This window comes from Micromonospora sp. PTRAS2 (assembly GCF_054052245.1).
Window position 1 is genome coordinate 56,740 of the sequence record NZ_JBSWBU010000008.1, and the last position, 57,671, is coordinate 114,410.

49 protein-coding genes and 1 riboswitch (1 of these 50 running past the window's edge) are annotated in these 57,671 nt (G+C 73.4%); of the genes, 26 read left to right on the forward strand and 23 right to left on the reverse strand.

Annotated elements, in window-relative coordinates:
* A protein-coding gene (locus tag ACVMYR_RS23220) for a pectinesterase family protein (RefSeq protein ID WP_457122725.1) crosses the window boundary here: on the reverse strand, positions 1–13 show its start. It extends 1,466 nt beyond the left edge of the window; only the first 13 of its 1,479 coding nucleotides appear in the window; the start codon lies at positions 11–13; its stop codon lies beyond the left edge, outside the window.
* A gap of 97 nt (positions 14–110) precedes the next feature.
* Entirely contained in the window at positions 111–1,601 is a 1,491-nt protein-coding gene (locus ACVMYR_RS23225) for an RICIN domain-containing protein (protein ID WP_457122726.1), read from the reverse strand.
* Positions 1,602–1,787: 186 nt separating this feature from the next.
* Between ACVMYR_RS23225 and ACVMYR_RS23230 the strand changes: the two genes are divergently transcribed.
* Positions 1,788–2,123 (forward strand): hypothetical protein, encoded by a 336-nt coding sequence (locus ACVMYR_RS23230; protein ID WP_396793040.1) that lies wholly within the window; start codon positions 1,788–1,790, stop codon positions 2,121–2,123.
* An 81-nt stretch (positions 2,124–2,204) separates the two neighbouring features.
* On the opposite strand, the gene ACVMYR_RS23235 is transcribed toward ACVMYR_RS23230, so the two are convergent.
* Entirely contained in the window at positions 2,205–4,358 is a 2,154-nt protein-coding gene (locus tag ACVMYR_RS23235; RefSeq protein WP_457122727.1) for a sigma-70 family RNA polymerase sigma factor, read from the reverse strand.
* A 543-nt stretch (positions 4,359–4,901) separates the two neighbouring features.
* On the opposite strand from ACVMYR_RS23235, the gene ACVMYR_RS23240 reads away from it, so the two are divergent.
* Genes ACVMYR_RS23240 through ACVMYR_RS23250 form a run of 3 tightly spaced genes read left to right on the forward strand, consistent with a single transcriptional unit; the run spans position 4,902 to position 10,031 of the window.
* Positions 4,902–7,433, forward strand: coding sequence for a hypothetical protein (locus ACVMYR_RS23240; protein WP_457122728.1), 2,532 nt, complete (start codon positions 4,902–4,904; stop codon positions 7,431–7,433).
* Positions 7,430–8,800, forward strand: coding sequence for a condensation domain-containing protein (locus ACVMYR_RS23245; protein WP_457122729.1), 1,371 nt, complete (start codon positions 7,430–7,432; stop codon positions 8,798–8,800). The genes ACVMYR_RS23240 and ACVMYR_RS23245 overlap by 4 nt, the downstream gene beginning before the upstream one ends.
* 1 nt (position 8,801) lies before the next feature.
* Complete coding sequence (locus ACVMYR_RS23250) at positions 8,802–10,031, forward strand: MFS transporter (RefSeq protein ID WP_457122730.1); 1,230 nt, start codon at positions 8,802–8,804, stop codon at positions 10,029–10,031.
* 60 nt (positions 10,032–10,091) lie between these two features.
* Here ACVMYR_RS23250 and ACVMYR_RS23255 read toward each other — a convergent pair whose 3' ends face one another.
* The 7 genes from ACVMYR_RS23255 to ACVMYR_RS23285 form a co-directional block, all read right to left on the reverse strand.
* Positions 10,092–10,670, reverse strand: coding sequence for a hypothetical protein (locus tag ACVMYR_RS23255; RefSeq protein ID WP_457122731.1), 579 nt, complete (start codon positions 10,668–10,670; stop codon positions 10,092–10,094).
* 279 nt (positions 10,671–10,949) lie between these two features.
* Positions 10,950–12,320 carry an outer membrane protein assembly factor BamB family protein gene (locus ACVMYR_RS23260; RefSeq protein ID WP_457122732.1) on the reverse strand — a complete coding sequence of 457 codons (1,371 nt, stop codon included), beginning with the start codon at positions 12,318–12,320 and terminating at the stop codon, positions 10,950–10,952.
* 113 nt (positions 12,321–12,433) lie between these two features.
* Positions 12,434–13,897, reverse strand: a complete 1,464-nt coding sequence (locus tag ACVMYR_RS23265; protein WP_457122733.1) for a family 43 glycosylhydrolase — start codon at positions 13,895–13,897, stop codon at positions 12,434–12,436.
* Between the two features lie 106 nt (positions 13,898–14,003).
* Positions 14,004–14,393 carry a hypothetical protein gene (locus ACVMYR_RS23270; protein ID WP_457122734.1) on the reverse strand — a complete coding sequence of 130 codons (390 nt, stop codon included), beginning with the start codon at positions 14,391–14,393 and terminating at the stop codon, positions 14,004–14,006.
* 191 nt (positions 14,394–14,584) lie between these two features.
* On the reverse strand, positions 14,585–14,845 hold the full coding sequence (locus ACVMYR_RS23275; protein WP_077939638.1) for a hypothetical protein: 261 nt from the start codon (positions 14,843–14,845) through the stop codon (positions 14,585–14,587).
* Between the two features lie 107 nt (positions 14,846–14,952).
* A complete protein-coding gene (locus tag ACVMYR_RS23280) occupies positions 14,953–15,240 on the reverse strand; it encodes a RyR domain-containing protein (protein ID WP_457122735.1) in 288 nt (95 codons plus the stop codon).
* Positions 15,218–17,347: a TIR domain-containing protein gene (locus ACVMYR_RS23285; protein WP_457122736.1), complete on the reverse strand. Its 2,130-nt coding sequence runs from the start codon at positions 17,345–17,347 to the stop codon at positions 15,218–15,220. The genes ACVMYR_RS23280 and ACVMYR_RS23285 overlap by 23 nt, the downstream gene beginning before the upstream one ends.
* A gap of 135 nt (positions 17,348–17,482) precedes the next feature.
* On the opposite strand from ACVMYR_RS23285, the gene ACVMYR_RS23290 reads away from it, so the two are divergent.
* From ACVMYR_RS23290 to ACVMYR_RS23300, 3 genes are read left to right on the forward strand one after another with little or no spacing between them, the layout of a single operon-like run.
* Positions 17,483–18,094 carry an NUDIX domain-containing protein gene (locus ACVMYR_RS23290; RefSeq protein ID WP_457122737.1) on the forward strand — a complete coding sequence of 204 codons (612 nt, stop codon included), beginning with the start codon at positions 17,483–17,485 and terminating at the stop codon, positions 18,092–18,094.
* Positions 18,091–19,137, forward strand: a complete 1,047-nt coding sequence (locus ACVMYR_RS23295; protein WP_457122738.1) for a macro domain-containing protein — start codon at positions 18,091–18,093, stop codon at positions 19,135–19,137. The genes ACVMYR_RS23290 and ACVMYR_RS23295 overlap by 4 nt, the downstream gene beginning before the upstream one ends.
* Entirely contained in the window at positions 19,134–20,921 is a 1,788-nt protein-coding gene (locus tag ACVMYR_RS23300) for a hypothetical protein (protein ID WP_077939643.1), read from the forward strand. Before ACVMYR_RS23295 ends, ACVMYR_RS23300 begins: the two co-directional genes overlap by 4 nt.
* A 33-nt stretch (positions 20,922–20,954) precedes the next feature.
* Here ACVMYR_RS23300 and ACVMYR_RS23305 read toward each other — a convergent pair whose 3' ends face one another.
* From ACVMYR_RS23305 to ACVMYR_RS23335, 7 genes are read right to left on the reverse strand one after another with little or no spacing between them, the layout of a single operon-like run.
* Positions 20,955–21,962, reverse strand: coding sequence for a sensor histidine kinase (locus tag ACVMYR_RS23305; RefSeq protein ID WP_096761713.1), 1,008 nt, complete (start codon positions 21,960–21,962; stop codon positions 20,955–20,957).
* 5 nt (positions 21,963–21,967) lie between these two features.
* Positions 21,968–22,678 (reverse strand): response regulator transcription factor, encoded by a 711-nt coding sequence (locus tag ACVMYR_RS23310; protein WP_077939679.1) that lies wholly within the window; start codon positions 22,676–22,678, stop codon positions 21,968–21,970.
* 10 nt (positions 22,679–22,688) lie between these two features.
* Positions 22,689–23,180 carry a hypothetical protein gene (locus tag ACVMYR_RS23315; RefSeq protein ID WP_457122739.1) on the reverse strand — a complete coding sequence of 164 codons (492 nt, stop codon included), beginning with the start codon at positions 23,178–23,180 and terminating at the stop codon, positions 22,689–22,691.
* Entirely contained in the window at positions 23,177–24,391 is a 1,215-nt protein-coding gene (locus tag ACVMYR_RS23320; RefSeq protein WP_457122740.1) for a molybdopterin-dependent oxidoreductase, read from the reverse strand. The genes ACVMYR_RS23315 and ACVMYR_RS23320 overlap by 4 nt, the downstream gene beginning before the upstream one ends.
* Entirely contained in the window at positions 24,388–25,029 is a 642-nt protein-coding gene (locus ACVMYR_RS23325) for a methyltransferase domain-containing protein (protein ID WP_457122741.1), read from the reverse strand. The genes ACVMYR_RS23320 and ACVMYR_RS23325 overlap by 4 nt, the downstream gene beginning before the upstream one ends.
* Positions 25,026–25,703 (reverse strand): TIGR04282 family arsenosugar biosynthesis glycosyltransferase, encoded by a 678-nt coding sequence (locus ACVMYR_RS23330; protein ID WP_457122742.1) that lies wholly within the window; start codon positions 25,701–25,703, stop codon positions 25,026–25,028. Before ACVMYR_RS23330 ends, ACVMYR_RS23325 begins: the two co-directional genes overlap by 4 nt.
* A complete protein-coding gene (locus ACVMYR_RS23335) occupies positions 25,700–26,359 on the reverse strand; it encodes a glycosyltransferase family 2 protein (protein WP_043968320.1) in 660 nt (219 codons plus the stop codon). The genes ACVMYR_RS23330 and ACVMYR_RS23335 overlap by 4 nt, the downstream gene beginning before the upstream one ends.
* A gap of 154 nt (positions 26,360–26,513) precedes the next feature.
* Here ACVMYR_RS23335 and ACVMYR_RS23340 point away from each other — a divergent pair, with 154 nt between their 5' ends.
* Together ACVMYR_RS23340 and ACVMYR_RS23345 are read left to right on the forward strand one after the other, a co-directional pair.
* Entirely contained in the window at positions 26,514–27,563 is a 1,050-nt protein-coding gene (locus tag ACVMYR_RS23340; protein WP_457122743.1) for an NAD-dependent epimerase/dehydratase family protein, read from the forward strand.
* Positions 27,560–28,939 carry a hypothetical protein gene (locus tag ACVMYR_RS23345; protein WP_457122744.1) on the forward strand — a complete coding sequence of 460 codons (1,380 nt, stop codon included), beginning with the start codon at positions 27,560–27,562 and terminating at the stop codon, positions 28,937–28,939. The genes ACVMYR_RS23340 and ACVMYR_RS23345 overlap by 4 nt, the downstream gene beginning before the upstream one ends.
* 67 nt (positions 28,940–29,006) lie before the next feature.
* Here the strand turns inward: ACVMYR_RS23345 and ACVMYR_RS23350 are convergent, their stop codons facing one another.
* Complete coding sequence (locus ACVMYR_RS23350; protein WP_077939650.1) at positions 29,007–29,378, reverse strand: ArsR/SmtB family transcription factor; 372 nt, start codon at positions 29,376–29,378, stop codon at positions 29,007–29,009.
* A gap of 300 nt (positions 29,379–29,678) precedes the next feature.
* On the opposite strand from ACVMYR_RS23350, the gene ACVMYR_RS23355 reads away from it, so the two are divergent.
* From ACVMYR_RS23355 to ACVMYR_RS23400, 10 genes are all read left to right on the forward strand, one after another.
* Positions 29,679–32,390, forward strand: coding sequence for a family 78 glycoside hydrolase catalytic domain (locus ACVMYR_RS23355; RefSeq protein ID WP_457122745.1), 2,712 nt, complete (start codon positions 29,679–29,681; stop codon positions 32,388–32,390).
* On the forward strand, positions 32,387–33,367 hold the full coding sequence (locus tag ACVMYR_RS23360; RefSeq protein ID WP_141723664.1) for an ABC transporter permease: 981 nt from the start codon (positions 32,387–32,389) through the stop codon (positions 33,365–33,367). Before ACVMYR_RS23355 ends, ACVMYR_RS23360 begins: the two co-directional genes overlap by 4 nt.
* Positions 33,364–34,254 (forward strand): ABC transporter permease, encoded by an 891-nt coding sequence (locus tag ACVMYR_RS23365; protein WP_353901560.1) that lies wholly within the window; start codon positions 33,364–33,366, stop codon positions 34,252–34,254. The genes ACVMYR_RS23360 and ACVMYR_RS23365 overlap by 4 nt, the downstream gene beginning before the upstream one ends.
* Complete coding sequence (locus tag ACVMYR_RS23370) at positions 34,251–35,282, forward strand: ABC transporter ATP-binding protein (RefSeq protein WP_457122746.1); 1,032 nt, start codon at positions 34,251–34,253, stop codon at positions 35,280–35,282. Before ACVMYR_RS23365 ends, ACVMYR_RS23370 begins: the two co-directional genes overlap by 4 nt.
* Positions 35,279–36,271 (forward strand): ABC transporter ATP-binding protein, encoded by a 993-nt coding sequence (locus ACVMYR_RS23375; RefSeq protein WP_077939655.1) that lies wholly within the window; start codon positions 35,279–35,281, stop codon positions 36,269–36,271. The genes ACVMYR_RS23370 and ACVMYR_RS23375 overlap by 4 nt, the downstream gene beginning before the upstream one ends.
* 79 nt (positions 36,272–36,350) lie before the next feature.
* Positions 36,351–37,943, forward strand: coding sequence for an ABC transporter substrate-binding protein (locus ACVMYR_RS23380; RefSeq protein WP_431897339.1), 1,593 nt, complete (start codon positions 36,351–36,353; stop codon positions 37,941–37,943).
* A gap of 47 nt (positions 37,944–37,990) precedes the next feature.
* Positions 37,991–38,788 (forward strand): SDR family oxidoreductase, encoded by a 798-nt coding sequence (locus ACVMYR_RS23385; RefSeq protein WP_457122747.1) that lies wholly within the window; start codon positions 37,991–37,993, stop codon positions 38,786–38,788.
* 48 nt (positions 38,789–38,836) lie between these two features.
* The gene (locus tag ACVMYR_RS23390) at positions 38,837–39,766 is read left to right on the forward strand and encodes an NAD(P)-dependent oxidoreductase (protein ID WP_043968336.1); all 930 of its coding nucleotides are present in this window, start codon (positions 38,837–38,839) and stop codon (positions 39,764–39,766) included.
* 3 nt (positions 39,767–39,769) lie between these two features.
* Entirely contained in the window at positions 39,770–40,702 is a 933-nt protein-coding gene (locus ACVMYR_RS23395; protein WP_043968337.1) for a zinc-dependent alcohol dehydrogenase, read from the forward strand.
* Positions 40,703–40,752: 50 nt separating this feature from the next.
* The gene (locus tag ACVMYR_RS23400; protein WP_457122748.1) at positions 40,753–41,535 is read left to right on the forward strand and encodes a hypothetical protein; all 783 of its coding nucleotides are present in this window, start codon (positions 40,753–40,755) and stop codon (positions 41,533–41,535) included.
* A 58-nt stretch (positions 41,536–41,593) separates the two neighbouring features.
* Here the strand turns inward: ACVMYR_RS23400 and ACVMYR_RS23405 are convergent, their stop codons facing one another.
* Together ACVMYR_RS23405 and ACVMYR_RS23410 are read right to left on the reverse strand one after the other, a co-directional pair.
* Positions 41,594–42,451 (reverse strand): fumarylacetoacetate hydrolase family protein, encoded by an 858-nt coding sequence (locus tag ACVMYR_RS23405; RefSeq protein WP_396793196.1) that lies wholly within the window; start codon positions 42,449–42,451, stop codon positions 41,594–41,596.
* A 1-nt stretch (position 42,452) separates the two neighbouring features.
* Positions 42,453–43,241 carry an IclR family transcriptional regulator gene (locus ACVMYR_RS23410; RefSeq protein ID WP_158229488.1) on the reverse strand — a complete coding sequence of 263 codons (789 nt, stop codon included), beginning with the start codon at positions 43,239–43,241 and terminating at the stop codon, positions 42,453–42,455.
* Positions 43,242–43,410: 169 nt separating this feature from the next.
* Here ACVMYR_RS23410 and ACVMYR_RS23415 point away from each other — a divergent pair, with 169 nt between their 5' ends.
* From ACVMYR_RS23415 to ACVMYR_RS23425, 3 genes are read left to right on the forward strand one after another with little or no spacing between them, the layout of a single operon-like run.
* Positions 43,411–44,184, forward strand: a complete 774-nt coding sequence (locus ACVMYR_RS23415) for a (Fe-S)-binding protein (protein WP_457122749.1) — start codon at positions 43,411–43,413, stop codon at positions 44,182–44,184.
* Positions 44,181–45,629, forward strand: coding sequence for a LutB/LldF family L-lactate oxidation iron-sulfur protein (locus tag ACVMYR_RS23420; protein ID WP_457122750.1), 1,449 nt, complete (start codon positions 44,181–44,183; stop codon positions 45,627–45,629). The genes ACVMYR_RS23415 and ACVMYR_RS23420 overlap by 4 nt, the downstream gene beginning before the upstream one ends.
* Positions 45,626–46,297, forward strand: a complete 672-nt coding sequence (locus ACVMYR_RS23425; RefSeq protein WP_457122751.1) for a LutC/YkgG family protein — start codon at positions 45,626–45,628, stop codon at positions 46,295–46,297. The genes ACVMYR_RS23420 and ACVMYR_RS23425 overlap by 4 nt, the downstream gene beginning before the upstream one ends.
* Positions 46,298–46,330: 33 nt before the next feature.
* Here ACVMYR_RS23425 and ACVMYR_RS23430 read toward each other — a convergent pair whose 3' ends face one another.
* Complete coding sequence (locus ACVMYR_RS23430; protein ID WP_457122752.1) at positions 46,331–47,911, reverse strand: long-chain-fatty-acid--CoA ligase; 1,581 nt, start codon at positions 47,909–47,911, stop codon at positions 46,331–46,333.
* A gap of 74 nt (positions 47,912–47,985) precedes the next feature.
* Entirely contained in the window at positions 47,986–48,642 is a 657-nt protein-coding gene (locus ACVMYR_RS23435; RefSeq protein ID WP_457122753.1) for a TetR/AcrR family transcriptional regulator, read from the reverse strand.
* Between the two features lie 92 nt (positions 48,643–48,734).
* Here ACVMYR_RS23435 and ACVMYR_RS23440 point away from each other — a divergent pair, with 92 nt between their 5' ends.
* Positions 48,735–49,952, forward strand: a complete 1,218-nt coding sequence (locus ACVMYR_RS23440) for an acyl-CoA dehydrogenase family protein (RefSeq protein WP_457122857.1) — start codon at positions 48,735–48,737, stop codon at positions 49,950–49,952.
* Entirely contained in the window at positions 49,949–50,968 is a 1,020-nt protein-coding gene (locus tag ACVMYR_RS23445; RefSeq protein ID WP_457122754.1) for a phosphotransferase family protein, read from the forward strand. The genes ACVMYR_RS23440 and ACVMYR_RS23445 overlap by 4 nt, the downstream gene beginning before the upstream one ends.
* 12 nt (positions 50,969–50,980) lie before the next feature.
* On the opposite strand, the gene ACVMYR_RS23450 is transcribed toward ACVMYR_RS23445, so the two are convergent.
* Positions 50,981–51,325 (reverse strand): hypothetical protein, encoded by a 345-nt coding sequence (locus ACVMYR_RS23450; RefSeq protein ID WP_457122755.1) that lies wholly within the window; start codon positions 51,323–51,325, stop codon positions 50,981–50,983.
* Between the two features lie 279 nt (positions 51,326–51,604).
* Here ACVMYR_RS23450 and ACVMYR_RS23455 point away from each other — a divergent pair, with 279 nt between their 5' ends.
* Together ACVMYR_RS23455 and ACVMYR_RS23460 are read left to right on the forward strand one after the other, a co-directional pair.
* A complete protein-coding gene (locus ACVMYR_RS23455; protein ID WP_457122756.1) occupies positions 51,605–54,736 on the forward strand; it encodes a glycoside hydrolase family 2 TIM barrel-domain containing protein in 3,132 nt (1,043 codons plus the stop codon).
* Between the two features lie 166 nt (positions 54,737–54,902).
* Positions 54,903–55,113: riboswitch (cobalamin riboswitch) on the forward strand.
* A gap of 136 nt (positions 55,114–55,249) precedes the next feature.
* On the forward strand, positions 55,250–57,625 hold the full coding sequence (locus tag ACVMYR_RS23460) for a ribonucleoside-diphosphate reductase subunit alpha (protein WP_457122757.1): 2,376 nt from the start codon (positions 55,250–55,252) through the stop codon (positions 57,623–57,625).
* Positions 57,626–57,671: the final 46 nt, after the last annotated feature.

The following is a 57,671-nucleotide window of genomic DNA, read 5'->3' on the forward strand; positions in this document are numbered from 1 at the left end:
AACTCTTCAACATTCTTGATCCTCGATATCTTCGCGGTATGGCTGAGGGGGTGGGGCGTGGGGCCGGCCGGTGCCGTGGACCGCTGCCGGCCCCACGCCGGCCGTTGCCGCTACTGGCCGATGGCCGCCTGCGGCCCGGCGTACGTCCGGAGCATGCTGGGCACCTCGGACGCCGGGTGCAGGGTGTACGAGTAGAAGCTCGACGGGGTGAACGCGGAGCCGCCGGTCTCCCGCTGCCCGGTGCAGCTGACGCAGATGCTGCCGGTCTGGCGCAGCTGTGCGTTGTCGTCCCGGTAGTACGGGTCCTTGACGTTCTCGTAGTAGCTGTTCTCGATCACCATCTTGGTGTAGCCGCGCGAGTAGTTGCCGTAGCCGCGGATGTTCTGCATGTAGTTGTTGTAGAAGTGCGCGTACGCCACGTTGTCGGTGCTCGGGTTGCGCACGTTGTTGTCGTGGATCCAGTTGTGGTGGATGGTCATTCGGGCGGTGACGTTGGTGGTCCAGCCGATGCCGAACGCCTTGTTGCCCTCGGCGATGACGTTCCACGACACGGTCAGGTTCGTGGTGTCCTTACGGCTGTCGATGAGGCCGTCGTTCATCCGCACGATCTGGTTGTGGTCGATCCAGATCTTGTTCGCGGTGTCCATCTGGATGCCGTCGTAGTCGAAGTCCTTGTCGTCCGGGTCGTCCGAGGCCACCCGGGTGTCGCGGATGGTCAGGTTCCGGATGATCACGTTGCTGGTGCCCTCGCTGAGGTGGAACCCGCCGTTGACGATCTGGCCGTTCCGGCCCACGCCGATGATCGTCTTGTTCGACCTGATCGGGATCTCCTTGCCGTACGGGCTCACGGCGATCGCCGCGTTGACCCGGATGACGTACGCCGCGCTGGAGCTGGCGTACCTCTCCAGGTCGGCCTGGTTGGTCACGGTGACCGTGGTGCCGCCCGCACCGCCGGTGGTGCCGGCCGCGCCGGCGAACCCGTCCGGCGAGTTCGAGTACGGCACGCTGCTCGGCGGGGTCGTGGTGGGTGGGGTGGTGGGGGTGCTGCCCGTCGGGTTGAATCGCCACTGCATGCGGGCGGTGTCGGAGCAGGGTTCCTGGATGATGGGGTTGTTGCCTGCGGTGGAGCCGTCCTTGTTGGATGCGCAGAGGTTGTTGTGGTTGCTGCGGATCAGGTAGCGGTCGGCGACGGTGGAGGGGCTGAGGGTCCAGGTCTGGTTGGTGCTGGTTCCGCAGGTCCACTGCCAGAGTTGTTCGCCGGGGGTGGTGGAGAAGTTGGGTACGTCGACGCACTTGCCGCTGTTGACGTTGACCAGGCCGTAGGCGCCGTTCTGCGACACCGCCCGGAACTGCTGGTCGGCCGCCGTGCTGTCGCACTGCACCTGGGCCAGTCTGGCCCCGTTGTCGGTGCCGGCGCCGGTCACCACCACGCACTTCCCGCTGGAACCGCTGGCCAGGGTGTACGTCCCGCCGTTGACCGGGGCCACCGCCGCACCCGCCGGCGTCACCAGGGCGACGATCGCCGCGGGTGCCGCCAGCGCCGCGGCGACGGCTGACGAAGCGATGGCGATGCGTCGCCCGGAGAATCTGGTTCTGGACATTCTCTTCCTTCTCATTGGCCGTGAATCGGGATCGCCGAGTTCGACCGTCCGGCCTGGCGGGGTGCCCGGTGTCCATGCCTCCGCCACGAAGATGGCAGCCGGCATGGCCCCGCCGGATACGGCCGAGGAGTCGATTTCTGGGCATGCGGAACACCGGTGTGTGCCGACGAAAGGTGGCATTCAACGGTGCCCGTTGCCCTGGTGTCGTTGTTCGCTGCCCATGCGAACGGCGACCAGGGTGGGTCTTGCCTGCACCCATCCCGGGGACGGGTGACGCTGCCGGCTCCGGCGCGTGCCCGAACAGCTAAACACATGTCGACAAGCGGCACCACGTGTCGGTTCGGTAAATCCTCGGTGTCGATTTCGGCGCTGGTTCAGGATTCGGGAAACTGCCTGCTCGTGAGCTGCCCCGACCTGCGCGAACAGCGCCATTCGAAAATCTTCTCCAGTTTGTGTTATCTGCTTTCCCGTCACGCGTCGCAGCGTTTTTCCATGGCGCGACGCAGCTACCCGGGTAGCTGACAACTGGACCGGAAGACCGCGCTCTGCCCGCGCCGCCGCCCGGGTGTGCCGTGCCGCCTACGCAGTTCGGTTGCCCACCGGTCAGCCGGTCAGGTCGGCGCCGATGCCTTCCCTGGTGCTCAGGAACGAGGTGCGGGGCAGTCCGCCGTCGGGGGCGCGTCGCCCTTCCGCCACCGCCGGATCGACCGAGCGTAGGGACGAGTCGCGCCACTCGCCACGGTCCCAGGAGTTTCCTTCGCCGGAGACGTCCGGGCCGATCCGGGCCGGTTGTTGTCCGTTGGCGGCGGAGAGGTTGTCGACGGCCGTGCCCCGGCCGCCGCTGAGATCGAATCCGTCTCCGCCGTTGCGATAGGCGGTGTTGTCGGCCAGGGAGAGTCGGCCCGTGTTGGCTTCGGCACCGAAGCCGTCGCCGCGATTGTCCCAGGCGGCGTTGTTCCGTACCCGGTGCGCCGCCGACGGCGTGGTCTCACCGCCGCCGAGGGAGAAGCCGAAACCGTTGCTGGACCAGCCCTCGGCGTTCCACCGGTTCTGGCCGTTGCCGTAGGACCAGTTGTCCTCGATCGTGATCGGGCTGCGGAAGGCGCCGAAGTCGAAGCCGTCGTCGGCGTTGTGGAAGGCCCGGTTGCCCCGGACCACGTTGCCACCGCCGTCGCCGAACTTGACGCCCAGCCCGATGCCGGCGCTACCGGCGGCGCGGGGGTCGTAGTTGCGGTAGAAGTCGCTGTCGAGCACCTGGTTGCCGGTCGTCCCCGGGTCCCTGAGGGTCAGGCCCGAGCGGTGGTTGTCGTGCACGGACAGCCGTCGGAACGTGGTGAACCGACAGGAGTTGCAGGTCCACGCGTGGCTGCGGGAGCCGCGTACCTCCAGATCCTGGACGGTCCAGAAGCTGGTGCGCTGGGTCACCGCCTGCTTGCCGGAGGGCACGCCGGCCGCATCCAGGATCGCGTGCTCGCCGGAGTACCCGCTCAGGACGATCTGTTGCGCGCGGGTGCCGTCGGTGTCGATCTCCACCGGCCGGGTGAGCCGGTGGACGCCGCCGCGCAGGGCGATGGTCTGGCCGGGCCGGACCACCTCGACCGCCCGGTTCAGCGTCGCGAACGGCCGCTGCCGGCTGCCGTCGGCGGCGTCGTCGCCGTCGGGCGCGACGAAGATGTCCGCGACGGTCACGCCGGTCACCGGCGCGGGCCCCGGTGCGGCCGAACTCGTCCGTACGGTCGGGGACGGGCTGCCCGAAGCCCGGGACGGCGGGGCGCCTGCCGGTGACGGGGCGGCCACGGCGGGCACCGGGCCGGGGTCGGGCGTCACGTGGACCGCGTACGCGATGGCCCCGAGGACCAGCGCCGCCGCCGCGGTCCCCGCCAGGGCCAGTTTGTGCGACGTGAGCTGCGGCGCCGGCCCGTGGGCCGGCAGCCCCGGCTCCGCCTCGACGGCGGCCCGGACCGCCGCGACGAGCGCCGCCGGCACCGGCACGACGGACAGGCCGTGGAGCAGCCGCTCCGGTGGGATCAGCTCCGCCCGGTGGGCTGCGCAGTGGACGCAGTCACGGACGTGCCTGTCGAACCTCTTGCGCCACACGGGGGAGCGTTCGCCGGTCCATGTCCGGCTCAGGGCCGACAGCTCCGCACAGCCCGAGCGCTGCCGCAGCGCGGCCTCGATCGCCCTGGCGGACTCCAACCGGCCGCGCATGCGCTGCAGCCGCACCGCCAGGTGCGGCTCGCCGATCCCCAGCATGTCGGCCAGGCCCGCCCGGCTCAGGTCGCCGAGGGCCTCCTGCCACCACGACGCGAGCAGGTGCTGGTCGTCGGGTGCCAGCCAGCGGGATGCCTCGACCAGCTCGCGGCGCTGCCCGCTGAGCAGCGCCTCGAACACGGTGCGTTCGGCGACGTCACCGGCGTCGGGAAGCTGGTCCGGCTCGACGAACGGATCCCGCGGCATCGGTCGCCGCCGCAGCTCGTCGCTCACCTGGCGGTAGGCGATGATGGTGAGCCAGGCGCGGAAGCGGTCGGGCTCACGCAGGTCCGGCAGGCCCCGGACCATGCGGATCATGCAGTCCTGCACCACGTCGTCGACCTCGGCGCGGTCGCCCAGGATGCCCCTGACGAGGTGGTAGACGGTCGGCAGCGACCTCGTCGTCAACTCGGCGAGCGCCGCCCGGTCGCCGGCCCGGGCCGCCAGGACCAGCCCGGTCCCGTTCCGCGAATCCACGGGACGCTGGTGGGGACGGTGCTGGGCCATGACAACTCCTGGTGCCGAGGATCGGAACTCTGCGCGGAACCCGGCGAGGCGGCGGGTGGCGTCCCTGCACACCCGCCCGGCGGCCTCGCGCGTCGGTGTCAGCCGAACGTTTCGGGACCGCCAGGCGGCACCCTCGTCCGGGTTCGGCACGTGGCGAAGATCGTCGCCCGGTCCACCGCTGCGGTCAACCGTCGGCTGCCGCCGCGGACCGCTGGCACCGGCGGCACAGCCCCGCCGGGACCGTCAGCTCCGGTCGGCCGGGGGCGGGGGGAACCCGCGCCGACCACCCGCAACCGATTGACTGTCATCGCTGGCCGGGTGAGGATGGCGGGATCAGGGGCCGTCATCGCCCGTCTTCCTCGCCCGATCGGGAGGAGGTGTCGAGCATGGAGCGTTACGAGGACCTCGAAGGATCCGCCGTCGGTCTGATCAACGCCGTCATCAACTGACCCGCCGGTCACCAACCGGGCGGGCGCCGGCTGTGCCATCGTCGCGTGTCCGCCCTCCGGCACCGCACCAACCGTCCGGGGCGGGAGGAATGCAATGGCCGACATCGCCTGGCGGGATCCAGCGGCGTTGCCGCTGCGTCCGCTCATCGACCTGACCGCCGATCCCGCGGTCCCGCCGGCCCTGGTCGCCGAGACGGCACTGTTCTGTGCCGGCCGGTCCGACCCGTGCGGCTGGTTGCCCGCACACTCGCCGCCCGCCGGCCTGCGCCGCACGATGCGTCGCTCCGGTCTGCTCGACGCGATGGACACCCTCGTCGCGCCGCCCGAGGTCCGGGAGCGGCTCGAAGCGGACGACCCCGCCGGTCTCCTGTGGGCGGCCCGACTGATGCGCGCGCTGGGCCGCCGGGAGGACGCCACGCAACTGCTGCGGCGCCTCGGTGGGGACGTGCCGTCCCCGGTGCGCGCCTGGCGGGATCTCCTGCTCGCCGAGGACGGCCGGCAACCGCTTCCCCCGGTGCCGCCCGAGTCGGCGGGCCTGCCGGTCCGCCTCGCCACCGCACTGGCCCGGGCCGGGCAGGCCGCGACGGGCGGGCAGCCGGCCGCCGAGGCGCTCGCCGTGGCGGAGTCCCTGGCCGTCGGCCTGGCCGGCGACCGGCTCGGCGTGGTCGCCCGGGCCCGGATCCTCGCCGTGCGGCTGCGCTGCCCGGGCGAGCCGGTGCCCGAGGCCGACAGGGTCCGCGCCGCCGTCCGCGACCTGTCGACGGACCGGGGCGACTTCCTTGCGCGCGACGCCGCGCTGGCGTTGCTGCGGGCCGCCGCCCGCGCCGCCCTGAACGGGGCCGGCGCGACCGCCGCCGGGCCGGCGCGGGAGTTCGCCGACGCCGCCCTCGACCTCGACCCGACCGGCGCGGCGACCCGGCTCCTCGCGGCGGACGCGGCCCGCGCGGCGGGCGACCGGGAGGCGGCCCGCATCCACTACCGGGTGGCGGCCCGGACCGGGCTGGCGGAGCGGACCGCGGCGCTGGCCGGACTGCTCGACCTGGTGGCCCCCAACCCGGCCGTCGAGGGCGGCGGGCCGACCCCTCCAGCAGACCCCGACGGTCCCACTGCGCCAGCCGACCCCGGCGGGTCGGCGGTGCCAGCCGACCCCGGCGAGCTGGTGGGGGCGCTGGCCGATCTGCTCACCTCGGAGCGCCGCGAGGAGCGGGACCGGTTGGCGGTTCTCGTGGCGCGGCGCCCCTCGTTGGGTGGCACGGTCTGCGCCGACACGGTGCGGTGGGCGGTCGCGGTGCGGGAGCAGGCGGGTGCGGTGCGGGAGCCGGCGGCGGGGGCGCGTCCGCTCCCACTCGAACGCTACCGGCCGTTTCTCGACCTGAGTCCGAGCGAGATCCTCGACCCGGTCGACACCCCGCCGGTCGCCATCCACACGCCACTGATGTCCTACGCCGCCGTGGTCGAGCGTCGCGAGCCGTGGTTCCGGGAGATCCACCCGCAGCGGGCGACGGCCGCCATGTTCCGCGACGAGATGCAGGCGACGGCCGCGGTGTACGGGTATGCCTCCGGCGGCGCCTCGGCCGACTACCGCACCTGGCTGGCGGCGCCCGACGGCTGCCCACCCGAGCTGCGGGAGCGGCTGGCCAACCCGGCGGACCTGCCGCTGCTGGACCGGGCGCTGCTGGGCCGGCTGCTGTCCGCCGTGGGCTTCCACGCCGAGGCCGAGCGGATCCTCCCCGGGCCGGACGTGCCGGTGCGCGACCCCGTGGGCGCGTACGCGCTGGCCAGCTGGATCTTCGCCGAGCAGATGCTCACCACGGGGCACGCGGCCGAGCTGGAGCCGCACTTCCGCACGTTGTACGACCAGCTCGGCGACGACGTCCGGTACGCCCGTACGAGGGTGGTCACCACCATCAACGCCACGGTCAACGCGGCCCGGCGTCGGGAGCCCGAGACCATTGCCCGCTGGCGCAAGCTCGGCGCGGAGGACCTGGCCCGGTACACGGCACTGCCTGAGGTGTCGGAGTTCGACGCCGCGATCATGACCAGCAGATGGTTCCGGGCCATGGGGTTCCTGCCGTTCCTCACCGGCGACCGGGACCTGCTGCGCGCGGACATGGACCGGTGGCTCGGCATCGCCCGGGAGCTGACCGGGCACGACGCGCACACCCGGGTCATCGCCGCCGACAACTACTTCCCGGCCGTGGAGACCGCCGTGCGCACCCACACGTACCTCGGCGAACGCGACACCGCGCTGGCCCTGGTGGACGAGCTGGCGGAGCGGATCGACCCGATCGACCCGAAGACCTGGCTCACCGCGGGGGAGCTGCGATACCAGGCCGGCGACGTCGGCGGCGCGCTCGACGCATACCTGCGGGCCGCGCACCTGCAGTTCCCGTACGGCCGCATCTCCTGGTTCAACGCCGGCCAGGTCCACGAGCAGCTGGGCCGGGCCGACCTGGCCGCCGAGTGCTACCGCCGGTCGCTCGCGCACTGGCCGACCGGGGTGACGCCGCTGCGCCGGCTGCGCGACCTGCACCTGCACGGCCGGCTGCCCGACGACGGGGGAGTGCTGGCGGCCTGGGCCGCGGGCCAACCGGCATGGTCACAGCTGCCCGCGTTCCAGGGGTGAGTCGGTTGGGGGTGCCGCCCTACGGGGCACAGCGCGAACTGCTGCTGCTGAGCGACACCGACGAGGCCGGCCTGCCCCGGCACAACCCGATGCCCCGGGCCTGGACGCTGTGGCACGTCCGGGGCGCGGTGGACGTGCCCCGCCTGGCCGCCGCCCTGCGGGCCGTCGCGGCCGGCAACGACGTGTGGCGGGCCCGGTTCGCCCCGGGCCCCGAGCTGGTGTACGCGGCCGAGCAGCCGTTCCCGGTGACCACGGTCGACTGTGCCGACGTCCCGGCGGAGCGGCGGCTGGAGGCGGCCGGTGCGGTGCTCGGCGGCGCGGTGTACGCGCCCATCGACCTGCGCCGCGATCCGCTGGCCGGCGCCTGCCTGGTGCGGCTGGCGCCGGACGACCACGCGCTCGCCCTCGTGGTGGACCACGGCTTCGCCGATCACGCGACGCACACCCGGTTCGTGCGCCGCGCGGCGGCGGCGTACGAGAATCCGCAGCGCACACTGCCGCCACTGCCCTCGTTCTTCGCGCACGCGGCCGAGGCCGCTGCCGATCCGCGGCGGTCCGCGTCCGGGGAGTTCTGGGCGGAGGCGATGAGCCGGGAGGTCCCCGCCGTCGCCTTCCCCGGCGGGCGCTGGAAGCCGTGGCGGGACACCACCGCGACCGCCGCCTGGCCGATGCGGCTGGGCGGCGACACCGCAGGCGCCATCCGGCGGGGCCGGCAGCTCACCGGCGCGACGGGCTCCGGCCTGCTCCTGGCGGCCCTGTCGTTCCTGCTGGGGCTCTGGGCCGAGACGCACGTCCCGGTGCTGTACGCGCGGGGCGGCCGGTGGACGCGGGAGAGCCTGGAGGTCCCCGGCGCGCTGCACGAGGCGGTGGTGAGCGTGCCGCCGGACGACGTCGCGGCCCCCTCGCTCGCCGGCCGGGTCCGTGGCCTCGCCGCCGCCAACGCCGCCGCGCCGCCCCTGCTCGGCCAGTGGCTGACCGACTTCGGTGGCATCGAGGCCCTGCGCGAACGGCGTCGCCTCGTGCTCAACGTGGTGGCGGCGGAGCGCACCCACCCGCTCGGCTCCGCCACGATCGGCCCCGCGGGCCGGCTGTTGCGCGGCGCCGTGCGCCCGCCCGCCGGCCGGCGCGGGTTCCCCGCCCACAACGCGTTGCACCTGGCGGTCACGTGGTCGGCCGAGCGGCCCGAGCTGACCGTCCACCACGACCCCGAGGTGCTGCCGGCCGCGGAGCCGGTGGGCGCGGCTCTGGTCCGGTTCTTCGAACTGCTCGCGGAGCGGCCCGACATCGACGCCGACCGGGCCGCCGACCTGCTGCGGGCGACGTGGCTGCGGGCGGCCGACGCCCCGGCCACGGCCGCGCCGACCTGACGTGGCGCACCGCCGTGGCGGGCTGCTCCGGCAGCACGACTTCCGGTCCCTGTGGCTCGGGGCGGTCGCGAGCCAGTTCGGCGCCCGGATGGCCCTGGTGGCGCTGCCGTTGGTGGCGGTCGGCCCGATGCACGCCTCCGCGTGGCAGGTGGGTCTGGTCGGCACGCTGGGCACGGTCGCGTTCCTGGTCGTCGGCCTGCCCGCCGGCGCGGTCGTCGACCGGGTGCGGCAGCGGCGGCTGCTCATCGGCACCGACCTGGGGCGGGCCGCGCTCATCGCCTCGCTGGCCGTGCCGGCGGTGCCGGGCGGGGTGGCGCTCGGCCAGTTGTACGTCGTCGTCCTCGGCGTCGGGGTGCTCACGGTGTTCTTCGACGTCGCCCACCAGAGTTACCTCCCGCGGGTGGTGCGGCCCGAGGAACTGGTCGAGGGCAACGCCCGGCTGAGCACCACCCTCGCGGTGGCGCAGGTCGCGGGCCCCGCGCTGGCGGGACTGGCCGTCGAGCTGGCCGGCACCGGACCCGCCGTCCTGCTCATCGCGGCGGGGTTCGCCGGGTCCGCCGCGTACCTGGCCCGGATCCGCGCGGCCGACCTGCGGCCGGCCACCCCCGGCCGGTCCCGGCTCGTCGGGCAGATCCGGGAGGGCGTGGCGTACGTGCTGCGCCACCCGGTGCTGCGCGTGCTGGCGCTGGCCGGCGGCGCGTACAACATGTTCGCCCTGGTGTTGCAGACGATGGTGCCGGTGCGACTGGTCAGCGAGCTGGGCGCATCCCCGGCGGCGGCCAGCGCGTACTTCAGCGCGGGCGGGGCCGGCGGGATCCTCGGCGCGGTGGTGGCCCGCCGCCTGGCCCAGCGGCTCGGGCAGTATCGACCGGCCTGGCTCTGCCTCCTCGTCACCGCGCCGTTCGCGCTGCTCACCCCCCTGATCGACAGCGCCGGCCGGATCTGGTTGGCGGCGGGCGGCTACCTGCTGCTGTGGGCGGGCGCGACGGCCTCGACCGTGGCCCAGGTCAGCCTGCGTCAGCGGCTGTGCCCGCCCGAACTGCTCGGCCGGATGAACGCCACCATGCGGTTCCTGCTCGGCGGGGCGATGCCGCTGGGCGCGTTGCTGGGCACCGTGCTGGGGGCCGCCGCCGACGCCCGGGTGGCCCTGTGGGTGGGCGCGGTCGGCCTGCTGCTGTCCTGCCTGCCGCTGCTGCGCCTCGGGGCCCCGGCCGACCGGCAGCCCGGGTAGGCAGCCGATCGCGGGAGCCGGGGGTGGACGCCCCACCCTGACGATCCGCGTCCGGTGTGGTCACAGCCCAGCTGCGGTGTCGTACCGGCGGCGCAGGTCGGCCATCTCCTTGGCGCCCAGCGCCTCCTCCTGCGCCAACGTCGCGTACTTGGCCGGGAACATCTGCCGCAGCCGGTCGATGAACCTGACGCCCTCTGTCGCCTCGACGACCTGGATGCCCAGGGGGTCGGTGGACATGTCCATGATCAAGGGCCCGGCCAGCTTGACCGCGACGTCCCAGGGACGCTTCTGCTCGGCGATTCCGCAGAGGTGGAAGCCGTAGACCTTCTGGACGTCGGCGAGCGTCGTGGCCTCGGCCGGCTCGTAGCCGTAGACGCGGACCCCGCAGATCACCGGCGGCTTCTCCTCGGTGGCGCCCTGTTGGGCGGTGTGTCCGGCGTGGTTGTGCTGCCCCGGGTCCGCCTGTTCGAGCGTGGTGCGCATCCGCGCCACGATCTGCGCCTGCAGATCCGCCGGCTCCGCCTCCTGGCCGGCGGCCCGGTTGAGGACGACCACGCTGGCCGCCACCGCCAGCAGGATCACCGCCACCCACACCAGGCGGTGGCGATACCACCCCGCGAACCTGTCTCGGGAAACCATGATCGCTTCTCACCTCGTCGCTGGTCCTGCCGGGAACATGTGTGGCGGGCGGGAGCGTCCGCCCGGTATGGGCCCTCCATCGGGGCGATGGCCCGGCGAGGTGGCAGGCGAGCGTCCGTCGAAGCGGCGTCCTGCCGGCACTGCGCTGCTCCCGTGCTGGCCGTGCTCAGCGCGGTTGCCCCCGCGCTGCGGCGATATGAGCTATTCCAACACGTCTGGATCGGCTCTGGCAATATCGACGGGCGTCGGTGCGGGCCGCTGGGCGGTGCCGGTGATCGGTCAGAAGGCGCGCAGGTCCACCGCGAGGCCGTCGGGACCGGTGTGGCTGACCGCGACCCAGTCCGCTCCGGCTCCGGCGAGCCACCCCGGATAACGGCCGAGCTGACGACCGGTGCGAGCCTCGTACACGAGCACGATCGGCCGGTCGCCCTCCGCCGCGCTTACCGCCACCAGTCCCTCGGTCACCGCCGACCGCCAGCTCGCCGACGCGCCCGACAACAGCGGATCCGGCGCCGTCCAGCGGGTCACGCCGGTGGACAGGTCCAGCAACGCCAGCTCACCCGCCTCGGCGTTGCCCCGCACCAGCACCGACTGGTGGTCACCGTCGATCGGCACCCCGACGGCGGCGCCCTTCCAGACCGTCCGACCGGTGCGCAGGTCGACCAGTTGCGGCCGCCCGTCGGCGGTGACCGCGACGAGCCGGGTGCCGGCCCCGATCAGGGTCAGCCCGCTGTGGTGGTGGGCCAACCGCTTGCCGCACTCGCCGTCCTCCTTGCGTCCGCTGAAGACCACGCCGGACCAGCCCTTGTCGCCGGTGGCCGCGTCGACGGTGGCGATGCTGACCGTGCAACGCCGTTCACCCCGCGCAGGGTCGTTGTCGGTGGTCACCAGCAGGTCCCCGGCCACGAAGCCGTACCAGGCCCGGTTCGGCAGCCGACCGGCGCCGACCCGACCGGTGGTGGGCGCGACCGGGGCGTAGGTGGCCGACCGGGGGGACGTGCTCAGCCGCACCGCGACGTACCGGCCGCTGGCCGGCGCGTACGGCGTGCGGGCACCGAGGGTCACGTCGCTCACCCTGGCGAACCGGTCGGCGGGCCGTTCCCAGAGCTGGCGACCGCTCGGCACGTCCCGGCCGACGATCGTGCACGTCGCGGAATCGCCGGTGCCGGCGCACTCCCTGGCGAAGACGGTCTGCTCGTGGACGACGACGTCCTGGCTCCCCGCCGTCCGCCACCGGGTGACGCCGGTGGCCGCGTCGAGCACCTCCATGCCGCCGTCGTCGCTGTCGGCGGCCACGATCGACTCACCGGCGATCACGTACTGGTAGCCCGTGGTGAACGGATGACGCCACCGCTCCTGGCCGGTGGCGCGGTCCACGGCCCGCAGCTCCCTCGAGTCGGGGACCAGGATCACCGGACCGATCTCGCCCAGCTCCTGGTCGAGCCGCCGGAGCGGCACCGACCAGGCGGGCGGCGGGCCCTCGGCGGGCGCCGTGACCCTCTGCCGCAGGCTCTCCTGGGTCTGCTCGACCCGCACGGATGGCCGATCCGTCCGCTCGGCCCGGGGCGCGGTGCAGCCGAGGAGCCCCGCGACCAGGCCCAGGGCGAGGGCGGCGGCACTCCAACGGGCTGGGCGGTGCGACGGCGACAACGGTCTCTCCCTCGATCGGCGGTCCGCGCCCACCGTAGGACCCGCCGGCACCCTCGCGCCCGGCCCGTCAGTGGTGCGACCAACCGATCAGTCAGGGCGGCGCGGCTGCCGTGTCAGTACACGTAGGGCCAGGCCGCCGCGTCGTAGCCGAGGCGGTTGATGCCGAGCAGCGAGGCGCCGTTGTCGGCGTAGTAGTGGTAGAACAGGCAGTCGCCGTCGCTGTCGCCGAGGACCGCCTGGTGGCCGGGGCCATGGATGCTGCCGTGCGAGGCGAGGATCTCGGTGCCCCCACCCGAGAGCATGGCGCGTCCGGCCCGGTCGACGAACGGCCCGGTCGGGCTCGCCGACCTGCCCACCATGACGCGGTAGGTGCTGCTGGCGCCCTGACAGCAGCGGTCGAACGAGACGTACAGGTAATACCAGGCGCCACGCTTGACCATGACGGGCGCCTCGATGCCGGGACCGTAGCTGGCGAGGCTGTGCATCGACGTGCCGAGCCGGCGTCCGGTGGCCGGGTCGATCTGGATCAGCTTGATCCCGGACCAGAACGAACCGAAGCTCAGCCACCAGCGGCCCTGGTCGTCGACGATGAGGTTCGGGTCGATCGCGTTGAAGTCGTCCGACGTGCGCGACTCGATGACGAGACCCTCGTTGGTCCAGCTTCCGGACGCGCCGGTGGTGCTGGTGGCCAGGAAGACGGCCGAGTGGTTGGAGCCGAAGGTCGACGCCGAGTAGTAGAGGTGGTAGCGGCCGTTGCGGTACGACAGGTCCGGCGCCCACAGGTTGCGTGCGCCACCGGTGTAGGTGGTGGTCCAGGGGGCGCCACCGGGGAAGACCGTGCCGGCGTTGCGGAAGGTGATCCGGTCCGTCGAGGTCTTCAGGGCGATGTTGTCCCCGGTGTGGGCGACGAGGTAGGTGCCGTCGGGCCGCTTGACCACGGTCGGGTCGTGGACGCCGACGTCCCCGGCGACCCTGCCGGGCTGCGGGTAGGCCGGTGGCGTGGTCGGCGTGCCGCCGGCCAGGCGCACCAGTTGCCACTGCTGGTTGGCGCCGTCCACGTTGGAGTATCCGGCCAACCGGCCCCCGTCGGCCGTCGACCACTCCCACAGGTCGATCACCTTGCTCGACTGCCGGTTGACGAACCGCACGAACCCGCCGGCGGAGTCCTGCAACCGGAACTGCTGGGTGGCGGAGCCCCGGTCGGTGGTCTGCACCAACTGGGTGCCGTCGGCGGCGTTCGGCAACTCCAGCACCTTCCCGCTGTGCCGCGAGCGCACCTTGAAGAAGCCGTCACCGGCGTCGACGAACTGCCACTGCTGCACCGCGAGGTCGTTGCGCGTCCACTGGTTCACCGGCGCGTTCTCCGCCGTCGACCAGTCGTAGAGGTCCATCGCCTTGCCGCTGTGCCGGTTCACGAACACGTACGACGCCGACGTGTCCACCGTCGCCGCCGAGGCCGACGGCAGGCCGAACACCGCAGTGCCCGCGAGCATCGCCGCCGCCGCGCCGATGGCCAACCCGACCCGCCGTCCCTGCCGCCGCGGGGCCACCCCCGGCAGCGAGTTCCACCTGGTCATCGAGGCATCCTCCGAGTGGTCGACGGGCCCGGGTCGCCTCGGACGCCCGCGCGAGCAAGACGCGGGGGCCGGGCTCGTACGCGGGAGGTCCCGCGCGCCGGCGGGATCAGCAGCTGCGCGGCTGCCAGGTCACCTTCGTGACGTACATGGGGACGTACAGGTCCCCGTCGCCGCCCGGGAGAACGCAGATCGTGCCGGTGAGGGGCGTGCCGAGATACGTGTAGGACCAGGTGATCTCGGCCTTCTTCGAGGTGTAGTTGTAGAAGTTGAACGCCGGGACGTTGCCGGACCACTCGCTGTTGGTCGTCAGGGACGGAGTCGACGTGGGGCCCTCCGGCGGGTGGTTCCAGTTCGGCCAGATGCAGAGCATGCCCTGCGGGCAGTTCCCGGCCCCCCAGCTCTCGGTCGACACCTGGGAGGGGGCGGCCGCGGCGGCGGGGGCGGTGGCCAGCATGCCTGCGACGGACGCGGCGGCGGCGATGGATTTCCACAGCATGGCCCACCTGCTTCGAGAGAAATCAATCGATGGGCATCAAAGTTATCGCCGAAAAGTTGAATGGTCAAGCAGGTGGGATCGCGCCGCCGTAGGTGATCGTGCCGGCTGCGGTCGAGGGCGTCGGTGGCGGCGGCGCGGGGCGTCCGAGCCCGGCCCGCGCCGCCGCCACCTGATCCGGTCGCCCGGTGCGCCTAACCCGGCAGCCAGGCCCGGAAATACCAGCCGTCGTACTGGCTGTCGGGCAGCGTGCGGTATTCGCAACTGTTGCTTACCTCGCCCCAGTAGCTGGCCTGGATGCGGTAGGCCTCGCACTCTTCGTACGTCGTGAAATAGCCGTTCCAGTCGAATGGCACGGCGAGGGCCGGAGTCGGCTGTGCCGTGAAGCTGACGGCTGCCGCGGCGGTGGCGACAACCGCGAGGCGGGTGAGCCGGCGGCGGAGCGGTTGAGGCATGAGGGTTCCTTCCGGAGCGGCGACTGACTGCTCGCCTACCGTAGATCCAGCACCGCCGATCTGATGATCCGCCGATCGGGTGGGCCGGCCACGACTGTCGGGAACCCTCAGTCGCGGTCGCGCTCGATCCGGAAGCCGAGCTTGATCAGCAGACGGATGGTCCCGTCGATGAGCTCCCGGTCGTACGACTTGTCGTCGTCGTCCAGCTCCTCGTAGGCCACCAGGTTCGGGTGGGTCTTCTTCTCGTCGTCGCGGGTCTCGCCGTACCTCCACCCGTCCGCGAGCCGCTTCGCGGCCCAGATGTCGTGCGCCTGGCGGGAGAGCGTCTCCCGTTCGTCGCGCACCGACTGCGGCAACTCGATCCCGCTGGTGTCAATCGGCTGCGGCTGCCACACCGGATGCCCCCTCGTCTGCCGCGTCGGTGCGCGGCGGTCGCGGCCAGTGCGCCGAGACTAACCGGCTGACGACGGCGAACGCCCGCTCCGCCGCCGCCTCCCGGACCGCATCCTCCGCGCCTGGCGGCGCGACCCCGGCGACCGCGCTGAAGTGACTGATCCGCCCGTACGTCCGGAAGTCCTCCAACTGTTCGACCGTGTCGACCGACAGCACGCCCACCGCCACCGCGTCCGGCCACGCCTCCAGCACCGGGGCGAAGGCGGGCGCCTGCGGCCCGTGCACCACCTCGTCGCCGACGGCCAGGGTGCCCCGCACCACCGACGGCAGCCCCTCCGCCGAGGCCGCGACCCCGGGGTCGGTCGGATAGTCCCGGTCCAGGCTGGGCACGAACGAGCTGTCCACGCTGAACCGGTGGAAGCCGCAGATCCGGTCGGCGACCACCACGTCGGCCGGCACCACGGCCGACGCGGTGCCGAGCAGGACGACGTGCTCCGGCCCGAACGCCTCGACGGCCGCCCGCAGCGCCTCCCGGCCACCGTCCGCGCCGGCCCGGCAGAGCACCAACTGGTAGCCGCCGCCCTCCGGGCGGGCCACGGTGCCGCCGAGCCAGCCGAAGCGGTTCGGGTGCTCGGCCGTGCCGACCACCGGGGACGGGTCGCGCAGCGTGCGGGCCGCCGCCGCGTACTCCGTCGGGCCGGTCGCGAGCACGACCACGTCCACGTCGGGCGCCATCCGCCCGCCGGACACGGTGACCTCGATGCGAGGCCGGTGCCGCCGGTCGGTCAGGTCGGTCAGCGCCCGGTCCACGTCGTCGACGACGCGCCGCACCCGCGCCGCGTCGTCCAGGTGCATGATCGAGGTGCCCTGGATCGGGACCGAGGCGCCGGCGCCGTGGTCGAGGAAGTACGGCAGGACCCGCATACGCCGCTGACCGCTCAACTCCAGCGCGATGTCCATCTCCTTCCTGCACCACGTGCTGCTCAGGTAGTGCCGGCTCACCAGCGGCACGAAGATCCGGCACTCGCCGACCTTGGCGAGCAGGCGGTGCTCCCACGCCTTGCCGCGCGGCAGGTCGCTGTTGAACAGGTAGTGGAAGTGCTCGACGTTGCGCAGGTCGAGCTCCTGCGCGATGAGCTGCGCGAGGTCGTTGTCGCCCTGGGCGCTGCTCAGGAAGACGGGGCCCTGGTCGCGGCCGAGGCTCCAGACGTACCGGCGGGCCTCCTCCAGGCCGGCGAACTGGAGGCGGGGCATCTGCAGCCGGCCGATCTCCCGGCTCAGCTCCGGCAGCAGGCCGTCCATGTCGGACCACCAGATGGCGTGCCGGTTGACCGCGCTGGACGCCTGCAGGGCGTGGCTGACCGCGAGCCGGGGCAGTTGCCGGGCCGCGTGGTCGTCGGCGCGGTGGCACACCAGCCGGACCGTCGGCACCCCACGGGCCTGCAGGAACGGCAGCACCCAGGTCGGCGTCCGCGGATCCAGGACGTCGAGGAGAACGAAGTCGTACCGGTCCAGCAGTGTCGCCGCGCCCGCGGCGTCGACCTCGTCCCGCAGCAGCGCCTCGGAGATGTTCTCCACCTGCCAGCCGGCCTGCGAGATGAGCCGGCGCAGCTCCGGCGCGGCCTCCGCGTACTCGCGGGTCGGCGGGAGCATCAGCGCGGCCGCACCCAGCGGCCGGTCCACCTCGTCGGCGTGCTCCCGGGCGCGGGCCACCAACTCGTCGAGCGCCTCCAGGGGCATCCGGTAGGCGGCGAGCCGGTTGCGGTTGAACGGACGGGCCAGGTCCGCGCCGATGAAATGGCGAGCCGGAATGTTGATCTCGGGAATCACGAGCCTCGGCCGATTAGCCAGCACCGCCATCCCGTACTCGTGCACGGCGAACGGCGAGCAGCGGTATTGGGGCTGGTTTTCCCGACGGGTGACGACGGCGACGAAACACGCGGTCCGCCGCATCATCAACTCAAGGTGCATCGTGGACAAAGTCGCCGAACGCGGGTCGACGGCGAGAGCGAACCGCTCGGAGAGCGCCTCCAGGAAGAAGTCGGTGACCCGCCGGTCCAGCACGTCGTAGCTGTGGCTGAAGTAGGCCGCCGGCCGCTCGTCCAGCATCTCTGCGCTCCTCTTCAGGCCACTATCCGACAGCACGCTCAATATCAACGACCACCACTGCCGGAGTTATGCTCAGGTTAACCGCCGCGCTCACACTCAACGAACGCGTTGATTTCCTGATCAAGGAGCGGCACCGTGCCCGACAGTCAGCCGAACGTCGAGATCCTCTCCGAGGATGTGCTTCTCACCACCGCCATCTTCACCATCCGACAGGCCAGACTCCGTTATCGCCGCTTCGGCGCGGACCGTTCGTTGTCGAACAAGTGGAGCAAGAGGATCACCCGCGTCAACGCCGACCGGGGCGACTCCGCCGCGGCGGTCATTGTGGACACCTCGCGCGACGAGATCGTCCTCGTCGAGCAGTTCCGCTACCCGACCCTCGGCCACGGGTCGGGGTGGTTGGTCGAGCTCGTCGCCGGAATGGTCCGCGCCGACGAAGAGCCGGAGTCCGCCATCCGCCGCGAGATCCGGGAGGAGATCGGCTACGACGTCCGTGCCCTCGACCCGATCGCCACGATCTATCCCTCGCCCGGCGGATCGTCGGAGCGCGTCACCATCTTCCACGGGGAGGTCGACGACAGCCTGCGGGTCGGCGAGGGCGGCGGCCGCGCCGACGAGGCGGAGGACATCGCCCGCCGCACGGTGCCGCTCGCCGACCTTCCGGCACTGCTCGACAGCGGCACGATCCGCGACGCGAAGACCCTGGCCGGGCTTCTCTGGCTGCACCTGAAGCGGTCCCGACGATGACGCCCCTGCTGCTCGGCGTCACCGGCGTGCTGGTGTCGATCGGCATCCTGCTGCAGATCCTGTTCTCCGACCCGCGGCGCGCCGGCCGACAGGCCGCGATGCAGCTGCCGTCGGTGCTGCTCTACGCGGTCGCGGTCGCACTGCTGATGTTCTCGATCTTCCCCGACTCGTACGCCGACGGCCGCGCCCTCGGTTTCAGCATCGGCGGCGCGGCGGCGTTCGTGCTCGCCTTCATCACCCTCTCGTTCCAGTGGCTGGCCCGCGCCGGCATCCGCGACGAGCTCGAAGCCGAGGTGCGCCGCGCCAGGGAGGAGGTCGAGCAGCTGAAGCTGCGGCTCACCATCGTGGAGACCGCGCAGAAGCCGAAGCGCCTGCAACGCACCACCCGGACCCTCGCGTTCGTCCGGCAGGACCGCCGGCACCGGCTCGGCATCATCACCGGCAACATCGCCAACGTCACCGGCGTCGACGTCTGGGTGAACGCCGAGAACACCCAGATGGAGATGGCCCGCCCGACGGAGCCGACCATCTCCGGCACGATCCGCTACCGGGGCGGCCGGCGTGATGCGGCCGGCACCCTGGTCGACGACCTCATCTACACCGAGCTGCGTGAGGTGGCACGGCGTACCCCGGTCGCCCCCGCCACGGTCTTCACCACCACGTCCGGGGCGCTCGCCGACGACAACGGCGTCAAGCGGGTCCTGCACGTCGCCTCGGTGGACGGCTCACCGGGCACCGGCTACCGGCAGGTCGCCGACGTCGGCGGCTGCATGCGCAACGTGCTGGCCGAGCTGGACCGGCTCAACGCCGCCGGCGAGCAGCTGCGCACGGTCGTCCTGCCGCTGCTCGGCACCGGCAACGGCGGTGGTGACCCGGAGCGGACCGCCCAGATCATGGTCGAGGCCGCGCTGGACTACTTCCGGGCGCACCCCGCCTCCCGGGTGCGCACCGTCTACCTGCTCGCCTTCACCGACCTGGAGGAGCAGATCGTCCGCCTGGTGCTGGCCGAGCACGGCGACATCAGCAGTCTCGAGCGGGAATGACCGCGCTCGCCGACGCGGTCGAGGCGCTCGCGAGAGCCGGTCCCGCCGGCGTCCTCTTCTGGACCGGGGCCGGTGTCTCCCGGGGCGCGCCGAGCTGCCTGCCCACCGGCTGGCAGCTCACCGAGCGCACCTTCTCGGCGCTGTTCCGGCCGTTCACCCTGGAGACCGTCCTCGCGTACCACGAACTGCTGGGTTGGCGGCGCGGCGCCATCTGCCCGACCGAGCCGGTGCGGACCCGGCCGCCCCGGCTGGAGACCGCACTCGGCGCGGGCTCCCAGCAGAGCCCCGACCTGGTCGGGGAGGTCCTCGCCGACCTGCGGGACGCCCGGCCCAACCCGGTGCACGAGTTCCTCGCCGCCCACCTGGACGCGGGCGGGCGGCAGCTCACCGCCAACTTCGACCTGTGCGTCGAGCGTGCCTTCCACGAACGGCGCGGGCGGCCGCCGTGCCCGGGGCAGATCCACCACTTCCACCACGCCCTCGCCGACGGGACGGATCCGGCCCGCCTGGGTGCCACCCTCGCGCACATCGAACGCGGCTTCGACGACGCCGACCGGGCGGCGTTCGTCGAACGCCTGCGGGGACCGGCCCGCCGGATCGTCGTCGTCGGCTACAGCGGCAGCGACTTCTTCGACGTGGACGTGGCGGTCGCCGGCCTCCCGCCGGGCGCGCTGGACGGGCGGACCGTCCACTGGGTCAACCACTCGTCCTGCGCCTGGCACCGGCCGGTCCCGCAGCCGCCCACCGCCGTGTTCGGGGTCGAGGCCGGCAACCCGGACGGCACCCTGCCCGCCCTGGCCGGGCACCTGCGCAGGGCGGGCGCCACCGTCGAGTTCCTCTGCGGTCCGACCACCGAACTCCTCGACGGGCTCGCCTCCCGATGGGGGTTCGACCCGGTGCCGCCGCCGGTCCTGCGGCCACCCCGCCCTGTCGGCACCGCCGTCGACGACCGACGCCGGCTGGCCGCCACCTTCCTGTTCTTCCGCGCGGTCGGTCTCGTCCCCGAGGTCCGCCGGCTGCTCCCGGCGGAGCCGGCCGTCTCCGCCGAGGAGCTTGCCCTGTCCCGATCCGACCTGATGTGGGAGGAGGGTCGGTACGCCGACCTGCGCCGCTGGTGGCGGCGGCAGTCACCGTCGCCGCGTCGCACCGAACGGATCGGGGCGACGCTGTGGGTGCAGGGTCGGCTGCTGCCCGCGTACGCGTGGTTGACGTGGCACCGGCGGCGCACCTCGGACGCCGGGGACCTGCGGCTGATCGCCGAGACCGAGGCCCGGGTGATCGAGCACATGGGGCTGGTGCCCGACCTGCGGTGGCTGGGCCGCCCTCTGGGCCGCAGGGTCGCCCGCTGGTTGCCGACGCCCAGCCAGCAGGACGGGCTGCACGTCTTCCGGCGACTCGCCGACGTCCACGGCAGCCTGAAGTACGCCACGGCAGCCGCGCCGCGACCGGAGTCCGAGGCGGCCGAGACGCAGGAGTGGTTCCTGGAGGCCGGCAACGTGCACGCCGCCCTCTCCTTCCAGCACCGGCGGCTGCGGGACAACCACCGTGCCGGGACACCCGTCGCCGAGTTGGGCCGGCGCTACCGCGACCAGCAGCGCCGGGCCGAGATCCTCGGCTCGACGGCGGCGTCCTGGCGGGTGCTCCTGCTCCCGCGCGCCGGGCAGGTGTTCACCCTGCGCGAGGCGGTCGTCGGCTGCGCCGCCGTGCAGTTCGGCGCCTGGCACCGGGTGCGCCTGCTGGGTCGCCTCCTGCTCGACCGGGCCCGGTCCCGGGGCCGGGCCTAGGGCGCGCCCGCGAGGCGACGGGAGGCGCGCGGATCAGGCCGCGGGCAGGCGTACCTCGAACTGGCAGCCGCGGCCGGTGTTGCGCACGTCGACCCGGCCGCCGTGCGCCTCCACCAGGCCGCGCACGATCGCCAGGCCGAGCCCTCCGCCGCCACCGGAGCCGGCCGCGCCCGGGGTGCGTGCGCGCTCGCCGCGGAAGGCCACGTCGAAGACGCGGTCCAGGTCCTCCTCCGGGATGCCGCCGCAGGTGTCGGAGACGGCAAGCCACACGGCGTCGCGTTCGTGGCCGGCCGCGATGTGCACGGTGCCGTCCTCCGGGGTGTACCGGACGGAGTTGATCAGCAGGTTGCTGACGACGCGGGCGAGTTCGCGTTCGCCGGCGCGGACGAGGGGCCAGCCGCTGTCCGCGGCGACCAGGTGGATCCGGCGGCGGGCGGCGAGCGGGGCGACGCCGGCGATGGCGTCGGACACGACGTCGCGCAGCGGCACGGTGGTGGGCGCGAGCCGCAGCGCGCCCGCGTTGATCCGGGACAGCTCGAACAGGTCGTCGACGAGCTGGGTCATCCGGTCGGTCTCGACCCGGATGCGCCGGTGGTATTCGTCGACGGTGGCCGGGTCGTCGATGATGCGGTCCTCGAGGGCCTCGGCCATCGCCCGCAGCCCGGCGAGCGGGGTGCGCAGGTCGTGCGACACCCAGGCGACGAGTTCGCGCCGTCCGGCCTCCAGCCGCCGTTCCCGGTCCCGGGCCGCCTGCGCCCAGACCGCGGAGGCGGCCAGCCGGCTGCCGAAGACGGCGCCGACGGCGAGGCTGATCACCGCGGAGGCGCTCACGGTGACGAGGACGACCCACAGGTCGTGCGGGGACAGGAACATGGCCTGGGCGACCGTGGCGACGCCGACGACCACGGCGAGCACGGTGACGGTGAGCAGCACCAGCACGTGGACGAGGATGGACCGGCCGCGCAGCAGCCGCAGCGCCCCGGCGCCGGCCAGCCCGACGACGCCTCCGGCGACGAGGGCGTAGAGCCCGATGAGCAGCATGTCGGTCACCGCTGGGGTCCCCCGTCGAGCGGGTCGTAGCGGTAGCCGACGCCCCAGATGGTGCGGATGCGGCGCGGCTCGGCCGGCTCGTACTCGATCTTCTCGCGTAGCCGGCGGACGTGGACGGTCACCGTCGACTGGTCGCCGAACTGCCAGCCCCACACCTTGTCGAGCAGATCGGCGCGGGACCACGCGCGCCCGGGATGGCGCATGAGGAAGGCCAGCAGGTCGAACTCCCGGACGGTCAGCGCCAGCGGCGCGCCGTCGCGCTCGGCGACGCGGCGGGCGGTGTCGACGGCCAGCTCCGCGTCGACGAGCCGGCTGGAATCGGCCGGGCCGGTGGTGTGCCCGCTGGCGCGACGCAGCACCGAACGGATCCGCAGGACGAGTTCGCGGGGGGAGAACGGCTTGGTCACGTAGTCGTCGGCGCCGACCTCCAGCCCCAGGACGCGGTCGGCCTCCTCGCCGAGGGCGGTGAGCATGATGACCGGCAGGCCCGGCAGCTGCCTGCGGATCCGGCGGCACACCTCGAGGCCGTCGATGCCGGGCATCATGAGATCGAGCACCACGAGATCGGGCCGGTGGGTGGCGATCGCCGCGAGACCGGCGGCGCCGTCGGCGGCCAACCGGACCTCGCAGCCGTCCTGTTCCAGGTAGCGTCGCACGACGTCGCTGACCGTGGGGTCGTCGTCGACCACCAGCACCCGGTGTCCCATCCCGGCCACGCTACCGACCGGCGGGCGGTGGGCCGCTACCGCCGGGTCTTTCGGATTGCTTACGGTCCGCCGCCGGCCGGCCCCTCCCACGGTCCGCCGCCGACCGGTGACGCCGGTCCGCCGTCAGGCCCGCCGCCAGTGCCGCGCCGGCGACGAGGAGCAGGACGGCGGCGAGGTTGCGGCCGTACGGCAGCGGCAGCACCGACGGGTTGTCCGGGGGCCGGCCGAAGCCGAGGACGAGCGGCACCGCCACGACGGTGAGCGCGGCGGCGCTGATCGCGGCGGCACGCGCCACGGACCGGTGCCGGCGCGGGACGCACCGGGCGACCGCCGCGCCACCGGCCAGCAGCACGACCATCCAGACGAGGTCGTGACCGGCCAGCACCCCGGCCAGGAAGAGCAGCACGCCCGCCGGCTTCAGGTCGGGGTCGGCGCTGCCGCCCACGACGGCGTACCCCATCAGCAGGACGCCGACGGCGACGAGCACGCTGCGGACTCTCATCGCGGCTCCCGCACGGTGATCGTGGCGACCCACTTCGTCTGGAGCACGCCGGGCCGGTTCGGGGCGATCAGCCGCGCCGGGTAGCCGTGGTCCGGGTGCAGGAGCTCGCCGTCGAGCCGCAGGGCGATCAGCGTCAGCGGGTCGCGGGCGTGGGCCGGCGCGACGGTCGACGCGCGGTACCGGCCGGCGGCCTCCAGCGATTCGACGAGGACCTCCGCGCGGTCCGGGTCGCCGCCCACGAGGGCCACCAGGTCCCGCAGTCGCACGCCGGTCCACCGCCCGGTGGCGCTCCACCCCTCCACGCAGGCGATCGGCAGGTCGGCGGTGTGCTGCGCGAAGGCGTGCAGGGCGGCGAGATCCAGGTCGGCCCGCCCGGCGGGGCCGACGACCGCCAGCCGGTAGGACGGGTCGAGCGCCCGGACGCGTACCCCGGCGGTGTCCGCGGTCTTGTTGACCGGGAGCCCCTGCGGCCCCACGTCCGGCCGGCGGGGCGCGAGCACCGCCAGGCCGGACAGCGGCCGGACGGTCTGCCCGACCGTGGTCAGGGTGACCAGCCCGGCCGCGGCGGCGACGCCGCCGAGCAGCCCGCGCCGGCTCAGCCGGCCCGGCGGTGGCCCGGCGGCGGGGCGGGCGAGCGCGTCGCGCACGGTCGGCAGGTGCACGCCGACGTGCACCAGCAGCGCGCCGACCGCCAGCCACGCCACCCAGTAGTGCCCGGCGGTGAAGAAGAACGGCATCGGCGCGTACCAGCGGGAGACGTTCAGGACGCCGCCGATCACCTGGAACAGCGCGGCGGCGACCAGGACGCCGACGCTGGCGCGTTCGAGCGCGTGGGCGACCGAGCGGACCGGCGGCCAGGCGAACAGGTGCGGGTAGGCCGACCACAGCTTGGCGCCGAGCAGCGGCACCGTGGCGAGCCCGGTCGCCACGTGCAGGCCCTGGGTGAACCGGTAGAGCCCCACCGGGCGGGCCGGCCACCGGAACCAGCCCGGCGGATCCTGGATCAGGTGGCTGAGCAGCCCGGTGAGGAAGCAGACGGCGAACGCCACGCCGAGGGCGACGCCGAGCTGGCTGGTCAGTCGCGTGGACCGCAGCCGGGACGGGAACGCGCCGGCGCGCAGGGGTCCCCGCCGCAGCGCCGCGGGCGGTGCCGGCAGCGGCGTCGACCACCAGCGGGCGAACCGCCGCAGCGGGGTCGGACGGCCGGTCACGCGGGGCCGAGGGTGGCGAACCAGCGGCCCGCCGCCGTCCAGGTGTCGAGGATGCGCAACGCCGTGGCCCCGGCCAGCGCGGGCAGGTCGTCGAGGGGCACGCAGGCCCAGCTCAGCGGGCTGCCGACGCCGCCGGGGGCCTGCACCATGGCGGTGCCGGACCAGGCGGGCGTGCCGGGTGGCGCCAACTCGGCGTGCAGCCGGCCGTCGGCCGCCAGGAGCCGGCGGCAGCGGCGCAGCAGCCGGTGCGGGTCACCACCGATGCCGATGTTGCCGTCGGCCAGCAGCAGGTGCTGCCAGCGGCCGGTGCCCGGCACCGGGTCGAAGACGTCGCGTTGCAGCGCGACCGCGCCGCGGCCCCGGGCCAGGCGGACGGCGGTGGCGCTGATGTCGATGCCGAGGGCGGGGCGGCCGGTGGCGATCAGCGCGCCGGTGAGCCGGCCGGGTCCGCAGCCGACGTCGAGGGTGGGCCCGGTGCAGCGGGCGAGCAGCGTCGAGTCCCCGGCGGTCGCGTCCCGGCACCAGACGGTCGGGTCGAACCGCAGCTCGCCGCCGCTGGAGTGTCGGGCCGTGAACGCGGCGGGGACGCCCGACGCGGCCCGGTCGAACACGGCGTCGAAGACCGCGACGGCGTTCACCGGCCGACCCCCGCCACTGACGGCACGTCGGCGTCGACGGCGACGGCGAACCGGCTGCCCGGCGGGCACAGGGCGGCCACGGCGTGCGCGTCGGCCGCGGTGTCCACGTCGCGCAGGCGGGGGAGCAGGTGGACCCGCAGGCCGCGCCGGCGCAGCGCGGACAGGGTCAGCCGTCCGGTGCGCGCCGTCGAGGTGGGGATCGCGCGCAGGGCCTCGGCGTGGCCGGGCTCGCGCAGGCCCAGCGCCCACCAGCCGCCGTCGTCGGCCGGGCCGAGCACCGCGTCCGGCCCGGCCGCCGCGCCGAGCAGCCCGACGGCGGCGTCGAGGTGCGCGGCGGTGAGCTGCGGGGTGTCCATGCCGATCAGCAGGGTCGCCGCGGCTGTCCCGCGGCGGTCGGCGACCGGGCGGGCGTCGGCGAACGCGTTGGCGAGGCGGTCGCTGAGCGGGCCGCCGCGCTGGGCGAGCCGCGCCCAGCCCGCCGGGGCCGGATGGTCGCCGTCGACGACCAGAATCCGCGCGCCGGCCGTGGCCGCGCCGACGGTGTCGAGGGTGTCGGCCAGGGCCGCCGCGGCGATCCGGGCGGCCTGCTCGGGGGTGCAGGGCGGGCAGAGCCGCGTCTTGACCCGGCCGGGTTCCGGCGTCTTGGCCAGCACCAGCACCTGGGGGGCGCTCACCGGGCCAGCACCGCGCTCATGTCCCGGACGGCGCGGACGGTGCCGAGCACGGTGCCGGTCACCTTCGAGCGGGTGCCGGCCGCCCGGGGGTGGTAGTCGACGTCGACCTCGACCACCCGCCAGCCGGCCCGGCCCGCCGCGATCAGCAGCTCCAACGGGTAGCCGAACCGGCGGTCGCGCAGCCCCAGCGCCAGCAGGTCGGCGCGGCGCACGGCCCGGATCGGCCCGATGTCGTGGATGTCGAGGCCGGTCGTGCGGCGCAGCCGACGGGCCAGGACGGCGTTGGCGACCCGGGCGTGCGCGGGCCACACCCCCCGCGCGGCCGGGCGGCGCCGCCCGGTGCCCAGGTGCGCCTCGCCGGCCAGCACCGGGTCGGCCAGCCGGGGCAGCTGCGCCGGGTCGAAGGACCCGTCGGCGTCCATCACGCACACCACGCCGTCGCCGGGGTCGGCCGCCAGGACCCCGGCGTGTACGGCGGCGCCGTAGCCGGGCTCGGCGACGCTGATCACCTCGGCGCCGCAGGCGCGGGCCACCTCCGCCGAGCCGTCGGTCGAGCCGTTGTCCACCACGATCGGCCGGTAGCCGGCCGGCATCCGGGCCAGCAGGTCGGGCAGGGCCGGGGCCTCGTTGCGGCAGGGAAGAACCACATCGGTCATGCCGCGGACGCTAGGACCTGATCCGCCCGGAAATCCTTACCTGACGGTGACAGAGTCTTACGGAACGGTGACCCGGCCCGGAGTTTCTTACGAACCGCTGACGGTAGGCCGCGGCCGGGGCGGAGGGCCGCGTCCCGGCTCTACCGTCGGCGCCGTGACCCACGTACTCGTTACCGGCGGCGCCGGATTCATCGGAACCCACGTCGTGACCGCCCTGCACGACGCCGGCCACCGGGTGACCGTCGTGGACGCCGGCCATCCCGGCGCGCACCGCTCGCCGCTGCCGGACACCGTGGCGGGGGCCCCGCTCGTCCGGCTCGACCTGCGGGACCGGCCCGCCGTCGCCGGCGTCCTGGCCGGCGTGGACGTGGTGGTCCACCAGGCGGCGATGGTCGGGCTCGGCGTCGACCTGGACGACCTGCCCGAGTACGTCGGCTGCAACGACCTCGGCACGGCGGTCCTGCTCGCCGCGATGGCCCGCGCGGGCGTGCACCGGCTCGTGCTCGCCAGCTCCATGGTCGTCTACGGCGAGGGCGCGTACGCCTGCGCCGGGCACGGTGCGGTCCGCCCCGCGCCGCGAAGCGTCGCCGACCTGGCCGCCGGTCACTTCGAGCCGGCCTGCACCAGTTGCGGCGCCGCCGTCGCCCCGGGGCTGGTCGACGAGGAGGCCCCGCTGGACCCGCGCAGCGTGTACGCCGCCACGAAGGTCGCCCAGGAGCACCTCACGGCGGCCTGGGCCCGGCAGACCGGCGGCACCGTCGTGGCGCTGCGCTATCACAACGTCTACGGGCCCGGGATGCCCCGCGACACGCCGTACAGCGGGGTCGCGGCGATCTTCCGTTCCGCGCTGGAGGCCGGGCGGGCGCCGCGGGTGTTCGAGGACGGCGGCCAACGCCGCGACTTCGTGCACGTCCGCGACGTGGCGGCGGCCAACCTCGCCGCGCTGGAGGCGACCGGCACGCGCACGGGCTGGCGCGCGTACAACGTCGCCTCCGGTCGCCCGGCCACCGTCGGCCAGTTGGCCACGGAGCTGGCGCGGGCCGCCGGCGGGCCCTCGCCGGTGGTCACCGGCGAGTTCCGGCTCGGCGACGTGCGGCACGTGGTCGCCTCGCCCGCCCGGGCCGAGGCCGAACTCGGGTTCCGGGCCGCCGTGGGGCTCGCCGACGGGATCGCGGAGTTCGCCCACGCGCCGCTGCGCGGATGAGCGTCCGGCTGCCGAGCGCGGTGCCGTCCCCCTCGACGCAGCGGGGGCGGCGTCCGCCGCGGGCCGACCTGGTCGCCGCCGCCGCCGCACTCGGCCTGGTCGCGGCGGCCGCCGTCGTCGGCGGCGTGCTGTACGCGCTGGGCCGCCCGGTGTACGCCAGCGCGGCGCCGCTGTCCGCGCACTGGCTGCCGCACGTCGGCCCCGGCACGCTGGCGGCGCTGCTGCTGGCCGCGCTGGTCTGCTGGCGCGGGCCGGCGCTGGCCGCCCGGCTGCCCTGGCGGCCGCTGCTCGCGCTGTCCTACGCCACCGCCGTGGCCTGGACGCTGTCGCTCGCCCTGGTCGACGGCTGGCGGCGCGGCGTCGCCGGGCGGCTCACCACCGTCCACGAGTATCTGCACGAGGTCCCCGGCGTCACCGACATCCCGGCCATGCTGGGGGAGTTCACCACCCGGATCCTCGACTTCCAGCCGGACTCCTGGACCACGCACGTGTCCGGCCACCCCCCGGGTGCGCTGCTCGTCTTCGTCTGGCTCGACCGGGTCGGGCTGGGCGGTGGCGGCTGGGCCGGGGTGCTGTGCATCCTGGCCGGGGCGCTCGTCGCCGTCGCCGTGCCGCACACCGTACGGCTGCTCGGCAGCGGCGCGGCGGCCCGTGCCGTGCTGCCGTTCGCGGTGCTGTTCCCTGGTGCGGTCTGGTCCGGGGTGTCGGCCGACGGGCTGTTCGCCGGGGTGACCGCCACCGGCGTCGCCCTGCTGGCGTACGGCGTCACCCGGGGACGTGCCGTGGGCGCGGTCGCCGGTGGCGCGTTGCTGGCGTTCGGCTGCTACCTCTCCTACGGGCTCGTCCTGATGGCCCCGGTCGCCCTGGCGGTCGTCGTGCTGGCGGGCCGGCACCGGCGCACCGCGGGCTGGGCGTTCGCCGGGGCGGCACCGGTCGTGGCCGCGTTCACGGCCGCCGGCTTCTGGTGGCCCACCGGCTACCACCTCGTCGTCGAACGCTACTACCAGGGCATCGCCGCCGACCGCGCGTACGGCTACTGGGTCTGGGCCAACCTGGCGCTCGTGGTCGCCGCAGCCGGGCCGGCGGCGGCCGTGCTGCTGCGCCGCGCGGCGCTGGCCGGCTGGCGGGCCGTCGCGCTGCGGCGGCCCGGTGCGGAGTCGGCGACCTGGCTGCTGCCCCTCGCCGCCACGGCGGCGATCGTCGCGGCGGACCTGTCCGGCTACAGCAAGGCCGAGGTCGAACGCATCTGGCTGCCGTTCACCGCCTGGCTCATGGCCGGGGCGGCGCTGATCCCGCCCGCCGACCGCCGCACGTGGCTCGCCGTGCAGGCCGGGGTGGCCCTGACGATCAACCACCTGCTGCTGACAAGCTGGTAGGCCACCGGAGGATCCGATCTTCCGCGTCGCGTCCCGTGACCAGCTGCCCGAGAGCCTCGACCGAGGGTCAGCGGGTCTTCCGCGTCGCCCGCTTGCGGGGCGGGGTCAACAGGTCGGCGATGGCCGCGATCGCGGACGGCACCAGCCGGTAGTACGCCCAGACGCCGCGCTTCTCGCGTTCGAGCAGGCCGGCCTCGGTGAGGATCCGGAGGTGGTGGCTCACCGTCGGCTGGGAGAGCCCGAGCGGCGCGGTGAGGTCGCTGACGGACGCCTCGCCTTCCGGGGAGGACTGGATCAGGCTGAGCAGCCGCAGCCGGGCCGGGTCGGCGATCGCCTTCAGCACCCCCGCGAGCCGCTCGGCGTCGGCGCGTTTGATCGGCTCGCCGGTGAGCGGCGAGACGACGGGCGGGGCGGTTCTCGGAGTTCCCACGCCCCTCATGGTCGCACCGACATCATCGATCGGGCGGTGGATCCGGAACTCGGGTGTCGGCACCAGCCTGCGGGGTGACGTCCGGCCGGACAGGCCGGCGACGGGGGGTGGCCGGGTCGGTCGGATGGTGGAGGCGCCTCCTGTCCGGTCGCGGAGCGCGGACGACGTTCCGGTGGAGTTCGGGAATGCGCTGGTCAGCGAGGAGCGGGGCGGGAGGTTCATGTATATGAACTTATGTTCTTATCCTTGACAGTCGAGCGCGGCCTGGCAGACGATGCCGGGCGTGTGCAAAATCCCTGTAAACAATCGGTGCCAACAACCGACATCGGCCGGCGCGCGATGACCGCCGAGCCGGGGTGCGGGCCGCGCGGGATGCGGGTCGGTGGGCGGGTCGCACCACTCGGCGTGCCCGGCACGGCACCCCACCTGTCCTGGTCGGTGCCGGGCGGTGCGGAGATCGACCCGGATCGCGGGTTCCAGGTGTCCGTGGCGGCCTCCCGGCAGGCGGTCGAGTCGGACAGGGACCTCGCCTGGGCCACCACCTGCGCCCGGCCCTGGACGGTGTACGCGGGCCCGCCCCTGACCTCGCGCGACCGCCGCTACTGGCGGGTCACCGCCACCGACCGCTCCGGCCGCCCGGTCAGCAGCGCGACGGCGGCCTTCGAGGTCGGGCTGACCGACCCGGGGGACTGGTCGGCCACCTGGATCAGCGCACCCGTGCCCACCTACCGGCGGGAGAGCTGGGACCCCTGCCCGTACCTGCGGCACGAGTTCGACGTCGACGAGGTGGGCACCGCCCGGGTCTACGCGAGCGCGCTCGGGCTGTACCGGCTGTGGCTCAACGGCGTCGAGCTGACCGCCGACGCGCTCTACCGCCCCGGCTGGACCGACTACCGCACCCGGGTCTACCACCAGACCTTCGACTGCGGGGCGGCCCTGCGTCCGGGCCGCAACACCCTGGCGGCCGTCCTGGCCAACGGCTGGTACGCCGGACGCCTCGGACTGCTGCGCGAGCCCGGCTTCTACGGCGACCGGCCGGCGCTGCTGGCCCAACTGGAGATCGACGGCAGGCCGGTCGCCTCGACCGGCACCGGTTGGCGCGCCGGACACGGGGCCCTGCAGGCGACGGACCTGCTGCGCGGTGAGTCCCAGGACCTGCGGCAGGAACCACCGGGCTGGCGGCTCGCCGGCTTCGACGACGCCGAGTGGGCGCCGGCCGAACCCTTCGCCGGGGTCACGCCACCGGTCGAACCGCAGCCCCACGACCCGATCACGACCTACCAGGTGCACACCGGCCGGCTCGTGCACGAACACGCCCGGGGCCCGGCCGTCTTCGACTTCGGGCAGAACCTGGTCGGTTGGACGAAGCTCACCACGAGATGCCTGCCGTCGGTCGAGTTGATCGTGCGCCACGGCGAGATCCTGACCCCCGAGCAGCTCGTCTACCGCGACAACCTGCGCGGGGCCTTCCAGGAGGACCGCTTCGTGGTGCCCGACGCCGGCCCGCACCAGCTCGCCACGTCGTTCGCCATGCACGGGTTCCGCTACGCGGAGGTCTGGGGCCTGCCCAGCCAACTGCCGCACCACAACTTCACCCTGCTGCCCGACACCTCGATCGAGGCGGTCTCCGTCACCGGACTGCCCAGCCCGGTCGGCGAGTTCGCCTGCTCCGACGAGCACCTGACCCGCCTCGCGGCCAACGTGGCGTGGACCGTCCGTGACAACTTCCTCGAAGTGGCCACCGACTGTCCCCAGCGCGACGAACGCCTCGGCTGGTTGGGGGACGCGGGGGCGATCGCGCCGACCGCCGCGTACCACTTCGACGTGTCCGCCTTCCTGGCGAAGTTCGCCCGGGACGCGGCGGACACCCAGGGCCCCGACGGGGAGATCCGCAACTACGCCCCGGCGATCCCGCCCGCCAGCATGCGGCCCGGGGCGCCCGGCTGGTCCGACGGCTTCATCCGCCTCGTCCACCTGCTCGTGCAGCGGTACGGGGACCTGCCGACCGCCGAGCGGCTGTTCGCGTCGATGGTCCGCTTCCTCGACCACGTCGACCGGGCCAACCCGGCCGGGCTGCGGGTCAACGAGGTCGGGGCCGACTTCGGTGACTGGCTGTCGCTGCCGGAACGCGACGGCCTGGAGCTGCACCCGGGGTACGCCTACACCGGCGCCTACTCGACCACCCCGACCGCCATCGTCGACACCGCCCACAGCTACCGCTCCTTCGTCCAGCTCGCCCAGATCGCGGCCTGGCTGGGCAGGGACCGGGAGGCGGCCCGGCTGGCGGACCGGGCGGCGGCGATCCGCGCCGCGTACCGTGCCGCGTTCCCGCTCGCGACCGGCGACGTCGCGGACGCGACCCAGGCCGCGTACGCGCAGGCGGTCGGATACGGGCTGCTCACCGGCGCCGAGGCCCAGGAGGCGGCGGACCGGTTGCGCGCGGCCATCGAACGGGTCGGCCACGTCACCACCGGCATCCACGGCGTGGAGCACGTCCTGCCCGTGCTCTGCGCCCACGGGCACGCGGACTTCGCGCTCGAACTCCTGCTGCGCAGGCAGATGCCGAGCTGGCTGTACATGGTCGACCAGGGCGCGACCACGATCTGGGAGAAGTGGGACGGCATCCGCCCCGACGGCACCCTCGCCACGGCCGAGATGAACTCCTTCAACCACTGCGCGCTCGGTGCCGTGGGCCGGTTCCTGTTCGAGCACGTCGCCGGCATCGACGCCACCGAGACCACCTGGACCGGGGAGATCACGGTGCGGGCCGCGTACTCCGCCGCGCTCGGCTGGGCCCGCGCCGCCTACGACAGCCCGGCGGGCCCGATCGGCAGCTCGTGGCGCTGGGCGGGCGACGTGGTCGAGCACGAGCTGCGGATCCCCGCGACCGCGTACGCCACCGTCCGGGCACCGGCGGGCGCCCGGCTCGTCGCGGCCGGCCAGGGCGGCGTCGGCGGCACCGAGCTGCGGCTCGGCCCCGGCCGGCACACCGTCGCCGTGCACGGGCTGGTCGCGCCGTGACCCCCGGGTGGCCGCTGGCCCGTACCGTGCTGCTGAAGCTCGTCCGGCTCGCGGCGGTGCTGTTCGTGGTGTCGCTGCTCTGCTTCCTCAGCCTCAGCCTGCTGCCCGGCGACCCCGCCCAGGCGATCCTCGGCGAGTCCGCGTCGCCGCAGGCGGTGGCCGCGCTGCACGAGCAGCTCGGGCTGGACCGGCCGTTCCTGGAACGCTTCCTCGGCTGGCTCGGCAACGCGGTGCAGGGTGACCTCGGCCGGTCCTACGCGACCAACCAGACGGTCGCCCAGATCATCGCCGAACGGGCCCCGGTCACGATCGAGCTGATCGTGCTCAGCCAGCTCATCGCGATCGCCGCCGCGATCCCCGCCGCCGTGGCGGCCGCCGCCCGCCGCGGCTCGGCCGTGGACCGGGGGATGAGCCTGTGGGTCTTCACCGTCCTGTCGACGCCCAACTTCGTCGTCGGATTCGTCCTGATCTGGGTGTTCGCGGTCCAGCTCGGGCTCTACCCGGCGAACGGCTACGTCCCGGTCAGCGCGGGGATCGGCCAGCACCTCGGCTCCCTGCTGCTGCCCTCGCTCACGCTGGCCGCCGCACCGTTCGCGCTCTACCAGCGCGTGCTGCGCGCCGACCTGGTCGAGACGTACGGCCAGGAGTTCATGCAGGTCGCCCGGGCCAAGGGCATCTCGCCGCTCCGCGCCGCCATGCGGCACGCCTTCCGGCCGAGCCTGCTCAACCTCACCACCTCCGTCGGCGTCACCGTGGGGGTGCTGATCGGCTCGGACGTGATCGTGGAGACCCTGTTCAGCCTGCCCGGGCTCGGCGCCGAACTCGCCCACTCGGTCAGCGCCCGCGACTACGCGGAGGTGCAGGGCCTGGTGCTGGTGATCGCCGCCGCGTTCGTGCTGATCAACGCGGCGGTCGACCTGATCTACGGGCTGATCGACCCGCGGCTGCGGGCGCGAAGCAAGGCGGTGACCCGATGAGTCTCGACGTCGCACCCACGGCACCGGCCACCGTCGCCCCGGCCACGCCGAAGACCCCCGCGCGGTCCGGCCGGCGGTGGCGGGTGACCGACCTGCTGTCCATGGCCTGGCTGGTGCTGCTGGTCCTGTCGATGCTGCTGCTGCCGACCGTGCTCGGCCTCGACGACCAGAAGATGGCCGCCGCCGACCGGTTGAGCGGGCCGTCCGCCGCGCACCTGCTCGGCACGGACAACTACGGGCGCGATCTGCTCGCCCGCGCCCTGTCCGGGGCGCGGGTCTCCCTGTTCATCGGCTTCGGGTCGGTCGCCGCCGCCGCGCTCGTCGGGGTGCCGCTGGGCATGCTGGCGGGCTACCTGCGCGGCCGGTTCGACGCGGTCGTCTCGTTCGTGGTGGACGTGATCCTGGCCTTCCCGGGCCTCATCCTCGCCCTCGCCCTGGCGTCGTTCCTCGGCGCCTCGATCACCAACGTGCTGATCGCGATCACCGTGCCGATGACACCGGTGTTCGTCCGGTTGGCCAAGGCGCAGACCCTGGCGGTCGCCGGCCGCGAGTACGTGGAGGCCAGCCTGGTGATCGGCACCCCGGCCCGGTCCATCCTCTGGCGGGACGTGCTGCCGAACATCCGCACCGCCGTGCTGTCGTACGCGCTGGTCAGCATCGGCACCGCGATCCTCATCGAGGGCGGTCTGAGCTTTCTGGGCCTGGGCGTGCCCTCGCCTCAACCCTCGTGGGGAAGCATGATCAATCTTGGCCGGTCCTTCATCGCGAACGACCCGTTGCTGATCGTGGTGCCGGCGGTGTTCATGCTGCTGACGATCCTCAGCCTGAACCTGCTCGCCGACCGGTTCCTGTCCGGGGCGGACGCCGTGACGGGCGGTGTGCGATGACCGGGGACGCCCTGCTGAGCATCCGTGACCTCGTGGTGGAGTTCCCGACCCCGGCCGGGCCGGTGCGCGCCGTCGACCAGGTCAGCCTCGACCTCGGCTTCGGCGAGCGGCTGGGCATCGTCGGTGAGTCCGGCTCGGGCAAGAGCGTCCTGGCGCGTACCGCGATGGGCCTCACCCGCACCAGGGCGGCCCGGGTCACCGGCCAGGTCCGGCTCGCCGGCCACGCCGTGCTCGACCTGAGCGAGCGGCGCCGCCGCGCCCTGTGGGGCCGGGAGGTCGCCATGGTGTTCCAGGATCCGCTCAGCGCCCTGCACCCCATCACCCCGATCGGGGAGCAGATCGCCGAGGCGGTGCGGCGCGATCCCCGGGTGACCCGCCGGCAGGCCGCCACCCGGGCCGTCGAACTGCTCGAAACGGTGGGCATCCCGCTGGCGGCGCAGCGGGCCCGGTCCCGGGCCCACGAGCTGTCCGGCGGGATGCGGCAGCGGGTGGCGATCGCCATGGCCGTCGCCGGTCGACCCAAGCTGATCTTCGCGGACGAGCCCACGACCGCCCTGGACGTCACCGTGCAGGCCCGCATCCTCGACCTGTTCGACGCCCTGTGCCGGGAGTTCGGCATCGGGCTGGTCATGGTGAGCCACGACCTGGGCGTGGTGGGCCGGCACACCGACCGGGTGGCGGTGATGTACGCCGGCCGGATCGCCGAGCGCGGTCCCGTGGCCGACGTCTTCGCCCGCCCCGGCATGCGCTACACCAGCGCCCTGATGGCCGCGATCCCGCGGGCGGACGTGGCGCGGCAGGTCCTGCCCAGGCCGATTCCGGGGTTGCCGCCGAACCTGCTGGACCCGCCGCCCGGCTGCCGGTTCGCGCCCCGCTGCGGCTTCGCGTCCGACCGGTGCCGCACGGCGCAGCCGCCGATGACGGCGCGTGCGGCGGGGGCCGGGCACGAGTTCGCCTGCTGGCACCCCGGCGAACCGGCGGTCGGCGCGGCGGTCGCGCCGCACCAGGACAGGGAGGTGGCGGAATGACCGCCGAGCGAAGCGCCCCGGTGTTCGAACTCAGGGACGGCTCGGTCCGCTACGGCACCGGCCCGGTCGAGGCCGTCTCGCAGGTCTCGGTGCAACTGCACCGGGGCGAGATCCTCGGCCTGGTCGGCGAGTCCGGCTGCGGCAAGTCCACCACCGCCCGGGCCATGCTGGGCCTCGTCCCGCTCAGCGGCGGCACCCTGCTCCTGCACGGCGAGCCGGTGCGGCGTCACGACCGCCGGCTGCGCCGGTCTGTACAGGCGATCTTCCAGAACCCGGCGGCGTCGTTCAACCCGAAGCGGTCCCTGCTCGACTCGGTCGCCGAGCCGTTGCGGGTGCACGGGCACGGCACCCCCGCCGAGCGGCGGCGGCGTGCCCTCGCCGAACTGGACCGGGTGGGCATCACCGAACAACTGGCCCACCGCCGGCCCCGGGAGGTCTCCGGCGGCCAGTGCCAGCGCGCGGCGATCGCCCGCGCCACCATCCTGCGCCCCGAGATCCTCGTCTGCGACGAGCCGGTGTCCGCGCTGGACGTCTCGATCCAGGCCCAGATCCTGGAACTGCTGGCCGAGCTGCGCGCCGAGCAGGGGCTGGCCATGCTGTTCATCTCGCACGACCTGGGCGTCGTCGCGTCGCTGTGCGACCGCACGGCGGTGATGTACGCCGGCCGGGTGGTGGAACAGGGCGGCGCCCTCGACATCGCGCACGACCCGCGCCACCCCTACTCCGTCATGCTGCAGGACTCCGTACCCTCCCTTGACCTGGCCGCCGCCCGGGCGCCCCGGGTCCAGCCCACCCCGGGTGCCGAGGACGTCGACGGCCGCCAGCTGGCCGGCTGCCGGTTCGCCACGCTGTGCCCGTCGGTGACCACCGCCTGCACCACGTCGTCGCCTCCGCTGCGGCAGATCGCGCCGCGCCACGAGGTGGCCTGCGTCCATCCCTTCCCGTCGACCACCCCGCGTGTCGCGGCGCAGCCGTCCAACACGGTCTGACCCAGCCTCCGGGCTGCCCGGCCGGCCCGCCGCGACACGGTTCCACCACCCCCGAACCCGTCATCCGAAAGGCCCCGACATGCCTTTTCCCCCAGCCCGCCGCCGCTTCGGCCGGGCGACAGCCCTGCTGCTGACCCCCCTGTTGGCGGTGGCCCTGACCAGTTGCACGACGAAGGCCGGCACCGGCGACACCGGTGGCGACACCGCGCCCCGGGCCGGCGGGACGCTGACGGTCGCCCTGGCGGTCGAGGTGACGACCCTCGACCCGAGCAAGGGATCGGCCAACGCGATGGCGCTGGTCGGCTCGTCGATCTACGACACCCTCATGGTCGTTCCCAAGCTCGGCGACCAGCCCCAGCCCAACCTCGCCAAGTCGCTGACCGCGAGCCCGGACAAGTTGACCTGGACGATGACCCTGCCCACCGGGGTCCAGTTCAGCGACGGCACGCCCTTCAACGCCGAGGCGGTGAAGTTCAACCTGGAGCGCGGCATGGCCAAGGGCTCCACGGCCGCGGCGCTGCTGTCGTCGGTCAAGTCGGTGGAGGCCCCCGACGAGACCACCGTGCTGCTTCGCCTGAAGGAACCGTTCGCCAGCCTGCCGTACGCCTTCGCCTACGACGGCTCCGGCACCGCGGGCTACATCGCCTCGCCCACCGCCCTCAAGCAGTACGGCGACGACTACACGGCCCACGCGGCCGGCGTCGGACCGTTCAAGCTGAAGTCCTGGTCGCCCGGCAAGCCGGTCGAGCTGGTGCGTAACCCGAACTACTGGAACAAGGACCGGCAGGTCTACCTGGACCAGGTCGTCATCAAGACGATCGCCGACCCGCAGAGTGCCTACCAGGCCCTGCAGGCGGGTGACATCGACCTGATGTCGACGGTCAACCCCACCCTGATGCAGACGGCCAAGGCCGACAGCCAGGTCAACTTCGTCCAGGGGGTGGGCGGCGACCAGGACGCCGTCATCCTCAACCTGACCCAGCCGCCGTTCGACGACCTGCGGCTGCGGCAGGCGGTGTCCAAGGCGCTCAACCGGCAGGAGATCGTCGACCTGACCACCGAGGGCTTCGGCAAGCCGGCGGTCAGCCTGTTCCCCGAGGGGAACGCCTTCCACGGCACGGCCGCCGACCCGGGATTCGACCTGGCCGGAGCCAAGGCGCTGGTCAAGGAGTACGAGACGGCGACGGGCCGGAAGGCGACGTTCTCGTACACGTGCAACACCATCCGCCCGGCCACGGACGTCATCGTCGCGCAGCTCAAGGCGGCCGGCTTCGATGTCACGCTCGACGCGCTGGACTACTCGGCGTGGGTGGCGGCCTTCTTCGGCAAGAAGTACCAGGCGATCTGCTGGACCATGGCCGGCTTCCTGACGCCGGACCTGCTGCCCTACCGGTTCCTGTACTCCGGTGGCGACCTGAACACCGGCGGGTTCACCGACGCGACGTTCGACGCCCGGGTGACCGCGGCGCGCGCCGAGTCCGACCCGGCCAAGCGCAAGCAGCTGTGGAACGAGGCGGACACCGTGCTGACCACCCAGCTGCCCTGGGTGTGGACGACCAGCGCGCCGATCGGCTTCATCTGGTCCAAGCGGATGCACAGCGCCGACTACGACGAGCCGAGCCGGCTGCGCTACAGCGTGCCCACCTTCGCCAACGCCTGGGTCACGAACTGACGCCGCCGCCGGTCACGCGACCGGCGGCCTGAGGAAGGGAACACCACATGGAGTGGATCGGTCGGGTCGGTGCCGTCACCGGGGCAGCCTCGGGCATCGGGGCCGCGACGGCGCAGGAGTTGGCCGCCCTCGGCGTGCACGTCGTCGCGATGGACATCGACCCGGCCGGTCTGTCCGCCACGGTCGCCGCGATCGAGGCCGCCGGGGGCGCCGCGACCGCCGCCGTCGTCGACGTCGCCGAGCGGGCCGCGGTGCAGGACGTGATCGCCGGTGTGGCGGCGGGGCACGGACGCCTCGACCTCGTCGTCAACTGCGCCGCGACGTTCCTGGCCCGTGGCCTCGACGTGACCGGCGCCGACTGGGACCACGTGCTGCGGGTCAACGTGCAGGGCATCAGCAACGTCGTGCAGGCGGCCCACCCCCTGCTGGCCCGCGCCCCGGGCGCGGCGGTCGTCAACACCGCCAGCATCTCGGCGCACGTCGCGCAGCGGTCCCGGTGGACGTACAACACGACGAAGGCCGCGATCGTCACGCTGACCAGGTGCATGGCGATGGACCTCGCCCCCGACGGCATCCGCGTCAACGTGGTCAGCCCCGGCTGGATCTGGACCCCCGAGGTCGCCCGGGCGGCGGGCGGCGACCGGGCCGCCTGGGAGCCGGTCTGGGGCCGGTTCCACCTGCTGCGCCGCCTCGGGGAGCCGGTGGAGGTGGCCCGCGCCATCGCCTTCCTGTGCTCCTCTGACGCCAGCTTCATCACCGGCACCGAACTGCCGGTGGACGGCGGCTACCTCGCCATGGGGCCCGAAGGGCTCGGGGACGACTCGTCCTTCGCCGGCTCCCGGTAGCACCGCCCGCCCCGCGGGGCGCATCGACTAGTGATTCGAGGAACGACAGTGACCACCAACATCGTCATCACCGACACCAACCTGGGGGACGGCTCGATCGAACGAGCCGTGCTGGCCGGCGACTTCGCGGTCAGCCGGTTCGACGCCAGGACCGAGGACGCCGTCCTCGACGTCGCCGGCGACGCCGACGGGCTGCTGGTGCAGTGGGCGCCCATCACCGACCGGGTGCTGGCCGGGCTGCCCCGGCTGCGTGCCGTCGTGCGCTACGGCATCGGCCTGGACAACATCGACCTGGCCGCCGCCGCCCGGCGGGGGGTCGAGGTGCGCAACGTCGACGACTACTGCCTGGCGGAGGTCGCCGACCACAGCATGGCGGCCGTCTACGCGCACAACCGCCGGCTCACCACGGCCAGCCGGTCGTGCGCCGACGTGGGGTGGACCACCGCGGGCATCGCCCCCGCGCTGCCGCCCGGGCAGGACCCCGTCGGCGTCGCCGGCTTCGGCCGCATCGGCCGCGAGGTCGCCTCGCGGGCCCTCGCCCTGGGCTTCCCGGTGCACGTGTGGGACCCGTTCGTCTCCGACGTGCCCGCCGGCGTCACGGCGCACCCGACGCTGGTCGAGCTCGCCGCCGCGGTCAACCACCTCACCCTGCACGTGCCCGCGACGCCACAGACGCGCGGGATCGTCGACCGCGCGGTGCTCGACGCGCTCGGGGCCGACGGCCACCTGGTGAACACGGCCCGGGGCGCCCTCGTGGTCGAGACCGACCTGCTGGCGGCGCTCGACGCCGGCACGCTGGGCTTCGCCTCGCTCGACGTGCTGGCCAGCGAGCCACCCGAGCAGACGTCCGCGAAGCTGGCCGGGCACCCGCGGGCCCTGGTGACCCCCCACCTCGCGTACCTGTCGACGGTGTCGCTGCCGCAGTTGCAGCGGCGGGCCGCCGAGATCCTGCGCGACCTGCTGACCACGGCGGGCTGACCGGTGCGCGCTCTCGTCTTCACCCGGCCGAACACGGTGGAACTGCTCGACGTCGCGCCGCCCGTGCCGTCCGACGGTGAGGTCGTCGTCGCCGTCCGCGCCGTCGGCATCTGCGGCAGCGAACTGCACGGCATCGGCGACTCCCACTTCCGCAGCCCGCCGCTGATCATGGGACACGAGTTCTCCGGCACCACGAGCGACGGGCGTCGGGTCACGGTGAACCCGCTGCTGAGCTGCGGCACCTGCGACCTGTGCGGCCTCGGCCGCGAGCAGTTGTGCCGCCGCCGGCAGATCCTCGGCATCCACCGGCCCGGCGCGTTCGCCGAGCACGTGGCGGTGCCCGAGCACGCGCTGCACCCGCTGGCGCCCACGATGTCGTTCGAGACGGCCGCGATGATCGAGCCGCTGGCGAACGCCGTGCACGCCCTGAACCTGGCCCGCCCGGCCGAGGGCGCGCGGATCGCGGTCCTGGGCGCCGGCACGATCGGCCTGGTCTCGCTGCTCGTCGCCCGCCAGTACTCCGACGAGGTGACGGTCTGCGACCTGTCCGAGGCCCGCCTGGCGGTGGCCGAGCGCCTCGGCGCGGCGGCCGTCGGCCCGACCCTGACCGGCGAGTTCGACGTCATCATCGACGCGGTGGGCGCCGCGGCCACCCACCGGCTGTCGGTGCAGCGCCTGCGTCCGGGCGGCACGGCCGTCTGGGTGGGCCTGCTCAGCGGCGACGCCGGCTTCGACGGACAGCAGATCGTCCGGGAGGAGAAGCACGTCGTGGGCTCGTACTGCTACACGGGTGCCGAATTCGCCCACGCGGTCGCCCTCGCGGAGACGGTCGCGCTGGACTGGACCTCACCGTTCGACCTCGCCGACGGGGCCACCATCTTCACCGAGCTGATGCGGGGCCGCCAGGACGTGGTCAAGGCGGTGCTGCGGCCGTGACGGCGCGGCGACGACCCCTGCCGGCCGACCCCAAGGAAAGGAGGAACGCCATGTACGGCGTGCGGCTACTTCATCTCGGTGACGGTGACGTGCCGGGGCCCGAGGTGTACTGGATGTCGGACTGGGACCGCTGGTACCGGCTCGCCTTCCAGGCGGTCCTGATCCAGGGCCCGGGCGTCAACGCGCTGGTGAGCACCGGCCCGGCCCGGGATCTGGGCCCGATGAACGCGCGGTGGGCCACCTTCCTCGGCGAGCGGGCCGCCCTGCGGCGGGACCCCGGGCAGTGGCTGCCCGACCAGTTGGCCGCCCACGGCCTCGCCCCCGAGGACATCACGCACGTCCTGCTGACCCCGTTGCAGCTCTACACCACGTCGAACGTGCCGTTCTTCCCCCGTGCGCAGATCTGCCTGACCGAGCGGGGGTGGACCCACTTCCACCGGACGACGAAGCACCCGCACGACGACCGCTGGTCCTCCCTGTCGCCGGAGGTGCTGCACCACCTCACCCACGAGGCGTGGGACCGGGTCCGGCTGCTCGCCGACGAGGACGAGGTCGTGCCCGGCATCCGTACCTGGTGGACCGGGTCGCACCACCGCGCCTCGATGGCCGTCGAGATCGACAGCACCGTCGGCGTCGTCACCGTCACCGACGCCTACTTCACCCGCCGCAACCTGGACTCCGACCATCCGATCGGGATCTGCGAGAACATCTACGAGGCCATGGCGGCGCACGAGCGGGTGCGACGGGTCGCCGACGTGCCGCTGACCCTCTACGACGCCGACCAGCTCACCGCGTACCCGGACGGGCTGGTCGCCGAGCCGCCCGGGCGGTGACGTGCCCGGGGTGCGCTTCCCGCTGTCCGGCCCGGCCGGACAGCGGGAAGCGGCGGGGTCAGCCGGCCGCTCGGTGCCCGACGACGGTCTGCTCCTGCCGGCCCAGGCCCTCGATCTCCAGGGCCACGACGTCGCCGACCCTGAGGTAGGGGAACCGGCCGGACAGCGCGACGCCCTCCGGGGTGCCGGTGTTGACGACGTCGCCGGGCATCAGCAGCATGTGCTGGCTGAGGTGGACGATCAGCTCGGGCACCGAGAAGATCATGTCGGCGGTGCTGGAGTCCTGCCGGGGCTCACCGTTGACCCAGGACCGCAGCCGCAGCCGGCCGGGGTCGAGCTCGCTCGCCGGGCGCAGCACCGGCCCGAGCGGGTTGAACGTCTCCGCGCACTTGCCCTTGGACCACTGACCGCCGGAGACCTCGATCTGGAAGGCGCGCTCGGACAGGTCGTTGGCGAGCGCGTAGCCGGCCACGTAGTCCAGGGCGTCGGCCGGGTCGGTGAGGTGGCGCGGCGTGCGCTTCATGACGACGGCGAGCTCAACCTCCCAGTCGGTCTTCGTCGACCCGAGCGGCAGGATGACGTCGTCGTCGGGGCCGACCACGCAGCCGGGGTGCTTGAGGAAGACCACCGGGTGCTCCGGCGGTGCGGCGCCGGACTCCGTGGCGTGGGCCGCGTAGTTCATTCCGATGCACACCACGGCGGGCGGGCGCGCGATCGGTGCGCCGATCCGCTGCCCGGCCGTGTCGACCGGGTCGAGCGTGCCGGCGGCGAGGGCGGCGGCCACCCGCTCGATGCCGTCGGTCTCGAAGAAGGAACCGTCCAGGTCGGCGGTGAGCCCGGTGAGGTCGTACTCCCGGCCCTCGTGGCGCACGGCCGGGCGTTCCTTGCCGGGAGCGCCGAAGCGGAACAACTCCATGTCAGTCCCTTCGTGTCGTGGGTGCGGCGCCGTCCCGGTAGCCCAGGCGCAGCGAGAGCTGGTGGGCCGTGGAGCAGAGCGTGTCGATGGTGCGCCGGATGAGTTCGGGTGTCTTGCGGACCTCGGGAATGGAGACGCTGATGGCGGCCCGGGTGGTGGCCCGCAGGCCGTTCAGCGGGGCGGCGACGCAGAAGACGCCCGGGGTGTACTCGCAGTTGTCGATCGCGTACCCGTGCGTGCGGGCCTGCCGGACGGCGGCGACGAGCTCGGGGAGCGAGGTGACGGTCTGCGGCGTGTACGGGACGAACTCCGTGTCGGCGAAGCGGTCCCGCAGGTCGTCCTCGTCGAGCTGGCTGAGCAGTGCCTTGCCGATGCCGGTCGCGTACGCCGGCAGGCGCACGCCGACCCGGGAGGCGAGACGCAGGTGGTGATCCGGATCGACCTTGGCGATGTAGACGTTGTCGGTGCCGTCGAGGGTGGCGAGCTGGACCGTCTCGTTCAGCGTGTCCCGGAGGGTCTCCATGTACGGCAGCGCGACCTTCTCCAGGTCGTTGATCGCGACGTAGCTCTGGCCGGCCTGCCACAGCCGGATGCCGATGCGGAACCGGCGGGTGTCGGGGTCCTGTTCGAGGAAGCCCCGGGCCGTCATCGTCATGAGCAGCACGTAGGTGCTGCTCTTGGGGAACTCCAGGCGGCGCTGGACCTCGGTCAGGGTCAACCCGTCACGGTGCTCGGTCAGCAGGTCGAGGATCGCCAGCGTGCGGTCTGCCGACTTGACGAGAGTGCTCATAGGAACGGACCTGTTCATGTAGATGAACCATGGTTTTGATACTGGTACCATACAACCTCGTCGCCGCCCGTGGGTCACCGGGTCGGGTGGCACGCCGAAAGGACATCGATTGGGCCAGGATGCCGGGCCTTCCGCCCGTACCGTCGCGTCAGCTCCGTCCCCGGTCCGGGTGGCGCTGTTCGTCACGTGCCTCGTGGACGGGCTGGTGCCCCGCGTCGGCGCCGCGACGGTCGCGGTGCTCGAACGGCTGGGCCTCGACGTGGCCGTGCCCCGGCGACAGACCTGCTGCGGTCAGCTCCACGTGAACTCCGGCTACCCGGACCAGGCGCTGGCCCTGGTCCGCAACCACGTCGCGGCGTTCGCCGACGCCGAGGCGATCGTCGTGGCCAGCGGCTCGTGTGTGGCGGCGATCCGGCACCAGCACGTCGAGCTCGCCCGGGCGGCCGGCGACGAGGGGCTGGCCGCCGAGGCGGCCGCCGTCGCGGCACGCACCTACGAGCTTTCCGAGTTCCTCGTCGACGTGCGCGGCGTGCTGGACGTCGGTGCGTGGTTCCCCCACCGGGTGACGCTGCACCAGGCGTGCCACGCGCTACGCCTGCTGCGCACCGGCGACCGGGCGCGACGACTGCTGGACCGGGTCGAGGGCATCGAACTCGTGGACCTGCCCGACGCCGACTCCTGCTGCGGCTTCGGTGGCACCTTCGCGCTGAAGAACGCGGCGGTGTCCGCCGCCATGCTCGCCGACAAGCTGCGGGCGGTCGACGCGACCGGCGCGACCGTCGTCACCGCAGGTGACGCCTCGTGCCTCACGCACCTCGGCGGCGGGCTCTCCCGCGCGGCGGCGGGGGCCCGCACCGTGCACCTGGCCGAGATCCTGGCCGCGACCCGAGATCGACCGTGGGCACCGCCCGGTGCTCCACCGCCCCCGAGGAGACGACCGTGACGGTGTTCCTGGGCCTGCCCACCGCGTCGCCCGGCGTCGGCAACCTGCACGCCGCGACGCCGTTCCCGGCCGCCGCCGCCGAGGCGCTGCGCGACGACCAGCTGCGGCGCAACCTCTCGCACGCCACCCGCACCATCCGTGGCCGGCGACTGCAGACGGTCGCCGAGCTCGACGACTGGGAGCAGCTCCGGGCCGCCGGAGCCGCCATCAAGGACGACGTGCTCGACCACCTCGACCGCTACCTGCTCCAGCTCGAACAGGCGGTGACCGCCCGCGGCGGCACGGTGCACTGGGCCCGGGACGCGGCGGAGGCCAACGCCATCGTCGTCGACCTGGTCCGGCAGGCCGGCGCGACCGAGGTGGTCAAGGTCAAGTCGATGGTCACCGCCGAGATCGGCCTCAACGAGGCCCTGGCCCAGGGCGGCATCGATGCCGTCGAGACCGACCTGGCCGAGCTGATCGTGCAACTCGGCCGGGACCACCCCAGTCACATCCTCGTGCCCGCCATCCACCGCAACCGGCGGGAGATCCGCGACATCTTCCGGCGCGAGATGGCCGGGGTGGACCCCGCGCTCGGCGACGAGCCGGCCGAGCTGGTCGAGGCGGCACGGGCCCACCTGCGGCAGCGGTTCCTCACGGCGCGGGTGGCCGTCTCCGGGGCGAACTTCGCGATCGCCGAGACGGGCACCCTGGCGGTCGTCGAGTCCGAGGGCAACGGGCGGATGTGCCTCACCCTGCCCCGCACCCTGATCACCGTCATGGGGATCGAGAAGGTCCTGCCCAGCTGGCGCGACCTCGAGGTGTTCCTGCAACTGCTGCCCCGCTCGTCGACCGCCGAGCGGATGAACCCGTACACGTCGATGTGGACCGGCGCGGTGGAGGGGCAGGAGTTCCACCTCGTGCTGCTCGACAACGGGCGCACCGCGACCCTGGCCGACTCGGCTGGTCGGGCGGCTCTCCGCTGCATCCGGTGCTCGGCGTGTCTGAACGTCTGCCCGGTCTACGAGCGCACGGGTGGGCACGCGTACGGCTCGGTCTATCCCGGGCCGATCGGCGCGGTGCTCACCCCGCAACTGACCGGGGTGGCCGACCACCCTCACCTGCCGTTCGCGTCGACCCTGTGCGGGGCCTGCTTCGACGCCTGTCCGGTGGCGATCGACATCCCGCGCATGCTGGTGCACCTGCGGGCGCAGGCGGTGGCGGCGGGCGCGCGGCAGCGGCGGCTGCCGACGTCCGAGGCCGCCGCGATGTCGGTGCTCGGCTGGTTCATGTCCAGCCCGGGGCGCTGGTCCGCCGCCCTACGGGCGCTGTGGCTGGGGCGGGTCCTGGGCCGGCGTACCGGTTGGATCCGCCGGTTGCCGCCGCCGATGTCGGCGTGGACGAGGTCGCGGGACGCGCCCCGCCCGCCGCGCCGCCCGTTCCGGGCCCGGGGGAGGCGGCGGTGAGCCGCGACATGCTGCCCGCCGGCGGGACCGGACGCGACGCCGACGCCGCGCGGGCCGAGGTGCTGCGCCGGGTCCGGCTCGCCGTCGGAACGCAGCCGCCCGGCGGCGGGGTGTCCCGGGACTACCGGGGCGTCGGCGCGCGCCCGGCCGACGACCCGGTCGGGTTGTTCGTGGAACGGCTGACCGACTACCGGGCGAGCGCGTACCAGTGCGGTGCGGACGAGGTCGGCGCGACGATCGCCGGCATCCTGGGCGAGCGCGGCCGGACCCGGATCTGCGTCCCCCACGGCCTGCCCGCGCGGTGGACCGCGCCCGGTTGGCAGGTGGTCGGCGGCGACGCGCCACCGGACCCGGTCGCGCTCGACGCCTTCGACGGCGTGGTCTCCGGTTGCGCCCTGGCGATCGCGCTCACCGGCACGATCGTGCTCGACTCGGGGCCGGGCCAGGGCTGGCGCGCGGTCACCCTGGTTCCCGACTACCACCTGGTGGTGGTGCGTGCCGACCAGATCGTGCCGGCCGTGCCGGACGCGATCGCCCGACTCGACGCCACCCGGCCGATGACCTGGATCAGCGGGCCCAGCGCCACGAGCGACATCGAGTTCGACCGGGTCGAGGGGGTGCACGGTCCGCGCACCCTGGACGTGCTGGTGGTGGCCGAGGGCCGGTAGGCCGAGCCCTGCCGGGCACCGGCAGAGCTCGGCCTACCGGGCGGTGGCGCGCAGCTCGACCTTGCGGACCTTGCCCGAGGCCGTCTTGGGCAGGTCGCCGAACTCGATGCGGTCGGGCACCTTGAAGGCGGCCAGGTGGGCCCGCACGTGGGCGCGCAGCGCGTCCGGGTCGGCGGGCGCGCCGGGCCGCAGCGTCACGAAGGCCACCGGCCGCTCGCCCCAGCGCTCGTCGGGCACCGCGACCACCGCGGCCTCCAGCACCGCGGGATGGCTGCACAGCACCGCCTCGACCTCTATGGACGAGATGTTCTCCCCGCCCGAGATGATCACGTCCTTGGCGCGGTCGCGCAGTTGGAGGTAGCCGTCCCGGTGCCGGACCCCGAGGTCGCCGGTGCGGAACCAGCCGCCCGGTCCGGCCTCCCGGGTCGCCGCCTCGTCCCGGTAGTAGCCGAGCATGACGTTGTTGCCGCGGATCGCGACCTCGCCGACCGTCTCGCCGTCGGCGGGGACGTCGTGTCCGTCGGCGTCCAGCACCCGCAGCTCGCACGAGACCACGTTGGCCACGCCCTGCCGGGCGCGCAGCGCCGCCTGCTCCGCAGCCGGCCGGTCATCCCACTCCGGCCGCCAGTCGCAGATCGCCGCCGGGCCGAAGGTCTCGGTCAGCCCGTACAGGTGCGTGACGTCGAAGCCGAGCGTCGCGCACCGGCGCAGCAGGCTGGGCGACGGCGGCGCGCCGCCGACCGCGACCGTGACCTGCCGGCCCGCGACGGCGCCGGCCGCGTCCGCCTCGGCGAGGGACACAAGCACCGTGGGCGCGGCGCACAGCATGGTGACCCGCTCGTCGCGGATCAGTTCCCAGACCCGATCCGGCGCGACCCTGGGCAGGCAGACGTGGGTGCCCCCGGCGGCGGTCACCGCCCAGGTGAAGCTCCAGCCGTTGCAGTGGAACATCGGCAGCGTCCACAGGTGGACGGTGTCGGCGCCCAGTCCGAAGTGAGCGACCATCGCCAGCGACTGGAGGTAGGCGCCCCGGTGGTGGTACATCACCCCCTTGGGGCGGCCGGTGGTGCCGCTGGTGTAGTTCAACGCCATCAGCGCCCGCTCGTCGGTCACCGGCACCCGGCGCGGTGGCGCGGCGGCGAGCAGTCGCTCGTAGTCCGCGCCGCCGTCGACCAGCCGCACCCCGGGCAGCGCCCGGACGATCGTGGCGGCGAACCCGGCGAGATCCGGGTCGTGCAGCAGGACCCGGCAGCCGGCGTGGTCGAGGATGTAGCGCAGTTCGTCGGCGGCGAGCCGGGTGTTCAGCGTGACGAGGACCGCGCCGCCGTAGAGGACCCCGAAGTGCGCCTCCAGCATGAGGTGCGTGTTCGGTGCCAGGACGGCGACCCGGTCACCCGGCCGGACGCCGAGGTCGGCCAGCGCACCGGCCAGGCGCAGGCACCGGTCGTGGAACTGGTGGTACGTCAGCCGTAGCGCGCCGTCGACCACCGCCAACCGGTCGGCGTGCACCGCCGCGGCCCGGTCGAGGAAGGCGGTCGGGGTCAGGGGTTCGAAGCTGAGGCTGCTGTGGGGCCCGTCCCGGTCGGCACGGCCCGCTCGGGCGCTGCTCGCCATAACAGAGGGTTCCGTCTCGCTCGGCTGGAGAGTCCGGCCATTGTTTCCACCTGTTCCAGATGCTGTCAACAGGTTCAAATATGTGAACCGTCCTGGTGGTGGTGCCCCGCGATCCGCAGGGCCATCTCCCCGTACTGGCGGACGACCTCGTCCTCGGTGAACTCGCCGTCGGGCCGGAACCACATCGCCACGCCGATGCCCATGTCGAGAATCGCGTACGAGGCGAGCCGGGCCGACGGGACCCGGAACCGGCCGAGGTCGACGCCGTCGGTGATGAGCTGACGCAGCCGCCGCTCGTAGGTGGCGCGCCGGTCGAGAACGTCGCTGCGGTGCGGCTCGTCCAGGCTGTTGATCTCCCGGTTGCCGACGAACGCCTCCGCCGCGTGCCGGGCGTGGTATCGCACGTGGGCCTCGGCGGCCCGGCGCAGCCGGCTCTCGACGTCGGTGCCGCCGTCCAGGGCGGCCTGCTGGTCCTCCAGCAGCGCCGTCATGGTGCGCAGCATGATCCCGGCGAGCAGGTCCTGCTTCGAGCGCACGTGCTTGTACACGCTGGGGCCTCGAATTCCGGCGCGTTCGCCGATCTCGTCCATGGTGGTGAGCTGGTAGCCGCGGGCGGCGAACAGGTCGAGCGCTGCGGCCCGGACCCGCTCGCCTCGATCCGGCCGCCCGCCCGCAGGGGTGGGGGCGGGGCCGTGCGGGCGTGCCTGGTCGTCCATCTTCCGGGATTCCACCGGCACATGTTGACACGCCTGCGCGGGACTGCTTCCCTGGATCGGCTAGTGAGCGTTAGCTCAGGTTGATGGCATCGGAGGCAGCCTTGGCCGTGGATCTCACCCCCGACGACGCGGCCCGCTCCGTCGCCGAACGCACCCGGGCGTTCGTCCGGGGCACGGTGCTCGCCGTCGAGCGCGAGCACCGGGGCAGCGCCCATGCGCTGCCGGAGCAGGTGCGGCGCGATCTGCAGGCCGCGGCGAGACAGGCGGGCGTCTTCTGCCCGCACCTTCCCCCGCGGTGGGGCGGCCTGGGCATCGACCGGCGCGGGCAGGCGCTCGTGTTCGAGGAGGCCGGCTACTCGCTGTTCGGCCCGCTGGCGCTCAACATCGCGGCCCCCGACGAGGGCAACATGCACCTGCTGGCGGCGGTGGCCGACCCCGACCAGCAGGAGCGCTACCTCCGCCCGCTCGCGGCCGGGCTGATCCGTTCCTGCTTCGCCATGACCGAGCCGGCGCCGGGGGCGGGATCCGACCCGAGCGCGCTCGCCACCACGGCCCGCCCGGTGTCGGGTGGGTGGGTCCTGAACGGGCGCAAGTGGTTCACCACCGGCGCCGACGGGGCGGCGTTCGCCATCGTCATGGCCCGCACCTCCGGCCAGCCCGGCGACCGGGGTGGGGCGACGATGTTCCTGGTCGACACCGACGCCCCCGGGCTGGAGCTGGTCCGGACGATCGAGACCCTCGACGAGGCGATGGTCGGCGGGCACGGCGAGTTCGTGCTACAGGACTGCTTCGTCCCGGCCGACCGGGTCCTCGGCGCGGTGGACCAGGGGTTCGACAACGCCCAGGTCCGGCTCGCGCCGGCACGCCTGACGCACTGCATGCGGTGGCTCGGCCTGGCCCGCCACGCCCAGGACATCGCGCTGGACCGCGCGGCCGACCGGCGGGCCTTCGGGTCGGCGCTGGCCGACCTGGGCATGATCCAGCAGATGCTCGCCGACAGCGAGATCGAGATCGAGGCCAGCCGCGCCCTCATCCTGCAGGCGGCGTGGGAGCTCGACTCCGGGGGCCGCGCCGCGCAGTCCACCTCCGTCGCGAAGGCGTTCGTCGCGGAGGCGGTGTGGCGGATCGTCGACCGGTCGCTGCAGATCTGCGGCTCCCTCGGCGTCTCGGGTGACCTCATGCTCGGGCGCTACCTGCGGGAGGTGCGTCCGTTCCGGATCTACGACGGGCCGAGCGAGACCCATCGCTGGGCGATCTCCCGCCGGGCGGTCAAGCGCCGGGTCCAGGAGCGCGACGCGGCGGTGCGGGGAGCGCTGCCGGCATGACCGCCGACCTGCGTTCGCTGGACCTGCCCGCGCTGGAGGCGTACCTGGCCGACCGCATCCCGGGCCTCACCGAGGGCCTGCGGGTGGACTTCGTGGACGGTGGGCGTTCCAACCTGACGTACGCCGTCCACGCCGGCGACCGGTCGTGGGCGCTTCGGCGTCCTCCGTTCGGCACCATCGCGCCCTCGGCGAACGACATCCACCGCGAGTTCCGGGTCACCGCCGCCCTGGCCGGCTCGACCGTTCCGGTCGCGGCACCCGTGCTGTACTGCGCGGACCCGGCCGTGATCGGGGCGCCGTTCAGCCTCGCGGCCTGGGTGGACGGCGTGGTGATCCGCGACCCCGGGCAACTCGCCGTCCTCGCGCCGTCGACCGTGCGCGCCGTCGGGCATTCGATGGTCGACCTGTTGCTGCGGCTGCACTCCGTGGCGCCCGCGAGCGTCGGCCTCGACGCCTTCGGCCGACCGGAGGGCTTCCTGCTGCGACAGGTGCACCGCTGGAAGCGGCAGTGGGACGTCGTCGCGACCCGGCCGTCCGCCGACGCCGACGAACTGCACCGATGCCTGGCGGCCGCCGTGCCGCCGCAGTCCGCGCCGGGCATCGTGCACGGCGACTTCCGGCTGGACAACATCATCTACGCGGCGGACCTGTCCGGGGCGGCCGCGCTGCTCGACTGGGAGATGGCCACGATCGGCGACCCGCTCGCCGACCTGGGTCTGCTGCTGGTCTACACCGACCCGGTGTGCGCGCCCGTGCTGCCGCACGGCTGCCCGGTGACCGGCAGCGACCACTTCCCGACCCGCGACGAGCTGGTGGCGGGCTACGCCGCCGGCACGTCCCGCGACCTCATCCATCTGACCTTCTACGAGGCGCTGGGCTACTACAAGCTGGCCGTGATCGCGGAGGGCGTGCACCGCCGGTTCGTGGAGGGGATGACCGTCGGCTCCGGTTTCGAGACGGTGGGCGGTGCCGTGCCCGGCCTGCTCGCCGCCGGGCTGGCCCGGCTCGGCGGGTGATCCGGGCGCACCTCAGAAGCAGGGGAACGGGATGTTTGCGCTGGCGGTCTCGGCGCCGCTGACGACCGTCACCCGCACGACGGTGTCGGCGTACGCCGTGCAGTATCCGCTGCTCGACGGGCCCCGGTCGTCGTGGAAGACCGTGATCGGGATCAGCGGCTGCCACGTGTAGCGGTAGTCGCCGTCGCCGCCGGTGGCCGACGCGGTGCAGTCGAAGTCGCGCCACTGGCCGATGCCGAACTGGGCCTTGCACCGGCCGTCGACGGTCAGCGTGGTGGTGGCGGCCGGCGCGCCGACCATCGTGCCACCCAGTACGGTCGCGGCCAGGCCGGCGGCGACTGTCGTGATCAGGCTCATCGGGGCCTCCGATCGACATGCGTTCACGTCCGGACGGTGTGGCGCGGCGTGACCGCGCCTGAACCGACCGTACGGCCCGCCAGCCCGGACCGCAGGACGAGCTGCGCTATTCATCGACGTACTCCCATGTAACGATATTGACATCAGATGTCATACGAATTACGTTGGCGATGCTCCCGTCACCTCCGCCAGGCGGGGGAGCGCACGTGCCGCAGCAGCCCTGCCTGCACCCGGACGGCCCGGTTCTTCAACCCGCATTCCCGAGAGATGGGGAGGACAATGCGAAAGCTAGCCGCTGCCCTCACGGCGCTGGTCACCGCCGCCGCGCTCGTGCTGATCGGGCCGCCGGGACCGGCGTCCGCCGCCCCCTACGTTCCGCAGGGGTCCAACCGGTCCGTGCTCAACTTCAACACCAACTGGCTGTTCTCCGGTGACGTGCCCGGCGGGGCCGGGCAGGCCGTGGGGCTCGACGAGAGCGGCTTCGTCCCCGTGACCCTGCCCTACTTCCGGACCCATCCGCACAAGGGCTTCCCCAAGGGCGACTTCGAGGTGCCCGCCTCGTGGTACCGCCGCCACTTCACGCTGCCCACCCAGTACGCCGGCCGCCGGATCGCGGTCGAGTTCCAGGGCGTCGCGAAGGTCGCCGACGTCTACGTCAACGGCACCTTCGTCGGCCAGCACAAGGGCGCCTACACGTCCTTCACGTACGACGTCACGCCGTACCTCAACATCGGCGGCGCCGACAACGTGATCGCGGTGAAGGTCGACTCCATGACCCGCAACGACATCCCGCCGGAGGGCGGCGCGATCGACTACTACGTCTGGGGCGGGATCGTCCGCGACGTCAACATGATCGTCGCCGACCCGGTGCACGTGGACTGGACGTACCTCACCACGCCGAACACCAACACGGTGAACGCGCGGACCCGGGTGCGCAACGACAGCGCACAGTCCCGGTCGGTCACCGTCGTCACCCAGGTCGTCGACGCCACCAACAACGTCGTGGCCACCGGCACGGCCACCCAGACCATCGGCGCGCAGTCGGCCGTCGAGTTCGCCTACAACACCAGCACGATCGCCAACCCCACCGCCTGGCACCCGGACCGCCCGTACCTCTACACCGTCTACACGCAGGTGCGCGACGGCTCCACCTACGTGGACGAGCACAAGACCCGGATCGGCATCCGGAGCATCCAGTTCAACAAGAGCGACGGCAAGTTCTACATCAACGGCCAGGCGCTGAAGCTGCGCGGGCTCAACCGGCACGAGTCCTACCCCTACATCGGCCGGGCCGCGCCCAACCGGCTCCAGGCCAAGGACGCCGACATCATCAAGTACGAACTCGGCGCGAACATCGTGCGGACCTCGCACTACCCGCAGGACCCGGAGTTCCTCGACCGCGCCGACGAGATCGGTCTGCTGGTGATGGAGGAGATCCCCGGCTGGCAGCACATCGGCAACACCGCGTGGCAGGACATCGCGGTGGAGAACGTCCGCGAGATGGTGATGCGCGACCGCAACCACCCGTCGGTCGTGCTGTGGGGGGTGCGGATCAACGAGTCCGGCGACAACCACAACTTCTACACCCGCACCAACAACCTGGCCCGGCAGCTCGACCCGTCGCGTCCCACCGGCGGCGTGCGCAACTTCAAGGGCAGCGAGCTGCTGGAGGACGTCTACACCTACAACGACTTCTCCGGCACCGCGGAAGCGCCGACCGTGCTGCCGTGGCTGGTCACCGAGGCGGTCGGGCACACCTCCCCGCACAAGTCGTGGGACCCGGAGCAGACGCAGGTCAACACGATGCGGGTGCACCTGAACGTGCAGAACACCGCCGCCGGCAGGTCGAACATGGCCGGCGCGCTGGGCTGGGCGGCCTTCGACTACAACACCACGTTCGTGACCCCGCCGTCCTGCCAGGACTACACCTGCTACCACGGCGTCTCGGACATCTTCCGGATCCCGAAGATCGCCGCCGCCGCGTACGCCTCGCAGCGCGACCCGGCGCTGTACGGGCCGTACGTGTCGATCGCCAGCCAGTGGACGCCCGGCGTCTCCAGCGGCACCGTCTACGTCGGCGGCAACTGCCAGCAGGTCGAGCTGTTCGTCAACGGCGCGTCCCGCGGGCGCATCAACCCCAACGCGTACACGAGCCTGCCGCACCCGATGTTCCAGTTCACCGGGATCACCGTGAGCAGCGGGCAACTGCGGGCCGACTGCTGGATCGGCGGGCAGGTCGTGGCCACCGACACCCGGCACACCCCGGGCGCGGCGACCCGGCTGACGCTGACGGCCGACGACTCCGCGATCAAGGCCGACGGCGGGGACATGACCCGCGTCGTGGTCAAGGCCCTCGACAGCAACAACCAGGTGGTACCCACCAACAGCGCCCCCGTGTCGTTCACCGTCACCGGGCCCGGGGCGGTCGTGGGGGAGAGCCCGCTGGCCCTGGAGGCCGGCACCGGCGCGGTGTATCTCAAGAGCGCGCTGGGCCAGACCGGCGCGGTGACGCTGACGGCGTCGGCGCCGGGCCTGACGTCGGCGAACGTCACCGTGAACACGACCGCGTTCACCGACCCGATCGTGCCGACCAGCGGCGCGTACACGTTCGGCTTCCCGGTCGACGTCAACGACCGGCAGAGCTTCACCTACGCGGGGAGCTGGCAGGCCGTCGGGGACAACCAGACCTTCAGCAAGGACTACACCCGCAGCGGCACGGCCGGTGACACGGCCACCCTCACCGTCACCGGCAACCGCGTGGTGCTGTTCGGGGTGCAGGACCCGTCGCACGGCTCGGCCGCCGTCTCGGTCGACGGCGGCCCGGAGCAGACGGTCAGCTTCCAGGCGTCCGCCCGTCGCGGCAACGTGGCGCTCTTCAACAGCGGCACCCTCACCCAGGGGCAGCACGTCGTGCGGGTGCGGGTCGTCGGCAACGGCTCCGTCGCGCTGGACCGGGCGACCGTCGTGTCGGCCGCGCCGGCCGTGGTGGCGCCGCCCCCGGCGAACGGCGGCAACGGCCAGCAGGGCACCATCGTCGGCACCCAGTCCAACCGCTGCGTGGACGTGCCGAACTCGACGACGACCAACGGCACCCAGGTGCAGCTCTTCGACTGCGGCGGCGGCAGCAACCAGCGGTGGACCTACACGTCGAGCCGCCAGCTCCAGGTGTACGGCAACAAGTGCCTGGACGCCTACGGCCAGGGCACCAGCAACGGCACCACGGTCGTGATCTGGGACTGCAACGGCGGCAGCAACCAGCAGTGGAACGTCAACGCCAACGGCAGCATCACGGGCGTCGCGTCGGGGCTCTGCCTGGACGCCAGCGGCGCCGCCACCGCCAACGGCACGAAGATCGTCCTGTGGTCGTGCAACGGCGGCGCGAACCAGCAGTGGAGCCTGAAGACCTCCTAGCCGGCCGCAAACCCGGATCCGGGCCAGCCCGCGCACCTGCGGGCTGGCCCGTCGTCCGGCGGGTGGCCCGTGGTCGCCACTCACCTGGCGTGAGGGGAAAGTCACGCTGCGAGGCGACTCGCCCGACACATCATCTGGTGTTGCCATCTTCGCCTTGCGCCCATATATGGTGTCACCCGTAGCTGGTTCGGCCATCGGTCCACGGTGGTCGAGGCAAGAGGGAACCCGGTGTGATTCCGGGGCTGCCCCGCAGCGGTGAGTGGGAACGACCGCCGTCAACGAAGCACTGGGCCCGGCGGGGCCTGGGAAGCGACGGTCAGTAGGCACCGAGCACGACGCCCGCGAGTCCGAAGACCTGCCAGCGTGCCGCACGCGACGCGTGCGGCGGTCGAAGGCCGCGTGGGACGGCCGACGCCATCAGCCGGCAGCGGCGGCGGGTTGTGCCGTCGCGGGTGTCCGGCGGCGTCCTCCCGCGCGCCCTCGACCTCGGGGACGGGCTTGAGGAGGGCGAACATGAGCGCGACGCGCGAGCAGGCGGGGCCGGGGCAACGCCGGCACGTCATGCAGGTCCGTAAGCGGGACGGCGACACCGAGCCGGTGGACGTCAACAAGATCGTCGAAGCGGTGCAGCGCTGGGTCGCCGACCTGGACGAGGTCGACCCGCTGCGGGTGGCGACGAAGACGATCAGCGGCCTGTACGACGGGGCGACCACGGCCGAGCTGGACAAGCTGTCGATCCAGACGGCGGCGGAGCTGATCGGCGAGGAACCGCAGTACTCGAAGCTGGCGGCGCGGCTGCTGGCCGCGTACGTGGCCGAGGAGGTCCGCGGGCAGCAGGTGGAAAGCTTCAGCCAGTCCATCCGGTACGCCCACGGCCTGGGCCTGATCGGCGACGGCACGGCCGCCTTCGTGGCCGCCCACGCCCGCGAGCTGGACGACGCCGTCGACCCGGCCGGGGACCTGCGGTTCGAGTACTTCGGCCTGCGCACGGTCGCCGACCGTTACCTGCTGCGGCACCCGCAGACCCGGCTCGTGGTGGAGACGCCGCAGTACTGGCTGCTGCGGGTGGCCTGCGGGCTGTCGCAGACGGCGGGGGAGGCGGTCGACTTCTACCGCCTGATGTCCACCCTGGCGTACCTGCCCAGCTCGCCGACGCTGTTCAACTCCGGCACCCGGCACACCCAGATGTCGTCGTGCTTCCTGGTCGACTCGCCGCGCGACGAACTCGACTCCATCTACGAGCGCTACCACCAGGTGGCGAAGCTGTCGAAGTTCTCCGGCGGCATCGGCATCTCCTGGTCGCGGGTGCGCGGCCGGGGCGCGTTGATCCGGGGCACCAACGGGCGCTCGAACGGGATCGTGCCGTTTCTCAAGACGCTCGACGCCGGGGTGGCGGCGGTCAACCAGGGCGGCCGGCGCAAGGGCGCGGCCTGCGTCTACCTGGAGCCGTGGCACCCGGACATCGAGGAGTTCCTGGAGCTGCGGGACAACACCGGCGAGGAGTCCCGGCGCACCCACAACCTGAACCTGGCCAACTGGATCCCGGACGAGTTCATGCGCCGGGTCGAGGCCGACGGCGACTGGTCGCTGATCGACCCGTCCGACGCCCCCGAGCTGCCCGACCTGTACGGCGAGGCGTTCGACTCCGCGTACCGGGCGGCGGAGAAGAAGGCCGTCGGCACGGTCCGGGCCCGCGACCTGTACGGGCGGATGATGCGCACGCTCGCGCAGACCGGCAACGGGTGGATGACGTTCAAGGACGCGTCCAACCGGCTGTCCAACCAGACCGGCGAGCCGGGCAACGTGATCCACCTGTCGAACCTGTGCACCGAGATCCTGGAGGTCAACGACGACGCCGAGACGGCGGTGTGCAACCTCGGCTCGGTCAACCTGGGCGCGCACGTGGGTGCCGACGGCGTCGACTGGGACCGGCTGCGCGCGACCGTCCGCACGGCGGTGGTGTTCCTCGACCGGGTGATCGACATCAACTACTACCCGGCCGAGCAGGCGGCGGCGTCTAACCCGCGCTGGCGGCCGGTCGGGCTCGGGCTGATGGGCTTGCAGGACGCGCTGTTCACCCTGCGCCTGCCGTTCGACTCGCCCGAGGCCCGCGAGCTGTCGACCCGGGTGCAGGAGGAGATCTTCCTGACCGCGCTGGAGACCTCCGCCGGGCTCGCCGAGCGGTTCGGCCCGCACCCGGCGTACGCCCAGACCCGGGCCGCCAAGGGCGAGCTGCACCCGGACCTGTGGGGAGCGCGGGTCACGCAGCCGTCGCGGTGGGCCGCGCTGCGCGCGCGGATCGCCGCGCACGGCCTGCGCAACTCGCTGCTGGTCGCGATCGCGCCGACCGCCACCATCGCCTCGATCGCCGGCTGCTACGAGTGCATCGAGCCCCAGGTGTCCAACCTGTTCAAGCGCGAGACCATGTCCGGCGAGTTCCTCCAGGTCAACACGTACCTGGTCCGTGAGCTGAAGGCGCGCGGGCTGTGGACCCCGGCGATCCGCGAGCGGATCAAGCGGGACGAGGGCTCGGTGCAGGGCGTCACCGAGCTGCCCGAGGCGGTGCGGAGCCTGTTCCGCACGGCGTGGGAGCTGCCGCAGCGCGCGTTGATCGACCTGGCCGCCGCCCGCGCCCCGTACGTCGACCAGTCGCAGTCGCTCAACCTGTTCCTGAGCGCGCCGACCATCGGCAAGCTCTCCTCGATGTACCTGTACGCCTGGAAGTCCGGGCTCAAGACCACCTACTACCTGCGCTCGCGTCCCGCGACCCGCATCCAGCAGGCCACCGTCGCGGTCACCCCGGCCGCCGGGCCGGTCGTCGCCGTGAGCGCCGACGAGGCGCTGGCCTGCTCCCTGGAGAACCCCGAGAGCTGCGAGGCGTGCCAGTGACGACCGTTTCCGAACCCCGCTCCACCGCCGGCCAGCGGCACCTGCT

Coding starts and splice junctions, on each gene's coding strand:
- ACVMYR_RS23235 (WP_457122727.1), bottom strand. CDS start 4,358: ATGGCCCAGCACCGTCCCCACCAGCGTCCCGTGGATTCGCGGAACGGG.
- ACVMYR_RS23225 (WP_457122726.1), bottom strand. CDS start 1,601: ATGTCCAGAACCAGATTCTCCGGGCGACGCATCGCCATCGCTTCGTCA.
- ACVMYR_RS23430 (WP_457122752.1), bottom strand. CDS start 47,911: ATGGCGAGCAGCGCCCGAGCGGGCCGTGCCGACCGGGACGGGCCCCAC.
- ACVMYR_RS23345 (WP_457122744.1), top strand. CDS start 27,560: ATGAGCGTCCGGCTGCCGAGCGCGGTGCCGTCCCCCTCGACGCAGCGG.
- ACVMYR_RS23370 (WP_457122746.1), top strand. CDS start 34,251: ATGACCGGGGACGCCCTGCTGAGCATCCGTGACCTCGTGGTGGAGTTC.
- ACVMYR_RS23310 (WP_077939679.1), bottom strand. CDS start 22,678: ATGGGACACCGGGTGCTGGTGGTCGACGACGACCCCACGGTCAGCGAC.
- ACVMYR_RS23265 (WP_457122733.1), bottom strand. CDS start 13,897: ATGACCAGGTGGAACTCGCTGCCGGGGGTGGCCCCGCGGCGGCAGGGA.
- ACVMYR_RS23375 (WP_077939655.1), top strand. CDS start 35,279: ATGACCGCCGAGCGAAGCGCCCCGGTGTTCGAACTCAGGGACGGCTCG.
- ACVMYR_RS23335 (WP_043968320.1), bottom strand. CDS start 26,359: ATGACCGATGTGGTTCTTCCCTGCCGCAACGAGGCCCCGGCCCTGCCC.
- ACVMYR_RS23240 (WP_457122728.1), top strand. CDS start 4,902: ATGGCCGACATCGCCTGGCGGGATCCAGCGGCGTTGCCGCTGCGTCCG.
- ACVMYR_RS23285 (WP_457122736.1), bottom strand. CDS start 17,347: ATGCTGGACGAGCGGCCGGCGGCCTACTTCAGCCACAGCTACGACGTG.
- ACVMYR_RS23460 (WP_457122757.1), top strand. CDS start 55,250: ATGAGCGCGACGCGCGAGCAGGCGGGGCCGGGGCAACGCCGGCACGTC.
- ACVMYR_RS23385 (WP_457122747.1), top strand. CDS start 37,991: ATGGAGTGGATCGGTCGGGTCGGTGCCGTCACCGGGGCAGCCTCGGGC.
- ACVMYR_RS23380 (WP_431897339.1), top strand. CDS start 36,351: ATGCCTTTTCCCCCAGCCCGCCGCCGCTTCGGCCGGGCGACAGCCCTG.
- ACVMYR_RS23365 (WP_353901560.1), top strand. CDS start 33,364: ATGAGTCTCGACGTCGCACCCACGGCACCGGCCACCGTCGCCCCGGCC.
- ACVMYR_RS23300 (WP_077939643.1), top strand. CDS start 19,134: ATGACCGCGCTCGCCGACGCGGTCGAGGCGCTCGCGAGAGCCGGTCCC.
- ACVMYR_RS23305 (WP_096761713.1), bottom strand. CDS start 21,962: ATGCTGCTCATCGGGCTCTACGCCCTCGTCGCCGGAGGCGTCGTCGGG.
- ACVMYR_RS23405 (WP_396793196.1), bottom strand. CDS start 42,451: ATGGAGTTGTTCCGCTTCGGCGCTCCCGGCAAGGAACGCCCGGCCGTG.
- ACVMYR_RS23295 (WP_457122738.1), top strand. CDS start 18,091: ATGACGCCCCTGCTGCTCGGCGTCACCGGCGTGCTGGTGTCGATCGGC.
- ACVMYR_RS23450 (WP_457122755.1), bottom strand. CDS start 51,325: ATGAGCCTGATCACGACAGTCGCCGCCGGCCTGGCCGCGACCGTACTG.
- ACVMYR_RS23400 (WP_457122748.1), top strand. CDS start 40,753: ATGTACGGCGTGCGGCTACTTCATCTCGGTGACGGTGACGTGCCGGGG.
- ACVMYR_RS23270 (WP_457122734.1), bottom strand. CDS start 14,393: ATGCTGTGGAAATCCATCGCCGCCGCCGCGTCCGTCGCAGGCATGCTG.
- ACVMYR_RS23445 (WP_457122754.1), top strand. CDS start 49,949: ATGACCGCCGACCTGCGTTCGCTGGACCTGCCCGCGCTGGAGGCGTAC.
- ACVMYR_RS23350 (WP_077939650.1), bottom strand. CDS start 29,378: ATGAGGGGCGTGGGAACTCCGAGAACCGCCCCGCCCGTCGTCTCGCCG.
- ACVMYR_RS23455 (WP_457122756.1), top strand. CDS start 51,605: ATGCGAAAGCTAGCCGCTGCCCTCACGGCGCTGGTCACCGCCGCCGCG.
- ACVMYR_RS23275 (WP_077939638.1), bottom strand. CDS start 14,845: ATGCCTCAACCGCTCCGCCGCCGGCTCACCCGCCTCGCGGTTGTCGCC.
- ACVMYR_RS23315 (WP_457122739.1), bottom strand. CDS start 23,180: ATGAGAGTCCGCAGCGTGCTCGTCGCCGTCGGCGTCCTGCTGATGGGG.
- ACVMYR_RS23410 (WP_158229488.1), bottom strand. CDS start 43,241: ATGAGCACTCTCGTCAAGTCGGCAGACCGCACGCTGGCGATCCTCGAC.
- ACVMYR_RS23255 (WP_457122731.1), bottom strand. CDS start 10,670: ATGGTTTCCCGAGACAGGTTCGCGGGGTGGTATCGCCACCGCCTGGTG.